At 37.0% G+C, this 57671-nt stretch carries 52 protein-coding genes (1 of these 52 cut by a window edge); 18 read left to right on the top strand and 34 right to left on the bottom strand.

Annotated elements, in window-relative coordinates:
- Nucleotides 1–337 precede the first annotated feature (337 nt).
- The 6 genes from ACTJIV_RS12365 to ACTJIV_RS12340 all read right to left on the bottom strand — a co-directional run bounded on the left by ACTJIV_RS12365 (nucleotide 338) and on the right by ACTJIV_RS12340 (nucleotide 5667).
- Complete coding sequence (locus ACTJIV_RS12365; protein WP_111953579.1) at nucleotides 338–673, bottom strand: hypothetical protein; 336 nt, start codon at nucleotides 671–673, stop codon at nucleotides 338–340.
- 275 nt (nucleotides 674–948) lie between these two features.
- On the bottom strand, nucleotides 949–2034 hold the full coding sequence (gene dnaX, locus ACTJIV_RS12360) for a DNA polymerase III subunit gamma/tau (protein ID WP_111952930.1): 1086 nt from the start codon (nucleotides 2032–2034) through the stop codon (nucleotides 949–951).
- 97 nt (nucleotides 2035–2131) lie between these two features.
- On the bottom strand, nucleotides 2132–2773 hold the full coding sequence (locus ACTJIV_RS12355) for a TetR/AcrR family transcriptional regulator (RefSeq protein ID WP_111952928.1): 642 nt from the start codon (nucleotides 2771–2773) through the stop codon (nucleotides 2132–2134).
- 6 nt (nucleotides 2774–2779) lie between these two features.
- Nucleotides 2780–4036 (bottom strand): aminotransferase class I/II-fold pyridoxal phosphate-dependent enzyme, encoded by a 1257-nt coding sequence (locus ACTJIV_RS12350; protein ID WP_111952926.1) that lies wholly within the window; start codon nucleotides 4034–4036, stop codon nucleotides 2780–2782.
- Between the two features lie 422 nt (nucleotides 4037–4458).
- Nucleotides 4459–4815, bottom strand: coding sequence for a helix-turn-helix domain-containing protein (locus tag ACTJIV_RS12345; RefSeq protein ID WP_440627821.1), 357 nt, complete (start codon nucleotides 4813–4815; stop codon nucleotides 4459–4461).
- A gap of 108 nt (nucleotides 4816–4923) precedes the next feature.
- Nucleotides 4924–5667, bottom strand: a complete 744-nt coding sequence (locus ACTJIV_RS12340; protein ID WP_440627819.1) for a response regulator transcription factor — start codon at nucleotides 5665–5667, stop codon at nucleotides 4924–4926.
- Nucleotides 5668–5748: 81 nt separating this feature from the next.
- On the opposite strand from ACTJIV_RS12340, the gene ACTJIV_RS12335 reads away from it, so the two are divergent.
- The 4 genes from ACTJIV_RS12335 to ACTJIV_RS12320 all read left to right on the top strand — a co-directional run bounded on the left by ACTJIV_RS12335 (nucleotide 5749) and on the right by ACTJIV_RS12320 (nucleotide 8570).
- Nucleotides 5749–6396 carry a DUF1349 domain-containing protein gene (locus ACTJIV_RS12335; RefSeq protein WP_111952919.1) on the top strand — a complete coding sequence of 216 codons (648 nt, stop codon included), beginning with the start codon at nucleotides 5749–5751 and terminating at the stop codon, nucleotides 6394–6396.
- A 429-nt stretch (nucleotides 6397–6825) separates the two neighbouring features.
- Nucleotides 6826–7146 carry a hypothetical protein gene (locus tag ACTJIV_RS12330; RefSeq protein WP_440627817.1) on the top strand — a complete coding sequence of 107 codons (321 nt, stop codon included), beginning with the start codon at nucleotides 6826–6828 and terminating at the stop codon, nucleotides 7144–7146.
- On the top strand, nucleotides 7143–7754 hold the full coding sequence (locus ACTJIV_RS12325; RefSeq protein ID WP_440627815.1) for a response regulator: 612 nt from the start codon (nucleotides 7143–7145) through the stop codon (nucleotides 7752–7754). Before ACTJIV_RS12330 ends, ACTJIV_RS12325 begins: the two co-directional genes overlap by 4 nt.
- A 399-nt stretch (nucleotides 7755–8153) precedes the next feature.
- Entirely contained in the window at nucleotides 8154–8570 is a 417-nt protein-coding gene (locus ACTJIV_RS12320; RefSeq protein WP_223559715.1) for a hypothetical protein, read from the top strand.
- Between the two features lie 58 nt (nucleotides 8571–8628).
- On the opposite strand, the gene ACTJIV_RS12315 is transcribed toward ACTJIV_RS12320, so the two are convergent.
- The 3 genes from ACTJIV_RS12315 to ACTJIV_RS12305 all read right to left on the bottom strand — a co-directional run bounded on the left by ACTJIV_RS12315 (nucleotide 8629) and on the right by ACTJIV_RS12305 (nucleotide 12354).
- Nucleotides 8629–9183 (bottom strand): thermonuclease family protein, encoded by a 555-nt coding sequence (locus ACTJIV_RS12315; protein WP_111952907.1) that lies wholly within the window; start codon nucleotides 9181–9183, stop codon nucleotides 8629–8631.
- 776 nt (nucleotides 9184–9959) lie between these two features.
- A complete protein-coding gene (locus ACTJIV_RS12310) occupies nucleotides 9960–10613 on the bottom strand; it encodes a LuxR C-terminal-related transcriptional regulator (protein ID WP_111952904.1) in 654 nt (217 codons plus the stop codon).
- The gene (locus ACTJIV_RS12305) at nucleotides 10597–12354 is read right to left on the bottom strand and encodes a sensor histidine kinase (protein ID WP_440627812.1); all 1758 of its coding nucleotides are present in this window, start codon (nucleotides 12352–12354) and stop codon (nucleotides 10597–10599) included. The genes ACTJIV_RS12310 and ACTJIV_RS12305 overlap by 17 nt, the downstream gene beginning before the upstream one ends.
- Before the next feature lie 437 nt (nucleotides 12355–12791).
- On the opposite strand from ACTJIV_RS12305, the gene ACTJIV_RS12300 reads away from it, so the two are divergent.
- The 7 genes from ACTJIV_RS12300 to ACTJIV_RS12270 all read left to right on the top strand — a co-directional run bounded on the left by ACTJIV_RS12300 (nucleotide 12792) and on the right by ACTJIV_RS12270 (nucleotide 20628).
- Nucleotides 12792–13208 carry a hypothetical protein gene (locus ACTJIV_RS12300; RefSeq protein WP_440627810.1) on the top strand — a complete coding sequence of 139 codons (417 nt, stop codon included), beginning with the start codon at nucleotides 12792–12794 and terminating at the stop codon, nucleotides 13206–13208.
- A gap of 180 nt (nucleotides 13209–13388) precedes the next feature.
- A complete protein-coding gene (locus ACTJIV_RS12295) occupies nucleotides 13389–16400 on the top strand; it encodes a sensor histidine kinase (RefSeq protein WP_440627808.1) in 3012 nt (1003 codons plus the stop codon).
- A complete protein-coding gene (locus tag ACTJIV_RS12290; RefSeq protein ID WP_111952892.1) occupies nucleotides 16393–17007 on the top strand; it encodes a response regulator transcription factor in 615 nt (204 codons plus the stop codon). Before ACTJIV_RS12295 ends, ACTJIV_RS12290 begins: the two co-directional genes overlap by 8 nt.
- Nucleotides 17008–17281: 274 nt before the next feature.
- Nucleotides 17282–18397 (top strand): hypothetical protein, encoded by a 1116-nt coding sequence (locus tag ACTJIV_RS12285; RefSeq protein WP_440627806.1) that lies wholly within the window; start codon nucleotides 17282–17284, stop codon nucleotides 18395–18397.
- A 157-nt stretch (nucleotides 18398–18554) separates the two neighbouring features.
- Complete coding sequence (locus tag ACTJIV_RS12280; protein WP_440627804.1) at nucleotides 18555–19481, top strand: hypothetical protein; 927 nt, start codon at nucleotides 18555–18557, stop codon at nucleotides 19479–19481.
- A gap of 371 nt (nucleotides 19482–19852) precedes the next feature.
- Complete coding sequence (locus tag ACTJIV_RS12275) at nucleotides 19853–20212, top strand: prevent-host-death protein (RefSeq protein WP_111952883.1); 360 nt, start codon at nucleotides 19853–19855, stop codon at nucleotides 20210–20212.
- Nucleotides 20213–20286: 74 nt separating this feature from the next.
- On the top strand, nucleotides 20287–20628 hold the full coding sequence (locus ACTJIV_RS12270) for a nuclear transport factor 2 family protein (RefSeq protein WP_223559723.1): 342 nt from the start codon (nucleotides 20287–20289) through the stop codon (nucleotides 20626–20628).
- Between the two features lie 90 nt (nucleotides 20629–20718).
- Here the strand turns inward: ACTJIV_RS12270 and ACTJIV_RS12265 are convergent, their stop codons facing one another.
- A complete protein-coding gene (locus ACTJIV_RS12265) occupies nucleotides 20719–21330 on the bottom strand; it encodes a DUF4142 domain-containing protein (protein ID WP_440627801.1) in 612 nt (203 codons plus the stop codon).
- 344 nt (nucleotides 21331–21674) lie between these two features.
- On the opposite strand from ACTJIV_RS12265, the gene ACTJIV_RS12260 reads away from it, so the two are divergent.
- Nucleotides 21675–22298, top strand: coding sequence for a hypothetical protein (locus ACTJIV_RS12260; RefSeq protein ID WP_111952874.1), 624 nt, complete (start codon nucleotides 21675–21677; stop codon nucleotides 22296–22298).
- A 26-nt stretch (nucleotides 22299–22324) separates the two neighbouring features.
- Here the strand turns inward: ACTJIV_RS12260 and ACTJIV_RS12255 are convergent, their stop codons facing one another.
- Nucleotides 22325–23794 carry an alpha-amylase gene (locus ACTJIV_RS12255; protein WP_440627799.1) on the bottom strand — a complete coding sequence of 490 codons (1470 nt, stop codon included), beginning with the start codon at nucleotides 23792–23794 and terminating at the stop codon, nucleotides 22325–22327.
- A 440-nt stretch (nucleotides 23795–24234) separates the two neighbouring features.
- On the opposite strand from ACTJIV_RS12255, the gene ACTJIV_RS12250 reads away from it, so the two are divergent.
- Entirely contained in the window at nucleotides 24235–25731 is a 1497-nt protein-coding gene (locus ACTJIV_RS12250; protein ID WP_440627797.1) for a hypothetical protein, read from the top strand.
- Nucleotides 25732–25861: 130 nt separating this feature from the next.
- Here the strand turns inward: ACTJIV_RS12250 and ACTJIV_RS12245 are convergent, their stop codons facing one another.
- From ACTJIV_RS12245 to ACTJIV_RS12235, 3 genes are read right to left on the bottom strand one after another with little or no spacing between them, the layout of a single operon-like run.
- The gene (locus ACTJIV_RS12245; protein ID WP_111952865.1) at nucleotides 25862–26233 is read right to left on the bottom strand and encodes a VOC family protein; all 372 of its coding nucleotides are present in this window, start codon (nucleotides 26231–26233) and stop codon (nucleotides 25862–25864) included.
- Nucleotides 26234–26278: 45 nt separating this feature from the next.
- Nucleotides 26279–26872, bottom strand: coding sequence for a dihydrofolate reductase family protein (locus ACTJIV_RS12240; RefSeq protein ID WP_223559727.1), 594 nt, complete (start codon nucleotides 26870–26872; stop codon nucleotides 26279–26281).
- Nucleotides 26873–26902: 30 nt separating this feature from the next.
- Entirely contained in the window at nucleotides 26903–27769 is an 867-nt protein-coding gene (locus ACTJIV_RS12235; protein WP_440627794.1) for an alpha/beta fold hydrolase, read from the bottom strand.
- A gap of 287 nt (nucleotides 27770–28056) precedes the next feature.
- Between ACTJIV_RS12235 and ACTJIV_RS12230 the strand changes: the two genes are divergently transcribed.
- Both ACTJIV_RS12230 and ACTJIV_RS12225 read left to right on the top strand, forming a co-directional pair.
- Nucleotides 28057–28200, top strand: a complete 144-nt coding sequence (locus ACTJIV_RS12230; protein ID WP_157963349.1) for a bacteriocin-like protein — start codon at nucleotides 28057–28059, stop codon at nucleotides 28198–28200.
- The gene (locus tag ACTJIV_RS12225) at nucleotides 28172–28369 is read left to right on the top strand and encodes a bacteriocin-like protein (RefSeq protein WP_440627792.1); all 198 of its coding nucleotides are present in this window, start codon (nucleotides 28172–28174) and stop codon (nucleotides 28367–28369) included. Before ACTJIV_RS12230 ends, ACTJIV_RS12225 begins: the two co-directional genes overlap by 29 nt.
- A gap of 270 nt (nucleotides 28370–28639) precedes the next feature.
- Here the strand turns inward: ACTJIV_RS12225 and ACTJIV_RS12220 are convergent, their stop codons facing one another.
- From ACTJIV_RS12220 to ACTJIV_RS12210, 3 genes are all read right to left on the bottom strand, one after another.
- A complete protein-coding gene (locus ACTJIV_RS12220) occupies nucleotides 28640–29197 on the bottom strand; it encodes a sugar O-acetyltransferase (RefSeq protein WP_440627790.1) in 558 nt (185 codons plus the stop codon).
- Nucleotides 29198–29464: 267 nt separating this feature from the next.
- A complete protein-coding gene (locus ACTJIV_RS12215) occupies nucleotides 29465–30202 on the bottom strand; it encodes an SDR family NAD(P)-dependent oxidoreductase (RefSeq protein ID WP_440627788.1) in 738 nt (245 codons plus the stop codon).
- Between the two features lie 78 nt (nucleotides 30203–30280).
- Nucleotides 30281–30850 (bottom strand): Crp/Fnr family transcriptional regulator, encoded by a 570-nt coding sequence (locus ACTJIV_RS12210; protein ID WP_223559731.1) that lies wholly within the window; start codon nucleotides 30848–30850, stop codon nucleotides 30281–30283.
- Nucleotides 30851–31269: 419 nt separating this feature from the next.
- On the opposite strand from ACTJIV_RS12210, the gene ACTJIV_RS12205 reads away from it, so the two are divergent.
- Together ACTJIV_RS12205 and arr are read left to right on the top strand one after the other, a co-directional pair.
- Nucleotides 31270–32109: a GLPGLI family protein gene (locus tag ACTJIV_RS12205; RefSeq protein WP_440627786.1), complete on the top strand. Its 840-nt coding sequence runs from the start codon at nucleotides 31270–31272 to the stop codon at nucleotides 32107–32109.
- A 357-nt stretch (nucleotides 32110–32466) separates the two neighbouring features.
- Entirely contained in the window at nucleotides 32467–32907 is a 441-nt protein-coding gene (gene arr, locus ACTJIV_RS12200) for an NAD(+)--rifampin ADP-ribosyltransferase (protein ID WP_440628216.1), read from the top strand.
- 141 nt (nucleotides 32908–33048) lie between these two features.
- On the opposite strand, the gene ACTJIV_RS12195 is transcribed toward arr, so the two are convergent.
- The 12 genes from ACTJIV_RS12195 to ACTJIV_RS12140 all read right to left on the bottom strand — a co-directional run bounded on the left by ACTJIV_RS12195 (nucleotide 33049) and on the right by ACTJIV_RS12140 (nucleotide 49371).
- On the bottom strand, nucleotides 33049–33846 hold the full coding sequence (locus ACTJIV_RS12195) for an HAD family hydrolase (protein ID WP_440627784.1): 798 nt from the start codon (nucleotides 33844–33846) through the stop codon (nucleotides 33049–33051).
- Nucleotides 33847–33931: 85 nt separating this feature from the next.
- Entirely contained in the window at nucleotides 33932–35005 is a 1074-nt protein-coding gene (locus ACTJIV_RS12190) for a UDP-glucose--hexose-1-phosphate uridylyltransferase (RefSeq protein WP_440627782.1), read from the bottom strand.
- Nucleotides 34965–36152, bottom strand: a complete 1188-nt coding sequence (galK, locus tag ACTJIV_RS12185; protein WP_440627780.1) for a galactokinase — start codon at nucleotides 36150–36152, stop codon at nucleotides 34965–34967. Before galK ends, ACTJIV_RS12190 begins: the two co-directional genes overlap by 41 nt.
- Nucleotides 36153–36204: 52 nt before the next feature.
- Nucleotides 36205–37161, bottom strand: a complete 957-nt coding sequence (locus tag ACTJIV_RS12180; protein WP_440627778.1) for a transketolase family protein — start codon at nucleotides 37159–37161, stop codon at nucleotides 36205–36207.
- Between the two features lie 11 nt (nucleotides 37162–37172).
- A complete protein-coding gene (locus tag ACTJIV_RS12175; protein ID WP_440627776.1) occupies nucleotides 37173–38021 on the bottom strand; it encodes a transketolase in 849 nt (282 codons plus the stop codon).
- A 4-nt stretch (nucleotides 38022–38025) separates the two neighbouring features.
- Nucleotides 38026–38679, bottom strand: a complete 654-nt coding sequence (gene fsa, locus ACTJIV_RS12170; protein WP_440627774.1) for a fructose-6-phosphate aldolase — start codon at nucleotides 38677–38679, stop codon at nucleotides 38026–38028.
- 130 nt (nucleotides 38680–38809) lie between these two features.
- A complete protein-coding gene (locus ACTJIV_RS12165; protein WP_440627772.1) occupies nucleotides 38810–40843 on the bottom strand; it encodes an alpha-glucuronidase in 2034 nt (677 codons plus the stop codon).
- A 148-nt stretch (nucleotides 40844–40991) separates the two neighbouring features.
- Nucleotides 40992–41960, bottom strand: coding sequence for a glycoside hydrolase family 43 protein (locus ACTJIV_RS12160; RefSeq protein ID WP_111952823.1), 969 nt, complete (start codon nucleotides 41958–41960; stop codon nucleotides 40992–40994).
- A 175-nt stretch (nucleotides 41961–42135) separates the two neighbouring features.
- The gene (locus ACTJIV_RS12155; protein ID WP_440627770.1) at nucleotides 42136–43257 is read right to left on the bottom strand and encodes an endo-1,4-beta-xylanase; all 1122 of its coding nucleotides are present in this window, start codon (nucleotides 43255–43257) and stop codon (nucleotides 42136–42138) included.
- A gap of 239 nt (nucleotides 43258–43496) precedes the next feature.
- The gene (locus ACTJIV_RS12150; protein ID WP_440627768.1) at nucleotides 43497–44951 is read right to left on the bottom strand and encodes an MFS transporter; all 1455 of its coding nucleotides are present in this window, start codon (nucleotides 44949–44951) and stop codon (nucleotides 43497–43499) included.
- Nucleotides 44952–45035: 84 nt separating this feature from the next.
- Nucleotides 45036–46943: a sialate O-acetylesterase gene (locus ACTJIV_RS12145; protein WP_440627766.1), complete on the bottom strand. Its 1908-nt coding sequence runs from the start codon at nucleotides 46941–46943 to the stop codon at nucleotides 45036–45038.
- A gap of 55 nt (nucleotides 46944–46998) precedes the next feature.
- Nucleotides 46999–49371, bottom strand: a complete 2373-nt coding sequence (locus ACTJIV_RS12140) for a beta-L-arabinofuranosidase domain-containing protein (protein WP_440627764.1) — start codon at nucleotides 49369–49371, stop codon at nucleotides 46999–47001.
- A 522-nt stretch (nucleotides 49372–49893) separates the two neighbouring features.
- On the opposite strand from ACTJIV_RS12140, the gene ACTJIV_RS12135 reads away from it, so the two are divergent.
- Nucleotides 49894–50580, top strand: coding sequence for an NUDIX hydrolase (locus tag ACTJIV_RS12135; protein WP_440627762.1), 687 nt, complete (start codon nucleotides 49894–49896; stop codon nucleotides 50578–50580).
- Between the two features lie 2 nt (nucleotides 50581–50582).
- On the opposite strand, the gene ACTJIV_RS12130 is transcribed toward ACTJIV_RS12135, so the two are convergent.
- The 5 genes from ACTJIV_RS12130 to araA all read right to left on the bottom strand — a co-directional run.
- Entirely contained in the window at nucleotides 50583–52490 is a 1908-nt protein-coding gene (locus tag ACTJIV_RS12130; protein ID WP_440627760.1) for a DUF294 nucleotidyltransferase-like domain-containing protein, read from the bottom strand.
- 46 nt (nucleotides 52491–52536) lie between these two features.
- The gene (locus ACTJIV_RS12125) at nucleotides 52537–53181 is read right to left on the bottom strand and encodes a 3'-5' exonuclease (RefSeq protein ID WP_440627758.1); all 645 of its coding nucleotides are present in this window, start codon (nucleotides 53179–53181) and stop codon (nucleotides 52537–52539) included.
- 87 nt (nucleotides 53182–53268) lie between these two features.
- Nucleotides 53269–54996, bottom strand: a complete 1728-nt coding sequence (locus ACTJIV_RS12120; protein ID WP_440627756.1) for a sodium:solute symporter family transporter — start codon at nucleotides 54994–54996, stop codon at nucleotides 53269–53271.
- A gap of 3 nt (nucleotides 54997–54999) precedes the next feature.
- Nucleotides 55000–56160, bottom strand: a complete 1161-nt coding sequence (locus ACTJIV_RS12115; RefSeq protein ID WP_440627754.1) for an aldose epimerase family protein — start codon at nucleotides 56158–56160, stop codon at nucleotides 55000–55002.
- 21 nt (nucleotides 56161–56181) lie between these two features.
- Nucleotides 56182–57671, bottom strand: the 3' portion of a protein-coding gene (gene araA, locus ACTJIV_RS12110; protein WP_440627752.1) for an L-arabinose isomerase. Its footprint extends 7 nt past the window's final position; 1490 of the gene's 1497 nt are visible here — the last part of the coding sequence; its start codon lies beyond the right edge, outside the window; its stop codon occupies nucleotides 56182–56184.

Genomic DNA, 57671 nt, shown 5'->3' with positions numbered 1-57671 from the left:
CAAAGTTTTTTAAAGGAATCAGGAAAATAAAAGGACTTTAATTCTCCTGTATTTTTTGGAAAGAAATTCAGTTAGCAGTACCAATAAAATCGATAATACGTTCTGAAATTTCTATAATAGAAAGCAGAAAAACTAAAATAACCGCTAAAGAAATCAGCGGGTACAAAATGAGACAGATATGGGATGAATAATTTTTCCACTTTGGGTCTGAAACTTCTGTTGTCTAGTTTTTTAAATCTAATTTGTTTTTGTCAAAAACTTATTTTTTACAAAAATCTTTGACAAAGATATAAAAAAAGTCAATCTAACAAAAAAAAACTGTGATAAATACAATAATTTATGTCAGGTCAAATTTCATTAAATCATCAAGGTCTTTTAAAAGCGGGTTTTTTTCGATAAACTTTTCGAATATTTTTCTTTTGGTAACCACTTCAATTTTGAGGTTGTCAAAGTCCCGCTGGTAATCTATTTCAATAGCATGGTTGTGAACCTTAGTTTTAAAATGATTAAAAAATTCTCCGGCGATCTTGTCAAACTCAACTTTGGCAGAATCTGAAGGGTACAGAACTTTAATGGTATTTTCTCCTGCCTTGATCAGTTTGAATGTTTTTACAGCATTAAAGATAAAGCTGTTTTTTTTCTGAAGCTGTTTGAGCATCAGATTCCATTCCATCTGCAGGTCCGTATCTGTGAAATGGTTTTGGGGAAGATGTTCTGTTTTTACGGCTACTGCTTCTTCTTTCTCTACTTTTTCTTCTTTATTGAGGAAAGAATTGATGCTGAAACCTGAAGAGATTCCCTGTCTTGATAAAGGTTTTGTTGTTTTTACAGTGGTTTCCTGAACGGTTTCAAGCCGTTGAACGGGTTGTTCTGCTACGGGTTCTTTCTTTTCGGGAGCCTTCTCCTGTATTTTTACTTCCTGCTTCTCACTGAGAAACGGAGCCAGTATTAAGAACTTTTTTTTTTAGTATCACCTAAATTGGCTGTCAGGGAAGACAGCTGCATCAGTGCAATTTCTACTGTAAGTCTTGGGTTTTTGGAGTTCTTATAATTAATATCCGCATGGTTACAGATCTCGACGGCGTCAATGAGCTGCTGGGCATTCCATTTCTGGCTTTGCTCTACGAATTTCACCTTGGTCCTCTCACCGACTTCAATAAGTTCTATTGTTCTGGCGTTCTGGGCCATCATAAGGTCTCTGAAATGATTTCCCAATCCAGCAATAAAAATATGCGGATCAAAGCCTTTTTTTACAATTTCATTGAAAGCGAAAAGCGTTTCTGGAATTTTGTTCTCCTTGGCCAGGTCTACTATATTGAGGTACTGATCATAATCAAGGATATTGAGCACTTCGGCAGCTTTGGCCAATGTAATGTTCTTCTGGGAAAATGTAGAAAGCCTGTCAAAGATAGAAAGCGCATCTCTTAGGGCACCATCGGCTTTTTGGGCAATAAGATACAGGGCATCATCTTCATACTGGATATTTTCCTTTTGAGCGATGTTTCTTAAATGTCCCTGGATATCTTCAATGGTAATTCTCTTGAAGTCATAAATCTGGCAACGTGATAAAATAGTAGGGATTATTTTATGCTTCTCTGTAGTCGCCAAAATAAAAATAGCATGTGCCGGCGGTTCCTCAAGGGTTTTAAGGAAAGCATTAAACGCTGCAGAAGACAGCATGTGCACCTCATCGATAATATAGACTTTATATTTACCTACCTGAGGCGCAAAGCGGACCTGGTCTATCAGCTCCCTGATATCATCCACGGAATTGTTAGATGCCGCATCTAATTCATAGATGTTATAAGCAAAGCCGTCTTCTGAAACTGAACCATCCTTTTCATTGATCTTTCTGGCCAGGATTCTGGCACATGTGGTTTTACCCACACCCCTAGGACCGCAGAACAGTAAGGCCTGAGCCAGCTGATTTTCTCCAATAGCATGTTCTAAGGTATCTGTAATATGAGATTGCCCTACTACAGTATCAAACTGCTGGGGGCGGTATTTTCTTGCAGATACGATAAAATTTTCCATTGGTCAAAAATAAGAAATATAGTTTTAATCTGAAAATTAAAAGTTTTCAAATTATCAACAAAAATTTATTTTCGGAAAATTGGAAAACTTTTAATCATTATTCTTTTGCTTTTTTCGTTTTGTAGTAGTGTTCTATAATCTCAACGATCACTTTCTCCACTTCGGCTCTTCCTTCATCAGTTCTCATATCAATACCGCAGAATTCTGTTCCGTTGTATGCGGGGAACAAGTTCAGATAATAAACTCCAGCCGCTATTAAAGCTAACATAGCTCTTACGTTTTTAGCGTTTTCCCCGAAATAAGGATCCGTAACATTTTCAAATAGATTGGCCGCTACATCTTCTCTTTGCTTTAGTATATTTTTAAGTATCGGCTTGCTTTCGGAAAGTTCCCAAAGAATAATTTTCTGTAATTCTTTATTTTTCTTCAGACTTTCAAACTGCATGAGAATTCCCTGAATTAGGACTTCTTTACCTTTTCCAACCTGTACTTCTTCCTCAATATCCGGGCTGAACTTGCTCCAGTAATCCTGGGATTTTATATACTCATCAATAAGTTTATCTGTACTTCCAAAGTACTCATAGATGAGTTTCTTGTCGAACCCGGCTACTGCTGCAATTTTACTTACTTTTAAACCGGAGTAACCTTTTACTCTCAAAATTTTACCAACTGCTGCCAGCAGTTTTTGTTTTGTTTTTTCTTTGTCCCTAATAGGGCCTTGGACTACTTTTCTGGGCATAATTTATTATTTTTTTGCAATATGCAATTTTTTATTTATATCATCAAAAACATTCAGTGTTTTGTCAAGATGTTCTTTTTCGTGTCGTGCTGTTACAGTCATCCTGATACGGGCATCTTTTCTGGCTACGGCGGGATACATAATAGGGTTTGTATAGACTCCTTCTTCAAGCAGTATTCTCCCAATATCCCACATTTTATTCTGATCTCCAATTTTCACAGGAATAATAGCTGAGCAGGTAATACCGGTATCTAAGCCAAGATCATTAAGCCCTGTTTTAAAATAATTGATATTATCCCATAGTTTATCTTTCCAGAAAGGTTCTTCATCAATCAAATCAATTGCTTTTAAAATTCCGAAGGAAGAAGGTGGTGCTGTTACTGAGAAAATATGCTGTCTGGACTGGAACTTAAGAAATGATGTTATTTTTTTGTTAGCAATCACATATCCTCCGAGGTTGCCAAAAGTCTTGCTGCATGTTCCTGTTATAAAATCTATCTTATCCAATAAACCGTCGTCTTCAAGAGCTCCTCTTCCGGTTTTTCCCATCACTCCGACCCCATGTGCATCATCTACCATGAGATAAGCATTATACTTTTTCACAAGATCATATATTTCTTTAGCCCGTGAAGTGTCCCCTTCCTGAGAGTAAACTCCATCTAAGATAACCAGCTTTGTACGGTACGTATTCTCACATACCTTCAAAACATGTTCCAAAGCTTCCAAATTATTGTGCGGAAATGTTTTTTTATTGGTAAAAGCACATCCCTCATGTACACTGGCATGTACTCCCATGTCTAAAATAGCGATATCTTCCTTCTGCATTAAAATCTGTAAAGTAGCGCTATTAGCTGCGTATCCAGTTGTAAACAAAATGACCTCCTCCTCATCTCTTCCAAAAAAATCAGCAATCTTTTTTTCTATCGCATTATGATAATCAAAATATCCACCTATCAGAGGTGATGCTCCTGTACCTGTTCCATATTTTTCAATTCCTTCAATTGCTGCCTCTTTAACTTTAGGATGCTGTGTAAATCCTAAATAATCGCTGGAGACAAAACTTACATAATTTTTATTTTGGTTTGCAATATCTATATTTAATGTTGCATTGCTTCCTGAAGTATTTTTCAGTCTGTAATTCATATGACCTCTGGATTTCATATGGTCAAGGAATTCATAAAAATAATTAGCTCTTTGAGCAATATCATAATCTGAAATATTCTCAAAATCTTTAAAAGTTGCTGTTTCAAAATCGATACTCATCCTTAATGTTGTTAGTGTTAATTGTTAGTGTTTAGTGTATGTTTTAGTTGTTTGAAGAAACAAATATATGATTATTTAAAGCTTGTAAAATCTATCGATTATATTAAATATTATACATCATATAAGACGTTTTACTTTATGATCTGATAATCAAATCACTTTATTATCCATATAGCTGTTGAGTATTTCAAGGGTTAGTTATTTTTTTTAATGAATCTAAATTTAACAAAAAAAATACAACAATAAATCACTATTTTCAAATAAATCACAAAAAAAGGACAAATATTTCACAATTGTCTCATTATTAAAATCTTATTTTTCAGATATGTTTTTTGGATGTTAAAATTCATTAAAATCCAGGAATTATAAAAAGGAATTTTTATGCTATTTTGTCCCGTCACGGAAAAAATACTGAATCTTAATCACTGTAATCTACTCTTCTTTCTGAATGCTCCCGGTGTAATTCCTGTCATCTTTTTAAAGAACTTGGAGAAGTTGGACGGGTCATAGGTAAATATTCTTGCAATTTCTGCAATAGACCGATCTGAGTTTGCTATTATCTCCTTGGCTTCGTTTATGATTTTCTCATCATAGAAATAGCACGGATGCTGTCCTTTTTCTTTTTTTATAGTATCCGTGAGATGCTGATGTGAAACAGCAAGCTGGCCGGCAATTTCATTGAGTTCCATAAATTCCTGAACAGCTCCGGTAATTACATCCTGAATATGCTTTTCAAGAAAATCAAAATATTGCCTGGTGATCTCTTCACTTCTTTTCATTTGTTATCATCATTTGTTTATAGTAAAAATTTAATCTATAAAATTAAGCATAAGAATAAAAAAAGGCATGGTGAACTTTCCGGAGTTTGCCCTATAAAAGAACCACCGTTAATAAAAGCTGTCTTTAAATGCCTGTACAGAATTTTTCACTTTCAGTTTTTCAAGGATATTCTGGCGGTGCCTGCTTACTGTATTGATGCTTATAGACAGAAAATCTGCTATTTCTTTACTGGCATAGCCTTGGCCTACATATTTTAAAACTTCCAGCTCTCTTTTTGAGAGAATATTCTGATAGTTAAGCTTATCTTTTACAATAATTTCACCTTTAGCTGTATTAATGATCATAAAATCGGAAACCTGAAGCTGCGTCCGATCCAGCGCAATATGATAAAGACAAAATGCAAATCTCAGCTTTCCGTTATCCGGAGAATAAATATAGAACATCCGGTGCTTTACAAACCTGTATTCATCATTTTTATCTTTCATCCTGATTTTAGAAAGTACAGAATAGTCTGCCCGAAGCTCTGTATCCATAGAATCCATCATTTCATAAAACCGAAGTTCATGGATATATTTTTTGAGCCTGTCATCCGGATGTATCTTTTTAATGATCTCTTCTTCCCAGATAGAATTGATCTCTGACGGGTTTTCCTCCATACTTAAACCTAATTCCCATGCAGCTTTAGATTTATACACATAACTTTTATCTGCCTGCATGTCGCTCAAAACAGATATGGCACCTTCCATCTGGGAATATATCGATGCTCTCTGTTTATATTCTTCTATGTCAAGTCTGCATTTCTGAGATGACCTGTCTAAAAGCCGGCTGTTCAGTTTTTCTACGATTTCCATAAATGGTTATTTATCAGTATTGATGAAATATGGGTATAGTTATACTTTTGCTAAAATAATAATTTACACCCAGCTAAGAGGATGAAGAGATTGATTTTAAGTTTTTGCGCCGTTCTTATGGCCGAGAAAACGCTTTCACAGACTTTGGAAAAGATGAACTGGTTTAATGAGCCTGAAAAATGGGAAATTAAAAACAACAGCCTGCTAATGAATGTTACGCCACAAAGTGATTATTGGAGGATTTCCCATTATGGATTTACAGTAGATGATGCTCCTTTTTATTATACGACCTATGGCGGAGAATTTGAAGCGAAGGTAAAGATCAGTGGAAACTATAAGACAAGATTTGACCAGACGGGGCTTATGCTAAGGACTGATAAAGAGAACTACATAAAGGCGGGTATTGAATTCGTAGATGGTAAATACAACCTCAGTACTGTAGTTACGCATGGAACAAGCGACTGGAGTGTTATTACACTGAACACCACTCCTTCTGCAGTCTGGATAAAAGCCGTAAGAAGACTGGATGCTGTAGAAATATTTTATTCTTTTGATGACAAGAATTATACAATGATGCGCAATGCATATTTACAGGACAACACCCCTGTAATGGTGGGCTTAATGGCTGCCTGTCCGGATGGAAACGGCTTTACTGCAGCCTTTGAAAACTTCACGGTAAAACATCTTCCCGACCAGCGCAGGCTGAAATGGCTTGAAAACAACAAATAGCGATTGAATTTTATTCAATATACAGTCAATTTTTATTCGCCTCCCTTTTTCGGGGAGGCTTTTGTTTTAATTTTTTTTCTGAGCAGCATTATGATTAAAAAAATCATACTATTTCACTGCGTGAAGATAAAAGAAATATAAAATTATGCTTAATGTGTCTGGTTATTAGATAAAATTCATATCAAATACATCTCGCTATGGTAATTTATGTTTATAAAATTACTAATTTTACAGTCCAAATTCAACTTGTTTTAACGGCAAGACATCAAACACAAAAAAATTAATGAAAAGAAATGCATTCAGTATTCCCAACACTTAAAAAACTTCGGCTTGTATAATGACTATTATTAATAAATTTTCGCCCTAATCAAGCGGAAAGCATAGATCATTTATGTATTTATGAAAGCCCGGACTTTGTTTTTTGTAATTATGTTTTCAAGCATTTACAAACAGCGTCATATTTTCACGAGGTTTATTACTGACAACGGATTTCTGCAGAATGATGCAAAAGCCATTGTCAAGGATGATCATGATTTTACAGGGCTTGTTGCTGAAGCTGTTCAAAAAAAAATTACAGCTATTATAGCAACCGCAAGCACAACCTTCCGCTTTCATACCTTTCAAAATAATCAAAAACTAACCCCGATAACCACCGGTACGGAATTGAAATATCCGCTAACATCAAATTCAAATGCAGGTATTTCAAAGGAAGTATTCGTTGAAACAACTCCTATTAAAAATTTTATATGAATGAAAGAATTTTAATCGCTGATGATCACTATGTAGTAAGAGCAGGAGCTGCTCTGGTCTTAGAGTCTGCCTATCCGAAGCTCAAAATAGATTTTGCAGAAAATTATGACCAGGTAAAAGAACAGATATCTGAGACCCTTTATGATCTCCTTCTTCTTGATATTGATATGCCGGGAACACAATATAAAAAAATGATTTCTGAGCTTAAAAATATCCAGGAAAATCTTAAAATCCTTGTTTTTTCCGGACATGGTAAGGATGTGGCGATACAATATATTCGTGAAGGTGCTGAAGGTTATCTCAGCAAACAGGGTTGTGAAGAAGAAATCCGGGAAGCTGTAAGATCAGTCATTCAGAAGGGTTATTACTATCCCAGTGAACTGATCGGGCTTATTATCCAGAATAAAAAAAGTAATCCTGCAGAAAAGCTGTCTTCAAGGGAATATGAAATCTTTAAACTTCTGGCCAAAGGATCCGGAAATCTTGAAATCGGGAATAAACTGGACATTCAGATGTCTACCGTAAGCACCTACAAAAAAAGAATCTTTAAAAAACTTAATGTTTCGAATATCGCCGAGCTCATCAAAGTACATGAAATGATGCATTAGAATACGGGAAAACATCCAATTTAACCGAAATTGAATGTATAATATCCGGCCTCGGATTTTGCTGCTTTGAAAATGGCAATATTCTTATTCTCCAGTATTCATTTTATTTATAATGGTTTATTTTGAGATAAATGTGAAATTTTATTTCAGATCTGCTTGGAACAGAAGATTAAGAGATATTAAAACTCTTTAACGAAACAATAGATACCACATAGGTACCACACAAAATATTCTATTTTTCTACCAATTCAGTTAATTTCCGTATTATTTTAACATATAATTAATTATTTATGTTAAAAATTAATAAAAACATTAACAATACAGGATATTTACTATTAGTCAGGGCATAATATTTGCAATTAAATATTCACAAACACACCTTTCTAAACTCAAAATATTATGAATGCAGCAGATCTTAAAATTAAAAACTTAGTTGAGTACAAAAATCAGATTTACACCATCACTGAAATATTTCAGGGTAAAGGTCACGATTATTTTGTAAAAATAGAAAATGACATCCACAGCATTTCAGTTCCGGCAGATTCTCTTAAACCCATTTGCATAACAGAGGAATGGCTTGAAAAATTTGGGTTCCTGAGAACCTACAGCTCAAATGAAAGAATCCGTTATGAAAGACCCGAACCATTTATTAAATATGATATTGATTTAAGTTCAAGGAAAATCCTTGAGGGTTTGAAAATATATGGAAACTCCATTAAATGCAAATATATTCATGAGTTTCAGAATATTTTCTCGTGTCTTTTCGGAAAGGAACCTGCAGCTTTTAATTTAGGACTGTTAAAGACAGAGTCTTAGTTTATTATTATGTTGATTATAAGGAAACCGCTGCTCTTTTTTGCAGCGGTTTCTTATTTTATACCGTCTTATTATTCCCGAAGCCCTGTTCTTTTTCTTTTTGTGCCTGATGTTCCAGCAGTTGTTTTTGAAGCCGTTTTTTTTTAGCATTTTCGCGCTGTTCTTTACGGAAATCCCAGGGAGAGACTGCTTTTTTATCCTGCCAGAGTCCTAGTTTTTTATTTTTTGCCGTTTCCTGCATTTTTCCCAGATCAGCATTTTTAGAATAGGAATAGTACCACCATCCATACCCGGCTTTTATAATTTCTGCGGAAAGATATTTTCCATTGTCATAGTATATTTTAGCTACTGAACGTCCATAGCGGTCTTTATTGGTTTCTATAAACCTGATCTGCTTTGCAAAAACCTGATCTGAGGTAAACTTTTTCGCATTTTTTCCAAATGGCTGCCGGTTTTCGGGGCAGTCTACCTCTGCCAGCCGAAGTTTTTTCTGTACATTTCCGTCCAGTAAGACCGTAATTGTATCTCCGTCTGAAATCCCAACTACTTTAGCTGTTGTTTGTGAGAAGAATAAAAGAGGAAAGCACAGTAGTGCCGAAAGAAATATTCTCATGATGCGAAATTATGTAATTTATTTCCAAACCCCCTTACCAGACGAAGTTTTTTTATTTAATCCACTCTGAAAAAACAAAAAGTATATGAAGTGCTCAGAATTACCGCTCAATAAAAAAGGAGGCTAATTGCCCCCCTTTTTCTGTATCAATGATCTATAAACTTCTTTATATTAATTTTGTGTTTTTTTAAGTCGAGTTTAAGAAGTTACTTAAAGATCATTCATACCTAATATTGTTTCATCATTTGTGTTCTAATAAAGTCTACCGTTTGTATTAAAAAACTTTTTCAGTTAATATATTCCGTTTGGTAAATTTTATTAGGACAAAGTAACAACATTAAGGAATAATATTCTCTGTAATTAGCGTCGATATATATCGATAAAGCCATAGATGTTTTTCAAATAAAAGTTTACTATCCTGGCATTACCCCAATAAAAAAAGGAGACTATTGTCTCCCTTTTTTATGTATAAAATGACCTACAAAGACCAAGCCTGCTTCTCTATATTAATTTGTGTTTTTAATAATCAGCTTTCGAGAAGTTTCTTCAAGGCCATGCATACACTTATATTTATCTCATCATTTATGTGTGTGTTATAAAACTTACCGTTGTACTAAAATCAGAAAGTATCTTTGGTTAATTTTACTGAGACAAAGTAACAACATTAGGAGGAAATATTTCTTATAGTTGACATCGATATATATCGATAAAGCCATAGATGTTTATCGATAAAATGCTTTAACGGGGAAGAAATGAGGAACGGATCTTAGAAAATCCTATATTTTGTGATGAGTATTGATGAGATCGATCAATTCGACAAGGTTTTCTATTTTTAATTTATCAAAAATATTCTTCTTTATGGTGCTCACAGTATTCTGTTTTATATCCAGATCATTTGCAATTTCCAGGTTGCCATATCCTTCTGCATACATTTCTGCAATCTGCAGCTCTCTTTTGGTTAAACGGCTAAGCGGGTTGATTAAATCCGGATTCTGAACCAGCTGCAGCATCAGGTTACGGGAAAGCGGAGAGAAATATTCTCCCTTATGTACAATATCTGAAATTGCCTGTCTTATTTCTTCTTCCTCACTTAATTTGCTTACATATCCGCTGGCTCCGGCTTTAATAAATTTCAGCACATGCAGATCTTCTTCCAGACCTGTGAAGACTAAAATTTTAATATCCGGATTCACAGCTTTCATCAATGGTAAAACATGGAGACTGTTGCCGTCCGGAAAATGAGCATCAATAATAGCTATTTCCACTCCTTTTGACTGTACCAGCTCTACGATCTGCTGTGATGATGAGGTTTGATAAACTTTAGAATTTGGAACAATTTCATCGATGAGAATCGCAATTCCCTGGCGAACGATACTGTGATCATCCGCTAAAAGAAATATAATCTCTTTATTTTCAGTTGGTGCTTCCATGATGATTAATGCTTAAATTTATTCTGAATGTTACCTTTGTCCCTTTATGCAGCTTACTTGAAACTGATATTTCTCCATTAAACAGCTCTATGATTTCTTTGCATAAATTCAATCCCAATCCGGCCCCGAAATTATCAATCTTATCAGAGATCATCCCCTGATAATAAGGTTCAAAAATTTTCTCCAGATCGGAATCTGAAATTCCTACACCGGTATCCCCTACTGTTGTGATCAGAGAAATGGTATTTTCATCTACTTTCTCAGTTGCCATAGAAAGATCGATCTGTCCGTTTTCTGTAAACTTGTTGGCATTTCCCAGGATATTCATAAATATCTGGTTAATTTTTATATTATCTGAATTTACAACTAAATCCGCAGGAATTCTGTCTGTTACCAGAAATTTATTGTTCCTTGTTTCTATATAAGGCGTAATGGCTGTTACAATAGACCCTATCTCATCCTTAAGATTAAAGACGGTTTTCACCAGTCTTTTCTCAACTTCCTGGTTTTTTGTGTATTCAAGAATTTGGTTGGATTGTATAAGCAAGGTGCTGTTGGTGAACTTTATTGATTTAAGGTAGTCTTTGGTGGTCTCATCTTTTGTGGTCCTGTTGATCTTATCAATAAAGATATTGATAATCTTCAGAGGCGACATCAGCTCGTGGCTCAGCATTCCAAGAATTCTGTTTTTGAAATTAAGACTCTTTTTAATCTCCTTATTCGCAGCATTAAGCTTCATTTCGTATATGAATGCTATTCTTGTAAAATACATAATCAGAATGGATACAATAAACATTAAGACCATTAATCCCAGTACGAGATAGGTCCTGATTCTGTTGTTCCTGGAGCTCTGCTTGTTATATTCTTTTTCTAAATCGGATTTAAATTCTTTAATAGCTTTTTCGTAAACATTGATCAGTCCGTTGCTGTATACCAATAATTTACTGAAATTACTGTAGAACTTTATATTTTCACGCTGGCTTTCAGCCATGGATTGCTGCTTCTGAACTGTAGAACGCTGAATTTTTTTAACCTCGGTGGTATAATATTTATCCATAGATTTCGCCAGGCTATCCATCCTAAGTTTTATTTTAGAAAGATTAGCCGGCTTTTTATTGGTCATGGTAATCACGGTACTTTCCTTTTGTACATCTACCTTACCTGATATTGCGTCTTTTAAACGCCCCATGAGGCCTTTCTTTTTGATGGTATCTGAATAGGTTTGGGTTTGTATGTTCAGATCTTCAAAGTCGTCCATGTTTTTATACCTTTCCAGCTCGTAATGCTGATCCGGGATGATTGTTACAGGCGGTTTCAAAGAATATTGATATACAGAGTCTATAATCGTCTGTAGCTTTACAATTTTCAGAGTATCTTTTTTTTGCTTTGCCAGTTTATTTTTCAGTCCCAGATTTGTATCTCCATAATCATTTATTTTTTCGAAATTGCTATTTAATCTTTTAAGAGATTCAAAGTATAGCTTCAGATCTTTGTCATCCTGGCTGATCACATACTTTTGAAAGTAATTCTGTGCATCCATGAAATCTTTCCTCGAATTATCCGTTAAACCGCCCAATGCTTTACTTTCGTCCAGTTGATTTTTAATAAACTGAAGCTTTTTTTCATTGACAAATTCGTTGTAAAAAAATATGGCTATAATAACCTGTATCAACAATATGCACAGGATTAATGAGTAATGAACAACTTTTCTCAATTTAAAATCTAAGAATTTATATTTCATATCTTTTTATCAGCTAAAATAGTTTTCTGATTATCTAAGTCTGCAGGTATTAGTTTTTAACGCCATCATCACATTACCAAAATCATGCTAATGTCTATATCATTCCTTTGGCAAAGTTAAAGTAATTTTTGTCTTCTCATAACAGTAAACAGGTGATAAATACAGAGAACTAATTTTATTTGAAATTACAAAAATCTAAGAAAACTCCAGGATTTCATTCAGTGTAAGTATATTTTCCTGTTCAGACACACATATTGAAAACAATAATCGTTAGTTTTTTCTAAGTACATAATTTTTCATGGTAAAAAAAATGTCAATTTCCATGTTATACATAATTTTAATAGGCTTTACAACCCCTGAAATGAAAATCAATCTCAAGATGGGCAATATACATTATAATTCGGAATAATTATTCTAACTTAACATAAATTTCTGCTATGAAAATTCTGTCATTTGTGTTTTTTTTATTTTGCTTTTTATATGTTCCGGCACAAAAGCAATACAGTTTGGAACTCAGTTTTGTGACTGACAGCAATCAACGTGCGCCCAATGTTAGCGTGATCTTCATTAAAGATACCAAAGAAGGCGGTATTATAGTTGAGAAGGCTACCGCTGACAATAAAGGTATTTTAAAGCATACAATTTCTGAAGATTATTTTGATGAAAACGGCTTACTGATTATCGAAGCCTCATATTATAATCAAGATATCTATTATTTTGATTATCATGAGAAGCTTTCAAAAAAACAGTTTCCTTTCAGGAAAACGGTTGTCCTGGAACATATTGTTCCGCCGACCCTAGAAGAAATCAACAAGATGAATCCGCCGCCTCCACCACCTCCCAAAGCTAATTAACAAGAATAGAAAACTGTTAAATACCTGAAACCAAAAAACTTAAATTTCTGTCAACCGAAAAATAATACAGACAATACTCTATTTTATTTTTTTTGCCAAATGTTAAAAAAAAACCTTTTATTGATATTGTTTTTACAAATTCAGTAATAACTTTGCCGTACCATTAAAATAAAAAGATTTGTGCAAAAATATACTTCCGCTTTTCTGTTCTTCTTTTTTTTCATTATTTACAGCCAACAATATAACATTCAGTCATATAATACAGACAACGGGCTTCCACAGAACAGTGTAAAAGATATTATTAAAGACAGATATGGTTTTATATGGCTGACCACTGAAAACGGAATTGTAAGGTACGATGGAATGAAATTCCTGGTTTACAGGAATCTTCCGCTAAACAGTCAACGGTTTAGGTATTTTTACGGCTCCCCCGAAAAAGACAGCATCTATACTACAGCAGATTACGCAAAAACCGTGCTTATACACCAAAAGTCCCCTAAGGTAATACGCTCCATAAAAAAGAATTCGCATTTTATATTTAAAGACCACATGAATTACTTTTTATATAGCTCCAATTACACTTACACTACATCGCCAGGCATGAATCTGTATTTTCCCCTTAAAGAAGGTACCTATTTTATAAAGCAGAACTCTCTTCAATATATAGATGCCACTTCTAAAAAAGAAGAGAATCTAAATATCAAGGCATTCTATAAGAACATTGCAAGAATCTTTGTAATTGATAAATCAGTGTTCTTTATTGATTATCAGTCAAAAAACATTCAAAAAATAGAAAAGGGAAAAATCGCTGATTATTACCATGAGCCATTACTGACGGACATCCATAGCAAGGTGTACTGGAGCCTGATTAATAATCAGGTTTTTATCATCAATAAAAACAGCATTTACAGGTGCCAATATGAAGGAAACACATTAAAAGTAACAAAACTTGTACAGCTTGATGATATTGCAAAAAATATCATCAGCATATATTATGATACAGTTTACAAGAAGCTTTATCTGGGAAGCAGTACCAACGGCCTGCAGATTATCAGTTTTCCAGATTTTGTTACCATCCAGAGACCCCCTTCAAAACCTGAATCTGTTTTTTATAATACTTTACCTTACAGTCATTCTTCAGTTATTACCACTTTCGGAGAGATCTATGACCGTAACGGACTTGTAGAAGACAAAAAATTTAACAGTATCGTTCCATTCTTCATGGCTTATGATGAGAAAAGAAACATCATTGCGCGTAAGGCAAGCGATCTGATAACCTATCAGAAAAAATCTTATTATACGAAAAGTACTTTTAAAAAAAAATTCGATTTAGTAGACTTCTTCTCCGATGCCCAGAGGTATTATGCCCTAGAACTGCAGCCTAAAAAAAGTGGAACTCCCGCCTACAGCGGATTCCTTCTGATCTATGAGGACCTGTCTTTCAATTCACTGAAAAAAAAGTTTTTTTTTAATAATGAGCCTGTCAAAGCCTTGAAGTTTGATGAAGAACATATATTGGTAGGCACTACAAAAGAACTGTACAAAGTATCATTAAAAACCAATAAAATACTCCAGCTAAATCCCGGCAACGAGCTGTCAATCCGCAGTATTATACAGTCAAAAGACGGTAATTTCTGGATCACCACTTTAGGGAAAGGCTTTTATCTGCTGAAAAACAACCGCCTGATCAAAATGCCTTATGATACCAACAACAATATTTCTTCTTCACATACCATTTTAGAGGATTCACGCGGATTTTTCTGGATTCCTACCAACAACGGACTTTACAGAGTTCCGGAAAGCCAGTTGCTTCAGTATGTTCGGAATAGGAAATTAAAAGTCAATTATTACCGTTTTTCAAAAGATTCAGGTTTCAAAACCAACGAATTCAATGGCGGTAGTAATGTATGTGGTAACAGGCTAAAAAATGGAGAATTTGTACTTCCTTCTTTAGATGGTCTGGTTTTCTTCGATCCATTGAAAGTAAAAAGCTATTATCCCGGAAACGTTTATATAGAAAGGGCCGTTATCGATAACAAAGAACAATATTTCGATAAAATACTCAATTTAAAACCAGAATCCAATCGTATTGATATTTTTATTGATGTTCCCTATTATTCAAACCCCGACAATCTAATTATAGAAGCAAAGCTGAGCGGAATACCCAACGCCAACTGGGAGCCTATAGGAAAAGACGGAAAATTTTCCATTTCAAACCTATCTTACGGAAATCATTCTTTCGTAGTGAGAACACTCATTTCCGATAAGGGAGAATACATTTATAAAAAAATACATATTATCATTCCGCCTTATTTTTATCAGACGGTATGGTTTAAAATATTTCTTTCGTCCATAATCCTGCTGCTGCTGTACTTTTTGGTCAAGTGGAGAATACATTTCCTGGAAAAGAAAAACCATGAACTGGAAGAAATTATAAACTCACGCACAAAAAGCCTCTCTGATACCGTAGAAAAACTAGAGATTACAAAAATAAAACTCCATAAAGAAATTGAACAGCAAAAAAAACTCATCGGAACGATTACCCATGACATTACAACTCCGGTAAAGTTTATTGCACTCACCGCAAAGGAAGCTTTGAACAGGAATGGCTTTAATGAACAGCATCGTGAAAAGATCCTTAACTCTATTTACAAATCTTCGGATCAGTTATATAATTTTACTATTACCCTGAAAGAATATGCGGATATCTATACGCATCACCGGTCTGATAAAACAGAGCTTTACTCTCTGCATAAGCTGATAGAGGAAAAGAAAATACTTTTCAATGCCATCGCAGAGAACAATAACACCCTCATCATCAATAATGTAGACAAGACATTATGGGTCTGGATCAGTAAGAATATCTTGTCTGCAATTGTTCATAATCTACTGGATAATTCTGTAAAGTTCACAAAAGACGGCTTCATCACAATAGAGAGCCATGCGGAAGGAAACACCATTACCCTGTTGATAAGAGATACCGGAATTGGGATGGACGAAAAGAAGATAGAATATTATACAAAGCTTCAGGACAATATTGAAAATGAAAAATTATTGCTGCAAAAATACGGGATGGGACTTCACCTTGTTTTACAGCTTCTGCAAATGATAGAAGGGAAAATTGTCTTTAAAAAAAATAAATTAAAAGGAACTTCATTCAAACTGATTTTAACGAATAAAAAAAATGATTAAGAATATTCTTATTGCTGATGATCACGACATTGTTCTGGTAGGTACAAGCATGATTTTAGAGTCACGGATTCCGGGGGTCGTTATAGACCAGGCTGAAGATTATCCGCAAGCCCTTGGAAAAATTTCAGAACGGAAATACGATCTTGTTATTCTGGATATCAATATGCCGGAAAGCAAAAATAAAAAAATGATCACCGAAATTAAGGCGTTGGATCCTGCAATAAAAATACTGATATTTTCGGCTTATGAAGAAGAAGTGGCCGTACAGTATATCAAAGAAGGTGCTAACGGATACATCAGCAAGCTCAGCAAATCTGAAGAAATCTCGGATGCCGTAAACAAAATATTTTCTGAAGGCTTTTATTATCCTCCATCTATTGTACGGCAATTGCTTCAGAAATCTCCATTAGATTCTATAAAAAATCTATCCACGAGAGAGTACGAGATTTTTATTTTAATGGTAGAGGGCAACGGCAATTTAGAAATTTCCAATAAGATGGGGATACAGATGCCAACGATCAGCACGTATAAAAAAAGGATCCACAATAAATTAAAAACCAAGAACCTAGCCGACCTTATCAAATTATATCAAACTTATATTTCCTGATTCATAAGCCTTTTATAAATCACAGCATGTAGAAAATTTTCTACATGCTTCTTTATTTTATTCTACGAAACACCCTCTTTTCTGTAGTAATATTTCTATATTTTTACATTATGAATAAAGATGTTTAAAATTTTTAAGCAAAAAACATGCAAATTCATAATTTTTTAAACATTAAGTAACATATAATTAACCCATTATAAAATAATTTCATTATGTAATACATAGCAAATTAAGATAAAAGCTAATCTGTAAAACTGAAATAAAACTGAAAATAATGCTAAAAAAAATTACAAAATTAGGACAAATAGTGGGGCTGGTGACTTCATCTGTCATTTTTGCACAATCTGGAAATGTAGGAATAAATACTCCAAATCCGGGATCTACAATGGATGTCAATGGTTCTATAGCTGCCCATTATCTTGCAGTAACTGCAGCCGTTTACAATTTAAATTCGTCGGATTTTCATGTCTCTTATAATGGTACCGCCAATGCGGTATTCAATCTTCCGGCAGCCATCAGCGGAGTGGGAAATTTTAAGGGACGAATGTATACGGTCAAGAATAATACAAACTTTACCATAACGGTAAATTCTGCTGCCCCGGAAACCATTAATGGAAGTGCGAGTATTACAGTACCAGCGAATCAAAGTGTTCAGCTAATTAATACAGGACTTACAGGAGCTGCAGACACTTGGGAAATTACAATAGCCAATAGTGCAATAACAGCGAGTAATGGTCTCTCCATGTCGGGCACAGATGTTAAATTAGGAGGTACTCTATCCCAACCCACTAATATTGCTACTGCCGGAAATAACCTGAGTGTCAACGGAACCGGAAAAGTTTTGATCGGAACCAATACGGTACCTGCCGGAGCCGCCAATTCTAAAATCGTTATAGATAATGGAACTACTAACGGTGCGCTACAGATTAAAGACGGTACAGAGCAGCTGGGGTATGTACTGACCAGTGATGCTGATGGATTGGCCACCTGGTCTTCTACGGTTACCACTGCATTTGCCAACAACTGGTCAACCTATACAGGCACATTAACCAATCCTTTTACAAGTACAACAGGTGTAAATACTCAAGCCACAGGAACCTCAGTTGTGATTCCTGCAAAAGGATGGTATTTTTTCCGTGCAGGAATTACTATACAGTCAAATTGTAACGACTATTCATTCTATATTAATGGAATTGGAGACATTTGGAGAACATATTGTAATGTGGCAGATGTTCAGATGATGTCTCCCCGGGACCAAAACCGGGTACTTTATTTTGCAACACCGGGAACTTATCCCATTATAGCTACCAAAACCAATGCTGTAGTACCAAGTGGATTTAATATTGGCAATCCTGGCTTCTATGTAAACTTTGTAAAATTCCAAAATTAAGGAAACCACAATAACCATGATTCTAAATACATAAAGCTGAAAATTGAACTGCTGCAAAATTCCCTCATTCCTGCAGCAGTTCATTTAAAATCAACTCTCCCTTATCAAACTAATAATTATTTATTTACCTGCTATTTATTCATTTAATCTTATTAATATGAAAAAAATGTTTTTCCTGCCATTAATGGCCCTTTTAAACAGTAGTCTGATGTATTCTCAATCCGGAAATATAGGCATTAATACCAGCGATCCGGGCAGTAAGCTAACCGTTAATGGCTCATTTGCTGCAACGTATAAAACTACTGGAGCAAGCGGTCCTGTTGACGCCAATGATTACTATATAGCCTACACTGGCAACAGCAATGGTACTTTAACTCTACCCGCCGCTGTAAGCGGATCCGGCAATTTTATTGGAAGAACCTACCATTTCAAAAATACCGGTACCGCAACATTATCTATTGCCGCCAGCGGAGCAGAGCTCATTGACAATCAAAGTGGTGCAGGAGTAGCTTCTGTCAGCGTACCTCCGGGTTACTATGCCTTTTTTATAAGTAAAGGAACAGTTACCGATACAACATGGGAGCTTATTTTACTCTCAAGCTCCAGCAATCTGCCCGCAGCAGCGTCCACTTATGCTTTTTCCACCATAAGCACTACAACAAGACAGTCACTTCCTGCTACAGCCAGCGGACCCTTTATCAACGCAGAAATTAATTATCCTCAAGGAACGGTCATCAATACAGGAAATGTAATGAATACAGCCAATGGAAGGTTTACAGCTGCTACCAGCGGATATTATATGTTCTACGGCTCCACCCAGTTTGATAATGGTGCGCTTGCAGGTGCTCCCAATTTTGCCTGGGCTATATTATATCTTGTAAAAAACTTCAGTACCACTCCCAATAATATATTGGTCCAGTCTTACCAGTCGAACCCCGGCATATTGGTAGGAACCAATGTTTCATGCATCACCTATCTGAATGCCGGAGAAACCGTGAGTATGGCTTCAGCAGCAGCTGTAACCAGCGGGACGACTTACCAGGTAGTGGTAAGTTCATTTTACGGTTACAAAATTGCTAATTAAACTGCACAATATTATATAAACTAGTCAATCCCCCTCCTATCATTACATGACGCCATACATGATGAGAAAGAAAACAATTTGTTCCCAAACAAAAGGGGGATTCTAGTTTATATTTATGATTGAAGGATGTTATCAATAAATTGTTACTCAGGCATTGGAATTAAGAACCTACTTATCTGGAGACTTTAGAATCAGGCTTAGAGACTATCTTCATTATTTTTTTGTCCTGCCCAATACCGGACATAGTTATTTTTCATAAATGTTTAACTGTAAGCGAAAAAGCTATTGATTAGTAGTTATTAAAAAGTTAAATTTCTATTTTACTTTGATTGTTTTAAGCTTCTGAGTAAATTTGTAAAAAATAAAAATAAATGAACTATACACTTGAGCTTAATACTCAGGATGCTTACTCTACAATTGTTTTTAACACAATCGTATTTGACTCGTTCAAGGTTAATATAGTTGAAAGATATACAGGGCGAATGAATTTCCAGCCAAAACTATCATATGCTTTATTTAAAGTCAGAACCCTGGATAATGAAATTATTAAAACAAGAGACGGCAATGGAAGAGTCAAAATTAAAGGAGACCATTTTGAAACTTACCAGAAACTGACAAAGGTCCTGAATTCTTATGCCTATAAAAACAAACTGATGAATGTAAAAGAAGCTCAGGAGGATTATGTCCATTTCATTTTGAGCTTAGTCATCGTTAATTATCAGCTTAATTAAATCTTTTATTTCCAAATGATTATCCCGGATACTGATAATCATTATTGATTTATATACTTTTTAATACCTGCCTTATGGATAATAAAACTGTTCTGGAGAAAGCCAATGCTGCCATATCAATGGGGGATCATGAAACCTTTCTTTCGTATTGCAGCGAAAATACAAAGTGGGTATTTATAGGAGATCAGGTTCTTTCCGGGAAGGAAGAGGTACGGAAGTATCTGGCAGATGCCTACAGAGAGCCTCCCAAGTTTGATGTAGAATATATGATAAGTGAAGGAGATTATGTAACAGCAGTAGGTGTAATAAGCCTGCTGAACAAAGACAACCAATGGACAGACTATGATTACTGTGATGTATGGAGATTCCAGGACGGAAAAATGGCAGAGCTGAGAGGCTTTGTTATCCAGAGATAATTCTTCAGCCATTCTAATGAATTTTGATAGCATTCTGAAAAATAAAAGCTCCTCTAATGACAGAGGAGCTTATTCTATACGTACTATATATTATTTTACGGCATTCTTTGCTTTTTCAGATTCCATTAAATGATGCTCCAAAGTGGGCAGTGTTTTGCTCGCAAAAGATTTTAATGATGCCTCCTTACCTTCTGAGGCCTGTTTTTTAAATTCTTCTACGTCTTTTTTATGATCACTCACCATCAGATCGGTATATTTCTTATCAAATTCAGCACCTTTTTTTGCTTTCAGATCATCATATTCCTTCTGTTTGTCAGCATCCAGGCCAGTTGGCAGCGTGTAGCCTGCTGTTCCAGCCCATTTTTTGAGCTCGTCATTGGCTTTACTGTGATCTTTTACCATCATTTCTCCTAATGCTTTTACTTTTGCATTAGTAGCATTAGTGGCTGCAAGCTGACCCATCATTACTTCCATCAGGCCTCCTTTTGCTGCAGCATCTGCAAATTTCTTGTCCTGATCACTCAGAGAATTTGTAGTAACCTTAGTATCAGAAACTTTGGTAGAATCAGTAACCGTCATTCCAGACTCAGCAGGGGCAGATACAATTTGCTCATCTGTAGATTTATTTACAGATTTGGTTTCAGTTTTTTTGCAGGCTATCAGTGCAGCAGCTGCAAAAAGTGTTAAAACAAAATTTTTCATAATAATAATTTTAAAGTGATGATCAATAAATACAACAATTTATTTGCCAAAATTCATATTTCTGCGATGCCAATCCGTTTATAAACAGCACTTAATAAGTCTTTTATAATCAAACTGAACTTACGATCTTCTACAAATACAGTTTATAATTTAAACTGAATCTTGCGGTAGAAAAACTTCCAACCCTGAATGATAAATTAGCCGACCAAAAGCTTTGAATAAAGAATATAAATTTTTTGTTTAATATTAATATCCAGATTTTTAGCTATTTAATATCGGTATTTGTATTTTTGATATATTTGTCATGTACAACCTATCAGTTTTAAACCTAAAATATTATTGTTATGAAAAAACATTACTATATCATAGCTTTTTTTCTGCTTTCTTCTATCGCTGGTGCCCAGTCATTCACCGTTGAGCAGAAAGCCCAATTTAACAAAAGTGAAACCATACAGTTGATGACAGGCGGCAAATCAACAATTAAAGGGCAGGCTTTTGCTAAAGATAATCAATCGGGCATCAGAGGAATTGCAGTTCTTAACATCAACAAAAGACAATATGCACCTAAAGGAACGTCTATTATTGTAATGCCACAAACTGCCTATTTTAAAGAATGGCAGGAAGTAAGCAAAAAGTATGAAAAGGAAGGTAAGATAGTAGAACTGCACAAAGAGGCCAGAGCCTGCATTAAAGTAATACAGGTAAAGGATGATAAAGGCAGCTTCGAGATCAATAATCTCATGCCCGGACAATATTTACTAATCACAGGGTTCAACTACATACAGGATAAACAGCAGACTTATACCTTGGGTTATGAGAATACCTATATCAATAATACTCTTCAAAGCTCAAGAGAAATAGAGGGGCATCATTACTTTAAGATTCTTAGTGAGGCAAACATCCGAAAATCCGTTACCATTAAAAAAGATGGCGATGTGGAAGACGTCAATTTAAGAATGACTCTTTAGCCAATATTAAGTCAGTAGGCTGGAATCTAAACTTTCACCCACACACTTACAGATTGTGAATTGACCACAAATCTGGCTTTGCCATTTTCATCTGTTTCAATTGGGTCTTTTCTTTGCCCGGTAAAATCCCTGTATACGGAATTTGCGTTTTCTTTTCCAAGCTCAATATCTTTATAGCCGTCTTCGCTGTTAGATAGGATCACAATGCAGCCGGGATATTCAGTATTCCCTTTTCTGACCCACGCAATGCAGTTGGGATGATCAAAATAGCTAACCTGCTCGCCATAAGCAAACTGCTGCCGCGCTTCAAGCAATTTAGGCAGAACTTTCACCTTTGGCATAATGATTTTTATTTCTTCACCATCTTTCGAATCCGTATATTCTGCTCCGAAAAGATCGGGATAAAAAACACAGGGATATGCCTCTTCTGACAATAAAATAACAGCGTAAGCCAGAGGCTTGAACCAATCCTGTACAGCTGATTCTAAAGCCTGTAACTTCTGCGTATCATGATTTTCAACAAATGAAACGGAAAAGACCGGTTTTTTCTCCAGAAAACTGCCTTTTAAAATCTGGCTGAGATCATAATTTTCCCTCTCCTTTGATGCTTCAAAAAAATTGTAATGGAGAGGTGCATCAAAACAGGAGATCATATCATTAATCTTATCAGAAAAATCAGATATTTTTCCAGATTCCGACTTCCAGAATTCGCCCAAAATATAACAATCCGGATTCAATTCGGTTTTTATATAGGTGATCCATTCCTGTAAGAAATCAACGGAAATATGCTTCAGGGCATCCAGGCGCAATCCATCCACATGGGTGGTTTCCAGATACCATTTGATCCAGTTTTTCATTTCTTCGACGACGTAAGGATTACGGTATTCTACATCAGCTCCCATCAGATAATCATAATTTCCGAACTGGTGGCTTACCGCCTGGTTCCATGCTGTTCCGTATTCATTATGGATTTTGAAAATTCCTTTTATTTCTTCATGATCTTTCTGAATAATGTCTATTCCGCTAAAACAAGTATAATCCCAGATAAAATCCGAATACTTTCCGTTCCGTCCCGGGAAAAGGAATTTCGTAAATACCTTTGCACTGAAAGGTTCACCAATGGTTTCATTCCGGTTTTCCTCATTGACCTGCTGTACGGTAACAGTCTCACCTTCGTCTCCCCCCATTCTGTGATTCAGTACAATATCGGCATAAACGGATATGCCAGCTTCGTGGGCTTTTTTAATAGCGGACAGGTATTCATCTTTGGTTCCGTATCTTGTGGGAATACCTCCTTTCTGATCAAATTCTCCCAGGTCATACAAATCATAGGTATCATATCCTCTGCCCTCCTGCCCTAACACACATTTTGTTGCAGGTGGAAACCACACTGCTGTAAATCCCAGATTCCTAAGATACTCACACTTTTCCGTAAATTCATTCCATAAATTTCCTTCATGATACCAATGAAAGAATTGTATAATAACTCCATTCATATTTTAATTCGGTTTTCTGTTAAACATTAAAAGCTTTATTTATACTGATAATTGCTCAAAATAGATCAGGAATATGATGCACCATAGTTTGCATCCTGTCTGTTCCAGCAATACTAAAAAACCTCCCAAAGAATGAAAGGCAAAGTGTAGCGTTTTAGATAGTATACATGCATAATCATTTACAAATCTAAGGTGTATCCTTCACCAGCATCATGATTAAGATCATAAAACATCATATTTCGGTGAATTTTAATTAATATTTTTATGATTATAATCATAATTCAATAATTTGGGATTTATTAAATTTACTTATCAATTCTTACTGCTATTATTTATTAAAATTTAACTGATCAGCTAAGTATACAGCTCGAATCCATCACTGAAACATTTTCGGCCCATACCGGGACCAATCCTATTATTAATAACTTAATTAATTCACCATGAAAAAAAAATTTACTCTCCACTATTACAAGAATTTTTTCCTGCTGTTTTTCATATTTCTGTTTTATGCAGGGAAAGGTCAGATTGGAATTGGAACTCCCACTCCCAATGCAAGTGCTATGCTGGACGTAAGTTCCACAACCAGAGGAATGCTGGCTCCAAGAATGACAACAGCCGAAAGAAATGCGATAGTAGCTCCCGCCGATGGACTCCTGGTTTACGATACTACATTGAAGCTATTCTATTATTACATAAATTCTACATCATCATGGGCTCCGTTGGCAAGCAGTGTGACTGAGAGAATTAACTTTAAACGCATAAAATCTACTGATGTACTGAATACAGTTTTAGCTGAAGAACTTGCTGCCGGGGGCGGTGGAAAATATCTTATGGACGCTAATACACTGTATGAGATCAATGGACAGGTAACATTTGATTTGCCCATTGATATTAATAATTCTTACATAACCGGCCATGACAGCAATAATGACATTATCCGGAGAACTTCGGGCAATATTTTTGAGGGAGCCACGGGCGGGAGCATCAGAAGCTTAACCCTTACAGCACCAGGCGGAAATGTTTTCAATTTAAACGGATCTCCTGCTCAAAACCTTATATTCCGGGACTGTGTTGTTGCTAATTCCAATACTGTTGGAACTGTTTCTGGCTTTGGGCTGGTATTTTTGAGCATCATTCAATTTACAGGAAACAGCAACGGTATCACCTATAACAATATAACACAGCTGTTACTCAGTAATATAGGTTGGTTTGGCAATAATTCCGGGACTTATGAGCGTTTGACGGGTACTTTTACATTGATAGAAAAACAAGGCGGATTCAGCCAGGTAAATGGATCTGCCACAGGATTTGATGTATCAACATCCGGTCTTACAATAACCGGTGATGCTGTTATGGAATCTGTCGTTTTTACGGGAACCAATACTACAGGTTATATCAGGCCATATGCTACAGGAACCTATCCCGGGTATAATTTTAACAATAGCTGGACGGTAAGAGCTGCCGGAATACCTACTGAAGCCGACACCAATGCTGTTGGAGATTTTTCTGTAGACTATCCTGTAGGAACCGGCATTGGTGTCAGTTTTACCAACAATGCAAACCCCAGCAATATTGTAAAGATCGGTACTGCATCTTCAGTTTCCACCTCATCCAATTTATTCAGGTTTTCAACAGACGGTGTTCCCAACAGATTAAGATATCTGGGCAAAAAGAAAAGAATTTTTCAAATAACAGGATCAGTTTCTTTCCAGGTTCCCGCAGCAGGAACTTATATCATATATATTGCCAAGAACGGAACTGTTTTAAGTCAATATAAAGTGTACGGACGAGGATCATCTACCAATGATATTGTTGTACTGCCAATAAACGGAACTACTGAGCTTCTCAATAATGATTATGTTGAAATATTTGCTCAGCGGTATTCAGGCTCTAATGGTGACATTGTGGTTCCGAATATGACGATCACAATCAAGTAATTGAAATCAATTCTATGGTGGATTTCAGTCTATAAAAACCGTCATTATTCTGCAAATAATTAAGAGTATAAAAAATTACATTTCAATACGATACAAAAAAGCTGCAATCAGTCAGATTACAGCTTTTTTATTATTCCGGAGTTTCCTGTAGATTAAAAACCGTCCCTGCCGGATCAGTAATCCAGTGCATATTTTCAGGAAGCTCCTCAATTTCGTCACAGGTTTCCACACCATTTGACTGCAAATATTTTGTCGCTTCATCTATATTGGGAACGGTAAGCTGTAACCAAGTTTCAGAATGGGTATAGTTGTCCACACAATCCAGCCATATAATATTGTTGCCGAATTTTACTTCATGCGTCCGGGAAACGGTAGGATTGTTAATAGGCTTTTCTTCAACATCCAGCTTTAGAATATCCCTGTAAAAAGCAACTGTTTTTTCATATTTATTTTTCGGAATTTTTATAGCTATATTAATTCCTGCTTCAAATTTTGTATTCATTTTAGAATTTCCAAGAGTTGTAAAGTTATTCTTTGATCAAAAATTTTACAGTTCAATATCACCTGTTATAATCTCCCCATTACGCTTGTAATTGGCTATAATCACTCCTTTTGATGTCACATGGCTTTCTGTTAAGGCAAAGGCTGCCGGAACCGTATCACTGTCAAATAATCTTTTCCCTTTACCCAGGACCAACGGATAAATTTTGAGTCGAAGCTCATCTACAAGATCATGCTTTAGCAACAGGTGAATAAGCTCACTGCTGCCCCAAACCTGAAGATCAGGCCCTTCCGATTGCTTTAGCGTCTGTATATCTGCCAGGCTTTTGAGGAAAGCTGTATTTTTCCAATCTGAATTTTCAGTGGTTTGAGACAGGACATATTTTGTCCCCTCATTAACAGCCGGCCAAAAATCAGCATGGTCCGGCCAGTAGGATGAAAAAATATCAAATGTTTTTCTCCCCAAAAGATAGTCGGCGGGCTTCATCTCTTCCTGCATGATCCGTCCAAAAAGCTCATCACCATAAGATACTGTCCAGCCACCATATTTAAAGTCTCCGGAAACATCTTCATCAGGACCGCCAGGTGCCTGCATAACACCATCCAGCGTAATCATTGATAAAACAGTTATTTTTCTCATTTTGATAAATTTATTATTTCAGTTATGGTATTACTTTAAAAAACTGTCCAGGTAGCTCAGGATCGTTGCATTTTGCATCATCAGGCTGACATGTCCCTGCCCGGGAACGATTGCCAGCTGAGATTTTGGCATAGAGCCAAGGTCGGCAGAAATGCCACCTCCCAATAATGTATAGGTTTTTGCCAGCTCAACTTTATCCAGTCCGTCATTGTCACCGGAAATGATTAAAACGGGTGCCGAAATTTTAGAAATATTGGAATCGCCTAAGTCAAAAGGCTGTTTGGCAGTAGCAATCATCTGCTCCAAAAATTTTGTCCATTTTGTTTTATCTGGTGCCACAGCGTCATAGGCCGCCTGCATAGGGCTGTTTATAAAAAGATCAGGTTTCATCCCTTTAAAGGCGTTATTTACTTCGGGTATCCAACCGGTATTTTTATAGGTTGCAGAAATAATCACCATCTTGTTTAATCTTTCAGGGCTTTGTATAGCAAACTGGTAAGCTACAGCACCACCAAAACTATATCCTATTACATCTGCTTTATCAATTTTCAGCTCATCCATGACTCCTTTTACATCAGCGGCTAATGTAGCGTGTGATAATTTGCGGTCTGAAAACGGCGTGTGTCCGTGTCCCTGCAATTCTATGGCAATTACCTTCCGGTTCTTCGACAGCTCCGGAATCAATTGGCCCCAATTCATATCAATGGTCATAAAAGCACCATGCAACAATACAACAGGTTTACCTTCCCCGTAGACTTCATAATATACTTTGATGCCGTTAACAGGTACATAGCCACTAGCAGACGGTTTTACTTTCTGGCCGTATAACGGTGATGCTGTAAGCATAATAATCACCAACGCTAGTAATGGCTTTAGGATTCTGAATAAATTTTTCATAATGTTATTTGGATTTAGGTTAATTAAAACTTTTATCCAAAATTAATAAGTCATCACGAAAGCTAACTTGCCACAAGACAAGATTTTATCTGATGAAGTCATTTTGGGTGGATACATTAAAAAATTATTTCTAAACATCTTATAAGCCTCATATTTTCACCTGGCTTAAAAGAGTTTAAGGTAAAAGTATTAACACCAAAACGCTTATTGAAGATAAACATTTTATAAATAATTACACCGAATTGAAGAAAATTTATTAATTTCGGACAGAACTAAACCTTATTTTTATGAAAAATTTAAAGAAAATCGAAAGACAGGAAATGAAGTCAATTACAGGGGGTATTAACTGCCCGGGTGGTCAGCTATGCTTAATCAGCGGAAAATGGCAATGTATGCCATACGATGGATGTGGCGGTGGAAACCAGCCTTAAGTTTAACCCAAATTACTTTATTATGAAAAATTTTAAGAAAATTTCAAGAGAGCAGCTGAAAAATATTAATGGCGGAGCATTAAGCTGCTCCCAAGCATGCTGCCCACCTCCGGGAATAAAAAGATGTCCGTGGGTTATTTGTGTAGCACCGTGTGATATATTGAGTTAAAAAGTAAACCACTTTCTGAATACTATACTTTTCAGAAATAATAAAAAAGCCTTAGAATCGTTGATCCTAAGGTTTTTTTGTAGGAGAAGGCCTCTATAATTAAAGCTCCTGCCCTATTGTATTTATCTTTCTACAGATATTTTTAATAAAGGTTTGTGTATAATTTTTTTAAGTACTGCAATCCATATTGTAGAAAATAAAAGTGTAAGGCAAGTGATGTCATGTTTTATCTTAAAAAACATATCGTATCGATATGCAGGTATGTCTGCTTTATACTGATTTGATAATTTTCGCAGGAGTGCCGGCCACAACTGTGTCTGCAGGTACATTTTTAGTTACGACAGCACCGGCAGCAACGACCGAATTCTCCCCTATGGTTATTCCCGGAAGAATGATGGCACCGGCACCAATCCAGGCATTTTGTTTAATATGAATTTTCCCCGGCACTAAGGAATGTCTTTCAGCTGAAGGTAAAGGATGGCCTTCGGATAGCATGCTTACTTTAGGTCCTATCATTACATTGTCTTCTATAACAATACCGCCTAACGTTAGAAAAGTACAATCAAAATTGATAAATACATTTTTACCAATCTCCAAATGTTTGCCATAGTTGATATAGATTGGCGGAAATATCGCTACAGTCTCATCAATGGCTGTATTGGTAATTTCGCTTAGCATTTTTCTTATTTCTTCAGGATTGGAAGAAGCATTAAGCTTTTGTAACCAACTGATCGTAGCATAAGAGTTATCTCTTAAATCTTTTATCTGTGGATGCTGAGGGGTTACGGTCGTTCCGTTTTTTAACTCATCAAAAATTGTATTGCTCATATTTTTTCTAATTAACTGACCGTGTAAAGGTACGATCATCATTATTCTCAATGATTACATTATGTACCTGAAAAATGTCAAATATTACCTTTTTTAGTCGATAATTGCGGTGTCAGCCTATAAATGCAAATGGTCAGCCTTCAAAATGTACGCAATTCCACTAAAATTACACGTTTTTGTTGTCTTAATTTCATAACCATAACAAAAAAGAGAAACCTTTCAGTTTCTCTTTAATCACATCTTATCCTGTAAATTTTGATGTAAATACTACCATGGACTTATTTCTGTCCCATCTTCTATATCATGACTAAAATACTGTCCTGTAGGTGCATTTTCATCCGTCAGTGTGTGTTTAATAATAAATGCTGCTGCACTTTCTACAGATCCTGGCCCGCTGTGGTGGTTAAAATCTGTTGCAGTATAGCCGGGATCAATGGCATTCACTTTAAAAGGCGAATCTTTCAATTCATAAGCCAATACAATGGTGTATGCATTTAAAGCTGACTTTGAAGGACCATAGGCCGCCCCTTTCACACCATAATACTTCCAAGTAGCATCGCTGTGCAATGTTAGTGATCCAAGTCCGGAAGTTATATTGCTGATTCTGGGAGTGTCCGATTTTTTGAGCAGTTCTAAAAATGCCTGTGTCACGCTGATTACCCCAAAGAAATTGGTGTCAAATACCTCCTGAATATGTTCAATGGAAGTATCCGCTGCCGTTTGAGGGTTTACGCCCAAGATCCCTGCGTTGTTAATCAGAACATCAAGCTTTCCCTGTTCTTTCGCGATGATATTCCTTGCTTCAGAAATTGAATGAGGTTTGGTAACATCTATTTCAACCACTTTGATATTTTGAAATCCTTTTTCGGCCAATTCTTTTACGGTCTCTTCACCTTTTGCAAGATCACGGCTTCCCAAATAAACGAAATACCCTCTCTCTGAAAGTTGCTTTGCTGTTTCCAGGCCAATACTTCTGTTGGCTCCTGTAATTAATGCTGAATTCATTATTCTTTTGTTTTAATTGATGATGTAAAATTCCGCCAATTAAAAATAAAACCGTTTGCCATTTGGCAAAAAGCAACTTTAGCGGATATTTTTTCTTATTCTACTCAGTGAAGACTGTGTAACACCCAGATAAGAGGCAATATATGACAATGGGACACGGTTGACAACAGTAGGATAGATTTCCAAAAATTTAAGATAACGGGTTGTTGCATCTTCGGAAACCAACGGACTTCTTCTCTCTACTTTCTGAATCAGCGCCCTTGAAATAATTTTATGTACAATTGCATCCCATCCAACAATGGTCTGTAAAAGCTCCATCCAGTCTTTTCTTGAAAAAACGATTATTTTGGTATCGGTTATTGCCTGTACATAAGTGCTTGAGCAAATTTCATTATCAAAGCTTTCCAGATCCACCACCAGATTATTTTCTTCAATAAAATATTTGGTGATTTCTTCGCCTTCATTATTATAATAGCAAACCCGTAATATCCCGTCTACAATAAATCCAACCTGACGGGCAATTTTACCTGCCTCTGAAAAGTATTCATCTTTCGGAAGGTTTATTTCCTGGGCTTTACTTGAAATAAAATCAATCTGTTGCTGATTAAGATTTCCAAACCTTAAAATAAAGTCAAATAGTTGTTTCATAAGTGCAAGTTAATTAAAGTCAGTTTCACAGTATTTGTCATTTGGTAAAATAAATGAAAAATGATGATTATAGTTTTGTCACATGAATATTTTGGAACTTCATGCAACAAGAAAGCAAAAAAGCTGTTATTAATTTAAGTGAGTAACTCAGACCGACATTTTAAAGTAGACTAATTATATTGATTATCCTCAAATTGCCGCATGAAATGAGCTTCAAAATATTCTTTATATGTTGTGTACGGATTTATTAACGTCTGATAGCATTTAATAATTTATGAGCTAATGCATTAGTTCTCTAAGCATTATTTTTTTCCAGCACTTAATAATTTTGTATTTTTATTAAGAAATCATTTAATACTAACCCATATGAAGGGCAAGATCACCTGTAAGATTTTTTTATTATCTTAAAATAATTAATTATGAAAAATATTTTTGCCCTGCCAGCATTGTTCTTTATTATATTCCTTCACTCACAGACGCATAGATTTGTTTATGAACTACAGTACAAAATGGATTCGGCCGAAGCAGGATATGAAAAACTGAATATGCTTCTTGACATTAACCCTAAGGAGGTCAAATTTTATGGCCATAATTTACTGGTAACCGATTCTTTAAATAAAAAGTTCGGAACCAACAACAGCCATACCGACATGTCCGGACAGATCGTGAAAAGAAAGATCAACACATATGACAATACTAATTTCATTGCGATTAAAGAAGGATATTATTCATTTAAAACAACAGATAAAATAAGCTGGGTTATTTCGGATGAGACAAAAAAAGTGGAAAATTACACCCTACAGAAAGCTTTTACCCGATTTGGAGGCAGGAATTGGACGGCTTGGTTCTGTAAGGATATTCCCTTTAATGAAGGTCCTTATAAATTCCGTGGACTTCCGGGACTGATTTTTGAGCTTTCGGATTCAAAAAAGAATTTTATATATAATCTGATAAAAAGCCAGGAGCTTTCAGGTACTTTTCCAACTGATAATTTTGTAGAATCTAACTTCGGAAACAAGGCAATCCCCATCAATGAAAGGCAGAAAGTGAAGCTGACCCTAGATTTTTACAATGATCCTTTTGCCTTTGAAAGAAATAATTTCAGCAAAGCAAATACTAATCTGAAGATCAATATCAATGGAAAAGAGATCCATACTGTAGACGAGTTGAATACTCAGACAAAAAGTATGCAGCAAATCATCAGAAAATATAACAATCCTATTGAGATTGATAAAGCGGTTCATTACAAAGAATACTAGTGTAATACGCATAAAACACTATTTTTACATTCTTTAAAAAAATAATCATCGAAAATGGAATTCAATCCCAACAATCCCGTTATACAGCTCTGTATGCAAGGTATGCATATGGAAGAAACTGCAAATCTGGAAGAAGCCGGTAAATTATTTCTTCAGGCCTGGAACAAGGCAACAAACGACTTTGAAAAGTTCCTTGCCGCCTGGTATGTTGCCCGAAGTCAGGCAAAGGTTGCTGACAAATTAAGTTGGTATGAAACTGCTCTGAAATTTGCCTTAAAAGCTGATAATGAAGCGGTAAAAGGAGCTTTTATTGCTCTTTACTCAAACATTGCTGAATGCTATGAAAATGTTGGCGACATGAATAATGCAAAAAGATATCATGAACTAGCGTTAGCATCCGTAAGCCAGCCTTCGGATAAAGGTCCCTTTTACCATGGTACAAAAGCGGACCTAAAAGTAGGTGATCTATTGACCGGCGGGCGTACTTCCAATTATCAGTCGGAACTAGTCATGAATCATATTTACTTTACTGCACTGGTTAACGGGGCGGGTCTTGCTGCAGCTTTGGCCAAAGGCGATGGTACTGAACATGTATATATTGTTGAGCCCAGTGGTCGTTTTGAGGATGATCCCAATGTCACCAACAAAAAGTTTCCCGGCAATCCGACACGTTCTTACCGCACCAGCGAACCGTTGAAAATAGTTGGTGAAATAAGAGACTGGCAAAGACTAACACCTGAGCAATTACAGCAATGGCGGGAAAAATTAGCTAATAATAAAGGAGAGATTATTAATTAAATTATGACCATTTTCTAAAATGACAGCATAAAAAGCAAATACTTCGTTCACAATTTCAATTTAGCTAAATTCAAGTATTCTATTAAATAAAACCTGATCCAAGTAATTGAACTAAAAGAAAATCTTTCTAAATTCTTAGGATTAGATTTTTAAATATTCGCTGATGGTTTCTAAGACGCCAAAATCATCATTTGAAAGTGTAGAAAAGCTGGCAGCCACCTTTACAGAAGGATGAGCATTTTCCATTGCATAAGAATATTTTGACCTTTCCAGCATCGTAATATCATTCATATAATCTCCGAAAGACATGGTTTGGGACGGCGTAATATTCAGAAGATTCTGTAACTTTTCCAGTGCATTACCCTTGTTAATATCTTTATTCATAATATCAAGCCAGTATTTTCCAGATACAACGACTTCCAGATTATTTTCCCGGAATTTTTTCAGGAAAGGATAAAGATTCTTTTCAGAACCCTCTGGATGATAAACGGCGATCTTGAACGCATCATCATCCACTTCTTCTCTCAAATCATTTACTTTTTGATTTTCAGTATAATATTTTGTAAAATAATCAATAAATTGCTGATCATCACTTTCATAATACGCTTTCTTTTTTGCAGACAAAACTGCTCTGGCACCGGGAATTTCCCGGACAGCTGCTGTAATATCAACAATAAACTGATGGTCTAATTTATCTGCAAAAAGCTCTTTATTTTTGTAAATAACATATCCTCCATTTTCTGCAATAAAACCGATCTCATTTTTAATGTCCTCAAAATATTGGGTAATACCCGGCATTTGCCTGCCGCTTGCAGGAACAAACAGGATATTCCTTTTTTTCAGTTCTTTAAATACGGAAGGAAAATTGGGACTTACTTCATAATCTGAATTGAGAAAAGTACCGTCCATATCTGTGACAATCAGTTTAATATCTGTCATAATAGTATTCTTTACAAAAAATTCCTTTTGAATTTTTTGATGGTAATTCAATTAAAATTTACAATGCAAAGGTAAGCTCTTTTATTTATACATTTTTGTAATGTACCTTTGAAAGATGCTGCAATATTTCCGCACTTTGTTCCGGTGTGAGATCACGCTGTGGTTCTGCCAGCATTTCATAGCCTACCATAAATTTTTTCACTTCAGCATTTCGGAGTAAAGGAGGGTAAAAATGCATGTGAAAATGCCATTCCGGATGAGGTTTTCCATCCGTTGGTGCTTGATGAATTCCCGCTGAATATGGAAAAGAAATTTCAAAAAGATTGTCGTATAAAATTGTTAAACCCTTTATTATTGACGCTAATGAATACTTCTCTGAATCAGAAAACTGCAGAATATTTTCAGCTTTTCTTTTGCTTACAATCATTGTTTCGTAAGGCCATACTGCCCAGAATGGAACAACAGCTACAAAATCCTCATTTTCAAGAATAACTCTTTTTTCAATTTCCAATTCTTTTTTGATATAATCTTCCAGAAGAGAACTTCCATTTTTTTCAAAATATTGTTTCAGATTTTCCTGCGTTCTCAAAACCGTCGAAGGAACAGAAGATTGTGCCCATATTTGTCCGTGAGGATGCGGATTACTACATCCCATCACACTTCCTTTATTTTCAAAAATCTGAACATGATTGATGTAATCTTCAGCTCCCAATTCCTCATATTGCTGTTGCCACACATCAACTACTTTTTTGATGTCACCGACTTCCATTTCCGGTAAAGTAAGACTGTGATTTTCTGAAAAACAAATCACCTTGTTAATTCCCCGCTCTGGTTTCAATGCAAAGAAATCTGAATTTTCATCACAGAATTCAACATCATCTCTCATCAAAGAGCCAAAATCATTTTCAAAAACATAAACACCTTTGTAATCGGGGTTTCTTTCTCCATTTACACGGAGATTTCCGGAACATAAATAGCAATCAGGGTCGTGAACCGGGAGTTTTTCTTCGGCTATTTTTTCGGTTTGTCCCTGCCAAGGCCGGCTTGCCCGTTGCGGAGACACCAGAATCCATTCATCCAAAAGCGGATTATACCTTCGGTGAGGATGCTTTTTCTGATTAAATGACGAATTCATTTCTTTTATATTCTTTAATTCCATCCGATATTTTTACACGGTACACTTTCATTTCAATGCCAAAACCGGCTTTGTACGCTGCACTGATTTTTTCGATTACTTCATTTACATTTTCATCTTTAATCAGATTGATGCTGCATCCACCGAAGCCGCCGCCCATTATTCTTGCGCCTAAAACGCCATTTTCTTTTACCGTTTTCTCTACCAGAAAATCGAGCTCTCCGCAGCTCACTTCAAACTCAGTAGAAAGTCCGGAATGGGTTTCGGTAAGAAGTTTACCAAGATATTCTACATCGCCTTCTGATAAAGCTTTGGCTGCCTTTTCGACTCTTTTGATTTCCTTTAAAAGATACCGACATCTTTTGTATGAGGTCTCTCCTATTTCCGATCTGACTGCATCCAGCATTGAAAAACTGAAATCTCTGAACTTCTCGATTTCAGGAAATGTTTCCCACAATATCCTTTTTCCTTGATCCACATCTTTTCTCCTGTTGTTGTAGCCGGAAGTGAGATGGGTATGTTTTACGCAGCTATCGAAAAGTACAAGGCTGTAACCTTCCAGATTAGCTTCGAAATACTGGTGTTCCAGAGAATGGCAGTCCAGCATGATCACCTGATGTTCTTTACCGAAAACAGAGGCAAACTGGTCCATAATTCCGCATTGTACTCCAACAAAGGTATGTTCGGATTTCTGACCTATAAGAGCCAGATCTTTCCTGCTTAAATTTAAATCAAAAATCTGGTTCAGAATAAAGGCGAATCCACATTCCAGCGCTGCTGATGAAGATAAGCCGGAACCCATCGGAATGGTACTGCTAAAAGCAATTTGTAAACCACCGGTCTTTTTCCCACTTTCCTGAACAGCATTAAATACGCCCAGTAAATAATTGACCCAGATCTGCGAAACAGGATTTTGCTTTTGGTTGATATTAAAACTAAAAGAATCGTCAAAGTCTTTAGCAAAAAAGGTACAGGTTTCCGAGTCCTCAACTTTTTTTACAGCAAAGCAAATGTATTTGTCAATAGCTGCTGGAAGTACGAAACCATCGCTGTAATCAACATGTTCACCAATAATATTAATTCTTCCCGGAGCCAGAAAAATATTTTCCGGATCTGAATGAAAGAAAGCCTGGAATGCTTCTGTTGTATCATTAACTAATTTCTCCTTCATAAATAACTGCAATTTATACTTTTAGGTGAATTGAGCATAATTTAAAAAGCATTCAATTCTTTCTTTTTATAACTTTTTTTGCTGCTTCCACAATATCATTGGCCGTTAACCCATATTTTTCCATCAGTTGATCAGGTGTTCCGCTTTCACCAAAACTGTCGTTTACGGCAACATATTCCTGTGGCGCAAGATGTTCCGTGATCAGAAGTTGTGCAACGCTGTCGCCCAGACCTCCTAATCTGTTATGTTCTTCAGCAGTAACCACACATCCTGTTTTTTTAACCGAATTAAGAATGGCCTCAGCATCTAAAGGTTTGATGGTGTGGATATTGATAATTTCAGCATCAATTCCCTGCTCTTCCAGGATTTCTCCGGCTTTTATCGCTTCCCAAACCAAATGTCCTGTTGCAATGACTGTCACATCTTTTCCTTCGTTTATCATCCAGGCTTTCCCGATTTCAAAAGTTTGATTTTCATCGGTAAAAACAGGAATTACAGGTCTTCCGAAACGCAGATAAACCGGACCTTCGTAATCTGCAATAGCAATGGTCGCTGCTTTGGTCTGGTTGTAGTCGCAGGTATTGATAACAGTCATTCCCGGAAGCATTTTCATCAGCCCAATATCTTCCAGAATCTGGTGTGTTGCGCCGTCTTCGCCTAAAGTAAGGCCCGCATGCGAAGCACAGATTTTCACGTTTTTGCCGGAATAAGCCACCGACTGACGAATCTGGTCGTACACTCTTCCGGTAGAAAAATTGGCAAAGGTTCCCGTAAATGGAATTTTGCCTTCTGTGGCCAAACCTGCTGCAATACCAATCATATTGGCTTCTGCAATTCCGATCTGGAAAAAACGCTCCGGTGCCTTTTCAATAAATTTTTCCATTTTCAGGGAACCGATAAGATCTGCACAAAGAGCTACGACATCAGAATTCTTGTCCGCCAATTCTGCAAGACCGGCTCCAAAACCGCTTCTGGTATCTTTTTTTTCTGTATAAGTATATTTTTTCATTTGATATCTGTTTAATAATCTCCCAAAGTTTCTTCAAGCTGGTCTAATGCTTTTGCCAATTGCTCATCATTAGGCGCTTTTCCGTGCCAGGCGTGGCTTCCCATCATATAATCTACACCATAGCCCATTCCGGTTTTTAGCAGAATACAAATAGGCTGTCCTTGTCCTGTCAACGACTTCGCTTCATATAAAACTCTAAGAATTTCGTCCATATCATTTCCATTTTCCACTTCAAGAACTTTCCAGTCAAAGGCTTCAAATTTGGCTTTAAGGTTGCCTAGAGAAAGCACTTTTGAAGTGGGTCCGTCAATCTGCTGGCCGTTGTAATCTATTGTCGCAATGAGATTATCTACTTTATTGTGAGAAGCGTACATAATGGCTTCCCAGTTCTGCCCCTCCTGCAGTTCGCCATCACCGTGGAGCGTGAACACTAAATTTTCATCTTTGTCCAGCTTTTTACCAACTGCGTGACCGATTGCCACTGACATGCCCTGCCCAAGAGAGCCTGATGCAACGCGGACCCCGGGAAGATGTTCGTGTGTGGTGGGGTGTCCCTGCAGTCTTGAATTCAGTTTTCTGAAAGTGGCTAATTCTGACTTATCAAAATAACCCGCATGTGCCAAAACACTATAAAAAACCGGAGAAATATGGCCGTTGGAAAGATAAAATACGTCTTCACCTTTTCCATTCATATCAAATCCTTCCTTTCTTTTCATCGCATCAAAATAAAGAGCAACCAAAAAGTCGGCACACCCGAGCGAACCTCCGGGATGACCGGATTGGCAGGCGTGAACCATTCTTACAATATCTCTTCTTACCTGGGATGCGATATTTTTGAGTTTTAAAATATCGTGCTGCATATATTTATTTCATTTTTTGTGAATCTTTGATAAACTGTTCCAAACCGCTGTCTGTTAACGGATGTTTTAGCAATGACAAGATGGGTGGCAAAGGACAGGTAACAACATCTGCACCTATTTTTGCACAATTGATGATGTGCATACTGTGTCTTACGGAAGCCGCTAAAATCTGCGTTTCGAATCCGAAATTATCATAAATAGTTCTGATTTCTTCAATTAAATTCAAACCGTCCGTAGAAACATCATCCAGCCTGCCCAAAAATGGTGAAACATATGTTGCTCCTGCTTTCGCAGCTAAAAGTGCCTGTCCGGCGGAAAAAATTAAAGTACAATTTGTTCTGATTCCTTTTTGTGAAAAATATTTGATCGCTTTAATTCCGTCTTTAGTAACAGGAACTTTTACCACGATCTGCGGGTGCAGGGCTGCCAGCTCCTCTCCTTCCTGAATCATTTCGGCATAAGCAATTCCGATAACTTCGGCACTTATATCGCCATCAACGATATCACAGATTTTAAGGTAATGGTTAAGAATATTTTCTTTTCCGGAAATCCCTTCTTTTGCCATCAGAGACGGATTGGTCGTAACGCCATCCAGAATACCCAAAGCATTAGCTTCTTCAATCATAGCAAGATTCGCCGTGTCTATAAAAAATTTCATAAAATAAATTGTTAAGGTTATAAGTGTTAAAATTACACTTAATTAAATAGATGAGCAAATTTTACTCATTATAATCAAGATGAGATTTAGTTTAATGATAAATTGAATACTGGGAATTTAATTAGCCATTCTAATTATGATGTCCCATATTGAGCTTAATTTTCTTTAAATCTTCCAGTTCGTGAACCGGTCGCTCGATGTCATAGGGAATCGGCATTTTCGAAAAAGTCTGAAAATACAGCAGACACGCATCTTTCCACCAAACGGCATCTTTTGCCTGAATTTTTAATTTTGATTGAACGTTCTGGAATCGTTCTTCATCAACATAAGGCTGCATTTTGTCCCAGACTTTTTGATATTCGCGTACATTTTTAATGCCTGTATCGTATTTGTAAGATAATTCTTCCCACAAAGTTTTGCCATCTTTCATCTGATAATTCCACGGAACATGATGAAACCAGAGAATCAGGTTTTCGGGGCAGGTTTTGATATTTCCATACACTTCATTCAAAGGAGGAAAATAATCTGAAACTGCATTACTTCCGGTTTTAGTTCTGTCAAAACCTACTCCATTTGCATCAGCTTTGTGGTAATAAACTGGCGACCAATCTGCTCTAGTTCCTTTGTAATCACCCCAAGGTTCAGGTCCATAATGGTGCATTCCTGCAAAGATATGGTGCAAACCAAGAGGCATCATATAATCCACTGCCGTTTCCCTTGATGTCAGCATCATTTCTTTCACAGGACTGAGGAATTTGTCATTATCGGTAAACGTCATTTTAATCCATTCTTCAGCAATCTGTTCAGAAGTCAGATCGTGGTTCCATGCCAGACGTCCGAAAGCGTACCAATTGGCTTGTGCAAAATGATGACCCGTCCAGTTTTTATCTTCCCCGATATTGGAAACCGCAGAAATAGCCGTAATTTTCGCAGGTCTTAGCGTTCCGTCCGTAATTTTAGCAATCGTAGAACCTTTTCCGTCAGAATAGGTATCGCTGTTCAGTGTTTCCTTAAACAATGGAGCGAGATAAACCAGATGATTGGCTTGCCCTAAATATTCCTGAGTAATCTGAAACTCAACCATTTCAGAAGTTTTCTTCAGCGCTCCAAAAAGTGGGTTAAACGCTTCACGGGGCTGAAAATCAACAGGTCCGTTTTTAATCTGAACGATAACATTATCTTTAAATTTCCCGTCAAGGGGAACGAATTCCAGATAGGCTTGTTTTGCGCGGTCTTCTTTGCTGGGACTATACACAAAAGCTCTCCACATTACGATTCCTCCGTAAGGCTTCAGAACGTCTGCCATCATATTGGCTCCATCTGCATGTGTTCTTCCATAATCCTGAGGTCCGGGTTGCCCCTCGGAATTGGCTTTCACCAAAAAACCTCCAAAGTCCGGAATTAATTTATAAATCTCTGAGGCTTTATCTTTCCACCATTTCTGAACATCTTTGTTTAAAGGGTCAGAGTTCTGAAGTCCGCCTAAAACTTTTGGAGACGAAAAATTAACTGAGAGGTATACCTTGATCCCGTAAGGTCTGAAAATGTCTGCGAGAATTTTTACTTTTTCAAGATAGTCTTTACGGAGCATATTGGGTGATGCATTCACATTATTGAGAACAGTTGCATTAATTCCTATTGAGGCATTGGCTCTTGCATATTCTTCATATCTCGGGGAAATTGTATCCGGTAAATCTTCCCATTTCCAAAGTGAATGTCCTGCATAACCACGTTCAATCGTCCCGTCCAGATTATCCCAATGGTTGAGAATTCTGACATCATAAGATGGTTTTTCGGTAATATTAAGATTAGTTACCATTGATTTTGTTTGCTGCAAACGTAAAATATGATACACTCCATACAACAATCCGATTTCTTTTTCAGCAGAAATGACCAATTTGTTCTGAACTGATTTTATTGTATAACCACCTTTCAGATTTTTTAATGATTTATCTGTACGAAGTTCCACAGCCTGTCCCTGCCAATGATTCATCAATTCTTTTTTGGCAATATTTAAAGTCGGATTGTTTCCTTTGTAAATAATTTTGTCTGAGGACACTCCATTTTTTGCCGGAAACCGAAGCCAAAGCTGACTTCCATCTTCTGCGAAAATCGTTAATGGAATCATTAGAAATAATAGGATGTACAGTCGGAAATAGCGCATTATATTTTCTTTTAATTTTTATTTAAATAAGTTTTGGCTAAAGCCAAATTGTATCTCTTCATCTTTAAACGGGCTAAAGCCCGTTCCTATTGATAATAGGATTTCATCCTATCCTTTATTAAATCGTCTCTTCGGGACTTTTTATAGATTATTCTTCTAAACCTTCAATGGTTTTAATTTTACCATTGCTGTCATATTCAAGTTCGATTACCTTCATACTTCTGAGCCATGTTTTTCCTTCACTCGGAACAGAATCGTGGAAGAACAGATACCATTTTCCTTTAAATTCAACTATACTGTGATGGGTTGTCCATCCAACAACAGGCGTCAGAATTTCTCCCTGAAAAGTAAATGGTCCATAAGGATTGTCTCCCGTTGCATAACATATCAAATGCGTATCGCCGGTAGAATATGAAAAATAATAGGTGCCATTGTATTTGTGCATCCAGGAAGCTTCAAAGAAACGGTGTCTGTCACCGTGAAGCAAAGGATTACCGTCTTTATCAAGAATCAGAACATCTTTTGGTTCTTCCCCGAATTCCAGCATATTGTCACTCAACAAAGCTACTTTTGAAGGAATTGCCGGTTCATTTTCATTGGGAAGAACCGCGGATTCAAGGGCTTTGTTGTTTCTATAACGTTGCAGCTGCCCGCCCCAGATTCCACCAAAATACATATAATATTTTCCATCTTCTTCAAAAATACAAGGGTCGATGCTGTAACTTCCCATCATCGGGTGTTTCTCCGGAATAAACGGTCCGTAAGGTTTGTCGCTTACGGCAACCCCAATTCTGAAGATGTCATTTTTATCTTTTAACGGAAAGTACATATAATATTTACCGTTTTTGAACGCCACATCGCAATCCCACAACTGTCTTCCTGACCACGGAATATCTTTTACAGAAAGGACAACACCATGGTCTGTAATTTCGCCATTTTCTACATCATCGAGAGAAAAAACGTGGTAATCATTCATATCAAAATGATCTCCGTTGTCATTTTCTTCCATTCCGCTTTCCCAGTCGTGGGACGGGTAAATGTACAATTTGCCTTCAAAAACGTGCACAGAAGGGTCTGCCATATAATCTTTCGGGAATAGATATTTTGATTTTTTCATTTTAATTTATATGTTAAGATAATAGACTGATAGATTTTATTTTCTCGCAGATTTTCAGATTATTTAAATAAAAATCTACTTAATTCGCTAAATCTGCGAGAGAAACATTTTTGTGATTTGCAGATTATTTTTTAAACCTTATAGGTTTTGAAAACCTATAAGGTTTGAAGTTGCATTATTTTTCTTTTGTTAACTGAATGATTTTTTCCACCACAGGTTTTGTCTGATCGTTCCGGTCGAACAGTAATGGATAATCGGTTCTTCCTTTTACCGGGAAGTCATTTTTCCAGGATTGGGCATCAGTAACGCCCCACAAGGTTACTCTTCTGATTTTATCCTGATGTTTCAGGAATAATCTGAAAAAATCCAGATAACGGTTTTCCCATTCTGCTTTTATATTTTCGGGAAGCCCTGCCTTATAAGGATTCATTTTTGCCTGATATTCCACGGTATCTGAAACGTTGGCAGAAGTTCCCCAAGGTGACGGAAGTGCGCTGATCTCCATTTCAGTAACATTAACCTTCACTCCGTTTGCTGCATAAGCTACAATTGCTTTTTCATATTCGTCAAGTGTTGGTGTATCGAGACCCACGTGAGTCTGCATCCCAACACCATCAATGCGGATCCCTCTGGATTTTAGAGTTTGTACCATTTTGCTGACGGTCTGCACTTTTCCGGGATACCATTCGTTGTAATCATTGTAATACAATTCCGCATTCGGATCAGCTTCCTGCGCGTACTGAAAGGCCAGCGGAATGAATTCTTCACCTAATATTTCGTAAAATTTACTTTTCCGGTAAGAACCGTCTTCCATAATGGCTTCGTTAACCACATCCCAGCCTTTCACGCGGCCTTTATATCTGCTTACAACCGTGGTGATGTGATTTTTCATTCTCTGCTTAAGGACTTCCTGAGAAACGTCTTTCCCGTCTTTATCAACGAAAAACCATTTTGGCAGCTGAGAATGCCAGATCAACGTATGACCGATGATAAACATTTTATTTTTCTCTCCAAAAGCCACAAACTTGTCAGCATCATCAAAAAAGAATTTGCCTTCCTGTGGTTGCAGGAACATAGATTTCATACAGTTTTCCGCTACAATGGAACTGAACTGATTTTTAATGATCTCAACAGATTTTACTTCTGTTTCGTGAATCTGTGGAAGGCTCATTGCTGTTCCGATGTAGAATTTATTTTTGAATGCGTTTTTCAGAGAATCATTTGAAGTTGCCGTATTTGCTGTCTTGCACGAGACAGTCAAAGTTAAAATTCCTAATAATGCTACTATTTTTTTCATAAAATTTTTATTTTCATTTGGCTTTTAGCCGAAACTTATTATAAATTTTGGCTAAAGCCTTTTTCCTTGTCTTGTATTAAACGGGCTAAAGCCCGTTCCTATTGATTCCAATTAATCTTGTCAAGATTTTTGAATACGAATTGCTCGCAGCCCGGCTTGAACGGAGCTCTTTTTGTGGAGCAAGCGGAACAAAAAAGCGGGAGTGGAAGACGGATCAGCTGTCCAAAAAATATAATTGATTAATCTGTTGATTTTCTTCTTTCTTTCAAATCCTGCTCGATTTTGATTTCCATTTTTTTGTTGATTTCATAGAACATCAGCAATCCGCACGCTAAAAAGAACGGAATGGAAGGAAATACACTGACCAGCATTTTTGCTCCTGCGGAAACAGTTTCCGGCTGTATCACGCTTATCGCACCTTCTGACGAAATGTAACCGTATTTTCCGATAATCAATGCAACCAAAGAACTTCCGATACTCAAGCCGACCTTTAAGCCGACCATCATCGCAGAGAAAATAATGGCTGTTGCGCGCCTGTTATTTTTCCACTCGGAATAATCTGCCACATCTGCAATCATCGCCCAAAGTAAAGGGGTTCCGATTCCGTAAAAGAAACCGTGTAAAATCTGTGACAGGAACATCAACCCTACCGATTTTGGCGGATAAAATATAAATGCCAGTACGAATAACGTTGAAATGAATAATGAGGCGATGAATGCATCTTTCTTACCATATTTGTCAGCAAATTTTTTGGAAAAAGCAATCCCTATAATCATCATGATAATCCCGCCTGCATTGAAGAGCCCGAAACCTGCTGACCGTGGATCTTCTCCAAAGAAATTCATCCCAATGGAATTGAAGAAATTCGTAATCGGTGATATAAATTGCTGAAGTGATGCTTCATCTACATAGTTGTTAAAATAATAGACATATGAGCCACCTTTCATCGCGAGTGTAATGAAAATCAATGCGGTAACTATCAACATGATAATCCATGGCTTATTTTTCTTTAAATCTTTTAAATCAGCGCCCAAAGTCGATTCCTGTTCCGGTTTTGGAATCACCCTTTCTTTGGTTGTAAAAAACGTTATCAGCAACATGACCGTTCCTATAATGGCGAGCCAGGTCATTACAACCTCGATTCCGGCTGCTTTATCACCATGTCCTGCAGATAAAATAATGGGCAGCATAAATACCTGAACAAAAAACTGTGCAAACATGACGGCAACAAAACGGTAGGAAGAAATACTGTTTCTTTCGCTCATATCGCCTGTAATTACGCCACTTAGAGCTGCGTAAGGTAAATTATTGGCTGCATAAAGCAATAGCAAAAGCGAATATGTAACTGCTGCATAAATCATTTTTCCTTTATACGAAAAATCGGGTGTGCTAAATGCAAAAAGTGCCGCTGCACCCAGTGGAATTGCGGACAGTACAATCCAAGGACGGAATTTCCCCCATTTTGTCCGGGTTCTGTCTGCCAAAGCACCAATCACCGGGTTGAATACAAAGCCTGCCAATAAGCCTACAGTAAGGGTAATAATGGATGCATCTTCCGCTTTTAATCCGTAAATATCTGTGTAAAAATAAGCTAAATACGTTACAAGCGTCTGGAAAACCAGATTGGCCGCTAAGTCTCCTAAACTGTAGCCGATTTTCTCAACAACGGATATTTTCTGGGATGGATTGTTCATATGAATTAGATATTAGATAAAAAGATTTATAGACTGACAGATCATAGAATAAAATCCGCCTTTATTATATGTTTGGTTTAGTAATTATTCAGTAGTAAATGGTGAAGCAGGAAGTCCTGTTTTGTTTTTCAAATTTCCGTCGGGATTATCTGCCCAGTCGTAGCGAGCAGCGAAAGGTTCTTTTACATCATCGTTCCAAACCATTATTTTATTACCTTCCACTTTGGCTTTTGCCCACTCATATTTACCGTTTTTACTTTTGACAGCAAAACCTTTCAGCTCTGAGACAGGCTCAAAATCATCTGTTCCGGGTCTGAAAGAGAGCATAATTTTATTTCCTTCCACTTTCATTGACTGATACACCGGTCCGTCTGCCGTGATATTTTTTTTGTATGCCACTTTTAATGCCTGTAAAGCCAGTCTGTCTCCCACTGTTTTCTTATTAAGCGGATGAATGTCGTTCCACTCTCCTAAATCAATAATTACGGCAAGTCCTGTGTTTGGAACTTTCAGCGAAACTTGACGTTGCTGGTCTCTGAGCTCTGCCCAATTACTTTCGACAGGCTGGTTTTTCGGTTCCATAAAATTGGCCAGCTGTACGGTGAAAAACGGCAAATCTTTTTGGTTCCATTTGTTTCGCCAGTCCAGAATCATTGTGGTCAGCAAGTCTCCGTATTCTTTCGGTTTTCCGGTATTGCTTTCGCCCTGATACCAAATCGCCCCTTTGATATTATAATTGATTAAAGGGTGAATCATTGCATTGTATAACCCTGTCGGTTTCCAACGGATGAAGGTCTGTCCGGGAGCCATTTTTTCCATTTTAGCCCCGATTTTATATTTCCATTCGGTTTTTAAATCAATTTTATTTCCATCAATATCAAGATAGTAAGGCTTGTCAGCAATGAACTGCCCTTTTCCGCTTCCGTTTGTAATTCTTACGGCAATGACATTTTTGCCTTCTTTTAAAATACCTGCCGGAATATTGTACCATCGAGGCGGATATTCATAGGTTACATTTCCGACTTTTGTTCCGTTGGTGTAGGTGGCATCAGCATCTTTTATTCTTCCTAAATTTAAAAAGGCGGCTTTTCCTGCCTGATTTTTAGTTAAATTAATGTCTTTTCTAAACCAAACCGAACCTTCAAAAGAACCTTCTTTATCTTCCCAAGAACCTGGAATATTCATTGTTTTCCAATCAGAATCGTTTAGGTCAAAGTTTTCCCAATGTTGATTAAATCCGATATCACTTTGGTCGAGTTCTGTGTACCAAGCTTTGCTCAATGCCTGTTCGCCAGATTCTGTAGATTTTATTAAATCATCATTCTGCCATTTTTTGGCTTCGTCAAGATATTCAGGATATTTTTTCAGGGAATTTTCATCCATCCAGGCCTGGATTGGTGAACCACCCAAACTGGTGTGGATAATTCCAACGGCAACTTTGTTTTTTTCACTTAATTCTTTCGCAAAAAAATAGGCAACTCCGGAAAAATTAAGAATTGTCTGTGGATTGGTTGCTTCCCATCTGCCACCATCAAGCTCAGTCTGAGGCATTTTAAAATTATATTTTTGTGGAACAGTGAAGAATCTGATGTTCTGATTATTTGCATTTTTAATCTCATCTGCATAAAGCGGTGTCAGTCTACGCATCGGAAGTTCCATATTCGATTGTCCTGAAGCCAGCCAGACATCGCCGATAAGAATATCCTTCAATGTAATTTCATTGATGGTCATTGTATAAGGACCGCCTGCTTTCTGCTCCGGAAGCTGAATTTTCCAGTTTCCGACCTGGTCGGCGGTTGTGCTATATTTTTTATTGATGAATTTAATTTCTACTTTTTCTCCGGTATCGGCTTTTCCCCAAACATTCAGCCTTTGGTTTCTCTGCAGAACCATTCCGTCTGAAACCAATGCGGGAAGCTTGATTTTAGCTTCAATGAAAATGCAGAATATACAGAGCAGCAAGCTTAAAATTTTGTTAAATCTATTGTTCATATGGATTGGAATATTTTGTAGTTTTCTCAAGGTTTAAAAACTTGACAAGACTTGTTTAGTTTTTATTTGGCATTTGATTCAGCAATCTGACTTCGATGATTTTCGGGGTAAGGGATTTTTCACCTGAATTCAATTTTACTGTCAGAACTTCCTTACGACTTTCAGATTCGGGAATTGGAATTAATAATGATTGTGGAGAGCTGCCTAGTTTTCCGTCGAAATTTTTAGAAATTACCTTGATTCCGTTAATTTCCGCATTCAACGTTCGGTTGGTATTGGCATCAAAATAAAGAAGATAAAGATACTTTACCTTTTTATCTTTGTTTCTCATCTGATAGCTGAACCAACCTTTTGCCTCACGGAAATGGCGGTCCTCCATATAACCGGTATTGGAATCTTTGCTGTTGATGAAATGATCTGATTCCGGTTGTTGCTCACCCAGCTGAACTTTATCTGAAGTGATGCTGTCAAGCTTTCTTATTTCCTCTTCTTCTTTAGCTTTCTGCTTCTGAATCTTTTCAATCTTATCCTGATCTGCCTGGGGAAAATAAATGATGTAGCGCTCTTCGTGAATCTTATAAAATGGAACTAATTCCAGTCCGTTACTGAATTTATTCTGGGGATACAGACCACTCAATCTGAAGGTCAAATCTTTTCCGCTAACTGTTTCCAAATGATTTAAAACCGAAGCTGAAGGGCCTGAAATAGTTGGAATTTCATTTAAAGGAATCTGTGGACCGTGCGCGATATGTCCACCCCTGCTGTCATCGGCGAAAAGTCCATCCTGGTTTTCTTTTCCGTATCTGGCAGCTAAAACGACCGGACCATATTTAAACGCGAAATAATCTGAATGATCGGGAAGCTGCTCTGCGGAAAGATGCATCGGCATTTTCATCTCGACCACATCTCCTTTTTTCCATTTTCTTTTAATACTAAAATACCCTTCAACATTTACAGGCACATTGATGTGTTTACCATTTACTGAAATGTTGATTTGAGAGGCATCTGACCATTCCGGCGCTCTTAATTTTAAATTGATATTTGAGGCTGATACAACATCAAAAATCAGTTTCGTAGATGGTGATTCCGGGAAATTATTTTCCTGTCTCAGAATTATTTTCTTTTCAGACCATTTTAAAACGGAAGGAATAAACAGGTTTACATACAGATCTTCATCAGAATACGCATAGATCATTTCACCATATTTGGCATGGTTCTCCATTCCGGAACCTACGCAACACCAAAAGCTGGTTTCCGGCTGGGAATACACCCTGTAATGACCGGGACGCATCGGTGTAAAATAAACAAAACCGCCTTTTCCGGGATTTTGTGTGGAAAGAATATGATTGTACAGAGCCTTTTCGTAATAATCTACATAAGATGATTTTGGATTGGCTGCGTACAATTCTTTGGAGAGTTTCAGCATATTATAGGTATTGCAGGTTTCGGGACCTTCAATACTTTTAATCATTCCGCTGAAATCACTGATCGGATTGAAATGCTCGCTGACACTGTTTCCTCCGATAACAGCTGATCTTTTCTGCGTAACATTGTTCCAGAAAAAATCGGCGGCATTGCTCCACTCTTTATTGTTTTCCAAATCGGCAATGCGTTTAAATCCAATCACTTTCGGAATCTGTGTATTGGCGTGGATGCCGGTGAGTTTATCTTCGCCATTCAGCAGTGGATTCAGAATCGCAAGATGAGAAAAACGATGGGCAAGCTTTAGATATTTTTCATTTTTTGTAATGTCGTAAACATCAGCAAAAACTTCATTCAGACCACCATGTTCACTTTGGAGCATGTCCTGAATCTGTGCATCGGAAAGTCCGGAAACTTCTTCAGCCATCCAATCCGTGAGCCTGATGAGCATTTGTTTTGCTTTCCGGTTGTCCGCATACCAATAGGCATCACGTAAACCCGAATATATCTTGTGAATGTTATATAAAGGAACCCAACGGTCATTCAAACCGAAAGTTGCTGCCCGGATATTTCCCCCGGCAATTTCCTTCCAGATTTTTTTACCGTTCGGAACTCCCGAAAGATAACCGTCTCCTGAAAGATTCTGACAACGCTCCAGCTCATCAATCATATAATCCAGACGCTGCTTTATTTTTGAATCACCTGTAGAAGCATACATTAATGCCAAAGCGGATACATAATGACCGCCAATATGACCATCCAATCCTGTATTTTCCCAATTGGGATAGTTCTCTTTGTCGGGTTTAAGTCCAGCTTCTTTCTGATAAGGTGCCAGAAGCCGGCCTGCATCCATTGCCAGGATATATTTCTCATCCGTAAGCATCGCCCGGCTGAAAACACTTTCGGACAAATGAACCTTGTTGAGCGGAAAGTAGCTAACATTTTTCTTTACTTGTCCAAAAGCCGTAGTAAAGCCCAGAAGTACTATCAGTGATTTTTTGTTCATTAATAAATGTTATTTCTACATTTCTAAAATAAAAGAAAGTATCCAGATAGCAAACAGTTTTCCCCGTTTAGCAATATGTCCTTTTGAAAACGCATTTTGAAATAAGTAAAAAAACTTTTACAAACCTTTACCTTATCATAAAAAACAAGAATAGACAAACTATAGAATATCAATTAAATAAATGTAATCCTGTCATTATCAAAATACATATCGTGTGTTTATAAAAACCGGAAAAAAATTATATCCGGGCTTATCGTATTTTAATAATAACCCTGAAAAAAAGCAGAGTGAAATACCGGATCAAAATTTTAACATATTTTTAACATTGCATTCATATAAGATTTACCATTATTTCAACAAATAATTCGTTTAAATGATGAAAATAATTCCCCAAAATATTATTTGAAACTTACAAATCATCAAAATGAGTATTAGGAAAAAGATAAAGTGTTTAATATACATTTATTAATTTTTCATATTAAATCTGCATTAAAAGAATTAACTTTGTTTAAAATCATTTTGATGGAAGAAAATTATCTTACTTATCCCAAACATCTTGTCGCAGTAGACTGTATTATCTTTGGTTTTGGTGGAGAAAACCTTAAAATTCTTCTGGTAAAAAGAAACTTCGAGCCCAAAAAGGGAGAATGGTCACTGATGGGAGGATTTGTTGATGATAAAGAAAATTCCGATCAGGCTGCCAATCGTATTCTGAATGCTCTGACCGGACTTGAAAACATCTACCTTGAACAACTGAAAGCTTACACAGAAATTGACCGGGAGCCTACTGCCAGAATTATGTCGATTTCATACTATGCTTTAATCAATATCCAAGACAATATTCAGATCAACGAAAAATACAGTGCGAAATGGTTTGATCTGAAAGACCGTCCCAATCTTATTTTTGATCATAACGCAATGGTAAAAGATGCTGTTTTGAGACTGAGAAGAAGAGCAACGACAAGGCCGATTGGCTTTGAGCTTCTCCCTGAAAAATTCACCATGAAAGACCTTCAGAATCTTTACGAAGCTATTTTTGATGAAAAATATGACAAACGGAATTTTACCAGCAAAATCAATGCTTTGGATGTTCTGGTAAAAACTAATGAAAAAGATATGAACTCATCTAAAAAAGGATCTTTTCTCTACACTTTTGACGAAGAGAAATACAATAAGAAGATCTCGGAAGGCTTTATGTTTAAAATTTAGTCTTAGAAATTTCCGGTAAATTTCACTTTGATTCCCAGTTGAAAATTGGCAATGGTCTTGAAAATTTCGATCAGTGTTACTCTTTCTATTTTAGTAAGTTTACTAATTTCTACATAATTATCAGGGCGCTTTTTATCTATATTGATTTGATTGGCCTGGTTTTTAAGCCGGAGCGCCATCAGATAATAATATGACTGATGCATCTCATTATACTGCTGCTGTGTGAAAATTCCGATTTCCTTTAATTTTTTCATTCTTTCCCCAGTATTTTCAATTTCGAGCTGATTTTCCAACGCGTAGACCCGAACCAGATCTACAATTGGAGACATCGCTGTTTTAATGTCGAAGACTTCTGATTTTCCGATAGTCTGGGTCTTTATTCTTTTAAAAAAGGTCAATGGTGGTTCATACTGCAGTGCATTTTTAGCAATATGGGCAAAAAACAGCTGATTGGGCGAAGCCAGTTTTTCTTTGATAAAAATTTTCAGCTCACGGACAATAGCGTCATCACCGTAAATAAAACGGAAATCAAAAAATGTGGAAAAATTCATCGCACTTTCAGGCAGAGATTTTTCAATCCATTGGGTATAATTTCTTTTCCAGTGAGAAAGAGAATGCGTCCACTTGGGATTGCTCGCCATGAAGCCACCTTTGCAGTATTCAAAACCAATGATATTGAGGTCGTCGGAAACTTTTCTGGCAAAATCCAGGAAATATTCCCTTACCATTTCCCGGTCTTCGTTGGCTTTGTCTTCATAGATAATTCCGTTGTCCTGGTCGGTATTCAGCGTCTGCTCTTTTCTTCCTTCGCTTCCTGTGACAATAAAGGCAAATTTGGCAGGCGGCTTTCCTATCTGTCTGATGACCTTTTCTATCACTTTTCCTGTAATTGTATCTGCAATGGTGGTAATAACCTGACTGGCAATTTCACCATGAACTCCCCTACCCAAAAGCTGATTGATGATATCAGGTACCTGGTTCCATTTTTTGCGGAGCTCTTCCGTATTTTCTGCCTGCTTTACAGACTGGATAAACACCAACGGGCTCTGCGCCTGCTCGCTCAGCAAACGGTTTCTGCTGAGGAAGCCTACATATTCTTCTTTATTTTTTACCAGAAGATATCTTGTTTTGGTTTTAAACATCATCAGAACCGCTTCATACAGGTAAGCATCACTGGAAATACTGACAATTGGATTATCCATTACCTCCAAAATGGCTGTTCTTGAATCCAGGCAGCGGGCAATGACGTTATCCCGTAAAGTAATATCTGTCGCATAACCGATAATCTCGTCACTCTGTGACTTCCTGATAAAAATACAGCTCACTTTGTTGGCTGCCATCATTTTAGCAGCTTCAAAAACGGGTGTGCTTTCTTCACATGACACAATACTTTTGTAAGCGATGCCTTCTATTTTTCTGGAATACAGCTGATCGGCAGCAAAATAACTTTCTTCAAAAGTAGCCGGGGTTTTTACAAAGTGCGAAAACTCCTCATCCAACATTTTTATACCAAAATCTGAAGTGAAATAATGAAAAAAGCTGTCATACGCATTGCATAATTCATAAAACTCCTTTCTGGGTAAGGTGTAAACCACAGTTCCTTTTTTGGCTATCGCAGATTTTAGTGCACGAACCCGGTTCAGAACAACTGAAATTCCGCCGAAACAGTAAGGCGGATAATGTCTGGTCAGACATCTTTTGTTTTCTGCAGCATCAAAAAAGAAAGTTTCGTATTCTCCTGATGAAATAATGTCTACTCCTCTCATTTCAGTCACTTCCTGACGATACACCAATGTATCTTTAGAAAACTCGGTTTTTGTAAACGATTCAGAGATTTCAGCAAGAACCGTTTCAGGCAGAAGATCAAAAGGTTTTGTTACTTTTAATAGCGAAATAATTTTTTCTTCCATAATGATTAAATAGGTGGCATATATTCAGATTAATAAATTATTTCATTTACTTATTGATTTTATCTAAAAATTTCAATTTACTTTCAATTTTGTGATGGATATTCTGAAGTTCATCTTTCGAAATTTCACCACGGGAACGAATCTCAAAGAAGCATTTTGCTGTCATTTCTGCATCAGTCACAGCATCGTGAGAGCGTTCCATCTTTTCATTAAAAAGAAACTCGTAAAGCTGTGGTAGCCGGAAGTAATCTGTTTCAGGATTAAAAGCATAGCCTTTGCTTTTGAGCATTGTACAGTAAAAATAACTTTTTTGAAAAGGATTTTCCAAACCTGCCCTGTAATAATCACAGCTTAGCGTGTGAATATCAAATTCTGTGAAATGTCCGGTTATGAGCGGCTGATATTGCTGTATATCTTGCGAAAGTTTTTCTAAAACCAATTTCCGGTTCTGTCCGTTTTTACTCAAAAACGTTTTGGTAATCCCGTGTACTTTAACCGACTGTGCACTGATTTTTAAATTTTCATCATAAATATAAAAATTCTCCCATTTAATTTTGTTCCCGGCTTCATCGTACAAAATCCATGCAACCTGAACTGCTGATGGCCAGTTGTCTGTTTCAGAATAAGGAAGATTCCAACGTTTCGGAATTCCTGTTGTTTCGGTATCGATAAAAAGGAGATATTTTTTCAAAACTTTATTTAAAATTACAAAATCATCAGACTCTTTAACAAAAATAGGATGCCAATCATGACATCCTATTTATAAATTATTTATTAATTACCAGAATCTCACATAAAGTGCAGTCAGTAAAAGAACTGTTACTACAATCATAACCAATGTTCTGGAATCTACTTTAAACATGGTTGCATCTATAGCGAAAGCTTTAGGATTTACTTTCGGACCTGCCAAACTTATCATCACCATAACAGCAACTGTAATAAAGAATGACCAACCCATATTAATCAGAAACGGAATTTCGGTGATCGTATGAACGACTCCGTTTTCTAATTTTTCATAGGTAAAAGCAGTGTATAGCCAGGTTTCTTTCCCGAAAATATCTACTGCAAAACTGTTGAAGAAAATAGCCAGTAAAAAGCCAAGAAGAACGCCTACCAAAGCTGCCGTTCCTGTTGTTCTTTTCCAGAACATTCCCAAAAGGAACATAGCAAAAACTCCGGGACTGATAAATCCGGTATATTTCTGGATGAATGTGAAACCACCTTCTCCTCCAATTCCCAGGACATCTGTCCATGTAAATGCCAGAGCTACGAACATTGCGATAATGATTGCCCAGCGTCCTGTTCTTACCATCTGGATTTCGGTAGCATCTGCTTTCAGGTATTTTTTATAGATATCCAAAGTAAAAATGGTCGAAATACTGTTTACTTTTCCTGCCAAAGATGCTACAATTGCAGCAGTAAGCGCTGCAACTGCAAGACCTTTCAGCCCTGTTGGCAAGAAGCCTAAAATGGCTGAATAGGCGCCATCTTTTACACCGTTGAAACCTGGCAAATGTCCTTTCGTATATAAAACATAAGCTGCAATTCCCGGAAGCATCACAATAATCGGCATAAATAATTTCAAAAATCCCGCGAACAAAATTCCGGTTCTTGCCGTTTTTAGGTCTGCTCCCAAAGCACGCTGCGTAATGTACTGGTTACATCCCCAATAATTCAGGTTAACAATCCACTGACCAGCAAAGTACATTGCCAATCCAGGTAAAACCACATATTTCTGAACATTCACGTTCTCCGGCATTGCCAGAGTTGTGGTGGTTGTAGTCGGTTTATCAAGAATGAGTTTAAAATGCTGTGGTGCTTCTTTAATTAATGTCTGGAAACCTGCGAAAGCATTTCCTACAGCGGCTCCGTTAATTCTCTGGTCAACAATCTGAAGAGCCATATAAACCGTGGCAAAACCTCCGATAATTAAAACCGCTACCTGAATAACGTCGGTGTACCCGATTACTTTCATTCCTCCCAGACCAATCAGCAAGGCCATGAGCAGTAACCCAATCATAATGATATGAAGATTATCTCCGCCCAGCAATGTATCAATGGCCAAAGCTCCCAGATAAAGAATGGAGGTCAGGTTTACAATCACATACAGAAACAGCCAGAAAACCGCCATAATCAGTGAAACCGATTTGTTGTAACGGGTTTCAAGGAATTGGGGCATCGTATAAATCTTATTTTTAAGGTAAATAGGAATGAACCAGACTGCAATAATAATCAATGCAATGGCTGCAATCCACTCGTAAGCTGCGACAGCAATGCCTACGAAGAATCCTTCACCACTCATTCCTATAAACTGTTCGGCCGAAATATTGGACGCAATCAGGCTGGCACCAATCGCCCACCAGGTAAGTGAACCTTCTGCCAGGAAATAATCTTTACTGCCTGTAGCTGCAGATTTTTTCCTGTTGTAGATCCAAATTCCGTAACCGGCTACCACCACAAAATAAATCAGAAATATGATGATATCAATAGTTGCTAAGTTTCCCATAATTTATTTTTTAACTGAGAATTTATAAATCGTTTTAGTCTGATATTTCTGTCCCGGCTTAAGTTCTGTTGAAGGGAAAGAAGGTTGATTTGGAGAATCCGGAAAATGTTGGGTTTCTAAACAAAAGCCTGTTCGGAATTCATTCTTCCCTCCTGTTTTAGTGTCAAACTTTCCATCAAGAAAATTTCCGGAATAGAACTGAACACCCGGTTCATCCGTAAGAACTTCCATCACTCTTCCTGACTCAGGATGATAGACTTTTGCAATGCTCCTCATTCCGTTTCCATTCAGAATCCAGTTATGGTCGTAACCTTTTCCTTTTTTCAGCTGATCATCATTTGTAACATTGATGTCTTTTCCGATTGGTTTTGAAACCGTGAAATCAAACGGACTTCCCTTTACAGATTTCTGTTCACCTGTTGGAATCAACGTTTCACTGACAGGTAAAAATTTATCTGCATTAATTTGCAGTTCGTGATCAGTAATCGTTTTTGTAAAATTCCCTGAAAGGTTGAAATATGAATGTTGAGTAAGGTTAACAAATGTTGCTTTATCCGTCGTTGCTTCGTAAGAAATCTCCAAAGCATTGTCCTCTGTCAATGTGTAGAATACCGTGGCAGATAATTTTCCCGGATAGCCTCCTTCGCCGTCTGCACTCGTGTAAGCCAGCTTTATAGTTGGAAATTTCGCACCTTTAACAGGTTCAATGTTCCAGAATTTGGTGTGAAAACCCTCTTTTCCACCGTGAAGACTGTTTTGTCCGTCATTTTTATCAATATCATAGGTTTTGCCTTCCAAAGTGAATTTTGCGTTGGCTATTCTATTTCCAAAACGTCCAATCAATGCTCCGAAATAATACGGATTTCCATTGAAATAGTCTTCAGGCTTTGTAAAGCCTAAAACGACATCTTCATAGTGACCATCTTTATCAGGAGCTGTCAATGAGGTGATAATTCCTCCAAAATTGATGACTTCCACTTTCATCCCGTTTTTATTGGTTAAGGTGTATTTTTTAATGGAATCGCCTTTTGCAGTCACTCCATAATCTGAAACCTGTATCTTTTCCATATTTTCTTTTTGAGGCTGATTAATGTTTTCTTTTTTGCTGCATCCGAGAATACATAAAACTGCAACAATAATCAGATTATAGTTTATTATTTTCATAGTTTGAATAGTATTGCAAGATTAACGATAATAAATTTCATTCCAGCGAAGACTGTTCTTAAAATCACGGATTTTTGTATCTTCATCAATAACCAGGGATTCAATTCCTGCAATCTCCGCAAAATCTTCCAACTGCTCTGCACTGATGTTTTCACTATAGCACGTATGATGTGCTCCACCAGCCAGAATCCATGCTTCTGCAGCTGTATACAAATCCGGAAGTGGTTTCCAAAGGACTCTTGCTACAGGAAGTTTTGGTAATTCTTCGGTAATTTCCAATGCTTTTGTTTTATTGATTAACAGTCTGAAATGATTTCCAAAATCCATAAGAGCAGCATTCAGAGAATCAATATTTCCTCTGGAATTGAAAACCAGACGGACAGGATCTGATTTGCCTCCAATTCCCAACGGATGAATTTCGCAGGATGGTTTATCAACCGCTAAAACAGGGTCAACTTCCAGCATATGGGAACCTAAAACTGAAGGATTTACAGGATTGAGATGATAAGTATAGTCTTCCATAAATGCGTTTCCGCCTTCGAGACCTTGTCCCATTGTTTTCATTGCACGGACTAATGCTGTTGTTTTCCAGTCGCCTTCTCCGGCAAAACCGTAGCCTTTTTCCATTAACCTTTGAACAGCAATTCCAGGAAGCTGCTCCAATCCGTGAAGGTCTTCAAAAGTATCTGAAAAACCTTTGAAATTTCCGTCTTTCAGGAACTTTTCCAGTCCTAATTCTATCCTCGCAGCAGTTTCAAGTGATTTTCTGTTGCTTCCTCCCGAAAGCAGAGAATCTGCCATTTTGTAAGAAGCTTCATATTCTTCAATTAAAGTTTTTACTTCACCTTCACCAATAGCATTGACAACGCTCACTAAATCTCCGATTCCCCAGGTATTTACTGAAAATCCGAATTTTGTTTCCGCTTCTACTTTGTCACCATCTGTAACGGCTACATACCTCATATTGTCTCCAAAACGGGCAAATTTCGCTCCCTGCCAATCGTTCCAGCCTGCTGCAACACGGCTCCAGTCTCCGATTTGTTTCTGAACTCTTTCCTCTGCCCAGTGTCCTACAACTACTTTCCTGTTTTTACGAAGACGGCTTACCATAAACCCAAATTCACGGTCACCGTGAGCAGCCTGGTTCAGGTTCATAAAATCCATATCCATTGTAGACCAGGGAATATCCTGATTGAATTGTGTATGTAGATGCAGCATTGGCTTTTGTAAAGCTGTGAGCCCGCGAATCCACATTTTTGCAGGTGAAAATGTGTGCATCCAGGTCACTATTCCAATACAATCTTTTGCAAAATTGGCAGCCGTAAGCGTTTCAAAAATTTCTTCTGTAGTTTTTACGGTTGGCTTCAGAACCACTTTTACAGGAATTGATGAAGATTTATTGAGCGCTTCAACAATTTTTCCTGAGTGTTCAGAAACCTGAGCTAATGTTTCAGGTCCGTATAAATGCTGGCTTCCGGTGATGAACCAGATTTCTTTGGTATTGAGAGGTG

It is taken from the genome of Chryseobacterium sp. 22532 (genome assembly GCF_052044665.1).
Taxonomy (GTDB): Bacteria; Bacteroidota; Bacteroidia; order Flavobacteriales; family Weeksellaceae; genus Chryseobacterium; species Chryseobacterium lathyri.
This window is presented reverse-complemented; position numbering and strand designations above follow the sequence as displayed.

Excerpts from the sequence above, each read along its gene's own strand:
- ACTJIV_RS12205 (WP_440627786.1), top strand. The coding sequence starts at position 31,270 with ATGAAAAATATTTTTGCCCTGCCAGCATTGTTCTTTATTATATTCCTT.
- ACTJIV_RS12300 (WP_440627810.1), top strand. The coding sequence starts at position 12,792 with ATGAAAATTCTGTCATTTGTGTTTTTTTTATTTTGCTTTTTATATGTT.
- ACTJIV_RS12225 (WP_440627792.1), top strand. The coding sequence starts at position 28,172 with ATGGATGTGGCGGTGGAAACCAGCCTTAAGTTTAACCCAAATTACTTT.
- ACTJIV_RS12175 (WP_440627776.1), bottom strand. The coding sequence starts at position 38,021 with ATGCAGCACGATATTTTAAAACTCAAAAATATCGCATCCCAGGTAAGA.
- ACTJIV_RS12165 (WP_440627772.1), bottom strand. The coding sequence starts at position 40,843 with ATGCGCTATTTCCGACTGTACATCCTATTATTTCTAATGATTCCATTA.
- ACTJIV_RS12130 (WP_440627760.1), bottom strand. The coding sequence starts at position 52,490 with ATGGAAGAAAAAATTATTTCGCTATTAAAAGTAACAAAACCTTTTGAT.
- ACTJIV_RS12115 (WP_440627754.1), bottom strand. The coding sequence starts at position 56,160 with ATGAAAATAATAAACTATAATCTGATTATTGTTGCAGTTTTATGTATT.
- ACTJIV_RS12320 (WP_223559715.1), top strand. The coding sequence starts at position 8,154 with ATGAATGCAGCAGATCTTAAAATTAAAAACTTAGTTGAGTACAAAAAT.
- ACTJIV_RS12120 (WP_440627756.1), bottom strand. The coding sequence starts at position 54,996 with ATGGGAAACTTAGCAACTATTGATATCATCATATTTCTGATTTATTTT.
- ACTJIV_RS12345 (WP_440627821.1), bottom strand. The coding sequence starts at position 4,815 with ATGAAAAGAAGTGAAGAGATCACCAGGCAATATTTTGATTTTCTTGAA.
- ACTJIV_RS12340 (WP_440627819.1), bottom strand. The coding sequence starts at position 5,667 with ATGGAAATCGTAGAAAAACTGAACAGCCGGCTTTTAGACAGGTCATCT.
- ACTJIV_RS12335 (WP_111952919.1), top strand. The coding sequence starts at position 5,749 with ATGAAGAGATTGATTTTAAGTTTTTGCGCCGTTCTTATGGCCGAGAAA.
- arr (WP_440628216.1), top strand. The coding sequence starts at position 32,467 with ATGAATAATGCAAAAAGATATCATGAACTAGCGTTAGCATCCGTAAGC.
- ACTJIV_RS12140 (WP_440627764.1), bottom strand. The coding sequence starts at position 49,371 with ATGAACAAAAAATCACTGATAGTACTTCTGGGCTTTACTACGGCTTTT.
- ACTJIV_RS12240 (WP_223559727.1), bottom strand. The coding sequence starts at position 26,872 with ATGAGAAAAATAACTGTTTTATCAATGATTACGCTGGATGGTGTTATG.
- ACTJIV_RS12290 (WP_111952892.1), top strand. The coding sequence starts at position 16,393 with ATGATTAAGAATATTCTTATTGCTGATGATCACGACATTGTTCTGGTA.
- ACTJIV_RS12355 (WP_111952928.1), bottom strand. The coding sequence starts at position 2,773 with ATGCCCAGAAAAGTAGTCCAAGGCCCTATTAGGGACAAAGAAAAAACA.
- ACTJIV_RS12160 (WP_111952823.1), bottom strand. The coding sequence starts at position 41,960 with ATGAAAAAATCAAAATATCTATTCCCGAAAGATTATATGGCAGACCCT.
- ACTJIV_RS12350 (WP_111952926.1), bottom strand. The coding sequence starts at position 4,036 with ATGAGTATCGATTTTGAAACAGCAACTTTTAAAGATTTTGAGAATATT.
- ACTJIV_RS12235 (WP_440627794.1), bottom strand. The coding sequence starts at position 27,769 with ATGAAAAATTTATTCAGAATCCTAAAGCCATTACTAGCGTTGGTGATT.
- ACTJIV_RS12190 (WP_440627782.1), bottom strand. The coding sequence starts at position 35,005 with ATGGAATTAAAGAATATAAAAGAAATGAATTCGTCATTTAATCAGAAA.
- ACTJIV_RS12230 (WP_157963349.1), top strand. The coding sequence starts at position 28,057 with ATGAAAAATTTAAAGAAAATCGAAAGACAGGAAATGAAGTCAATTACA.
- ACTJIV_RS12275 (WP_111952883.1), top strand. The coding sequence starts at position 19,853 with ATGAACTATACACTTGAGCTTAATACTCAGGATGCTTACTCTACAATT.
- ACTJIV_RS12215 (WP_440627788.1), bottom strand. The coding sequence starts at position 30,202 with ATGAATTCAGCATTAATTACAGGAGCCAACAGAAGTATTGGCCTGGAA.
- ACTJIV_RS12285 (WP_440627806.1), top strand. The coding sequence starts at position 17,282 with ATGCTAAAAAAAATTACAAAATTAGGACAAATAGTGGGGCTGGTGACT.
- ACTJIV_RS12265 (WP_440627801.1), bottom strand. The coding sequence starts at position 21,330 with ATGAAAAATTTTGTTTTAACACTTTTTGCAGCTGCTGCACTGATAGCC.
- ACTJIV_RS12325 (WP_440627815.1), top strand. The coding sequence starts at position 7,143 with ATGAATGAAAGAATTTTAATCGCTGATGATCACTATGTAGTAAGAGCA.
- ACTJIV_RS12180 (WP_440627778.1), bottom strand. The coding sequence starts at position 37,161 with ATGAAAAAATATACTTATACAGAAAAAAAAGATACCAGAAGCGGTTTT.
- ACTJIV_RS12255 (WP_440627799.1), bottom strand. The coding sequence starts at position 23,794 with ATGAATGGAGTTATTATACAATTCTTTCATTGGTATCATGAAGGAAAT.
- ACTJIV_RS12220 (WP_440627790.1), bottom strand. The coding sequence starts at position 29,197 with ATGAGCAATACAATTTTTGATGAGTTAAAAAACGGAACGACCGTAACC.
- ACTJIV_RS12330 (WP_440627817.1), top strand. The coding sequence starts at position 6,826 with ATGTTTTCAAGCATTTACAAACAGCGTCATATTTTCACGAGGTTTATT.
- ACTJIV_RS12210 (WP_223559731.1), bottom strand. The coding sequence starts at position 30,850 with ATGAAACAACTATTTGACTTTATTTTAAGGTTTGGAAATCTTAATCAG.
- galK (WP_440627780.1), bottom strand. The coding sequence starts at position 36,152 with ATGAAGGAGAAATTAGTTAATGATACAACAGAAGCATTCCAGGCTTTC.
- fsa (WP_440627774.1), bottom strand. The coding sequence starts at position 38,679 with ATGAAATTTTTTATAGACACGGCGAATCTTGCTATGATTGAAGAAGCT.
- dnaX (WP_111952930.1), bottom strand. The coding sequence starts at position 2,034 with ATGGAAAATTTTATCGTATCTGCAAGAAAATACCGCCCCCAGCAGTTT.
- ACTJIV_RS12150 (WP_440627768.1), bottom strand. The coding sequence starts at position 44,951 with ATGAACAATCCATCCCAGAAAATATCCGTTGTTGAGAAAATCGGCTAC.
- ACTJIV_RS12305 (WP_440627812.1), bottom strand. The coding sequence starts at position 12,354 with ATGAAATATAAATTCTTAGATTTTAAATTGAGAAAAGTTGTTCATTAC.
- ACTJIV_RS12270 (WP_223559723.1), top strand. The coding sequence starts at position 20,287 with ATGGATAATAAAACTGTTCTGGAGAAAGCCAATGCTGCCATATCAATG.
- ACTJIV_RS12250 (WP_440627797.1), top strand. The coding sequence starts at position 24,235 with ATGAAAAAAAAATTTACTCTCCACTATTACAAGAATTTTTTCCTGCTG.
- ACTJIV_RS12245 (WP_111952865.1), bottom strand. The coding sequence starts at position 26,233 with ATGAATACAAAATTTGAAGCAGGAATTAATATAGCTATAAAAATTCCG.
- ACTJIV_RS12310 (WP_111952904.1), bottom strand. The coding sequence starts at position 10,613 with ATGGAAGCACCAACTGAAAATAAAGAGATTATATTTCTTTTAGCGGAT.
- ACTJIV_RS12135 (WP_440627762.1), top strand. The coding sequence starts at position 49,894 with ATGGAAGAAAATTATCTTACTTATCCCAAACATCTTGTCGCAGTAGAC.
- ACTJIV_RS12280 (WP_440627804.1), top strand. The coding sequence starts at position 18,555 with ATGAAAAAAATGTTTTTCCTGCCATTAATGGCCCTTTTAAACAGTAGT.
- ACTJIV_RS12145 (WP_440627766.1), bottom strand. The coding sequence starts at position 46,943 with ATGAACAATAGATTTAACAAAATTTTAAGCTTGCTGCTCTGTATATTC.
- ACTJIV_RS12315 (WP_111952907.1), bottom strand. The coding sequence starts at position 9,183 with ATGAGAATATTTCTTTCGGCACTACTGTGCTTTCCTCTTTTATTCTTC.
- ACTJIV_RS12260 (WP_111952874.1), top strand. The coding sequence starts at position 21,675 with ATGAAAAAACATTACTATATCATAGCTTTTTTTCTGCTTTCTTCTATC.
- ACTJIV_RS12155 (WP_440627770.1), bottom strand. The coding sequence starts at position 43,257 with ATGAAAAAAATAGTAGCATTATTAGGAATTTTAACTTTGACTGTCTCG.
- ACTJIV_RS12195 (WP_440627784.1), bottom strand. The coding sequence starts at position 33,846 with ATGACAGATATTAAACTGATTGTCACAGATATGGACGGTACTTTTCTC.
- ACTJIV_RS12365 (WP_111953579.1), bottom strand. The coding sequence starts at position 673 with ATGGAATGGAATCTGATGCTCAAACAGCTTCAGAAAAAAAACAGCTTT.